Source organism: Vibrio sabulosilitoris (genome assembly GCF_055391395.1).
This window is the reverse complement of sequence record NZ_AP029600.1, coordinates 1,499,460-1,556,350: the sequence shown is the minus strand read 5'-3', so window position 1 is coordinate 1,556,350 and position 56,891 is coordinate 1,499,460. Positions and strand designations below refer to the sequence as shown.

The 56,891-nt window shown below is 46.8% G+C and carries 56 protein-coding genes and 2 pseudogenes (2 of these 58 cut by a window edge); 40 read left to right on the top strand and 18 right to left on the bottom strand.

The window, feature by feature from the left end; translation table 11 throughout:
* Positions 1 to 247: the 3' portion of an ACT domain-containing protein gene (locus ACZ5R2_RS22485; protein ID WP_464902417.1), read on the top strand. It extends 161 nt beyond the left edge of the window; the window shows 247 of its 408 coding nt (coding positions 162–408); the start codon falls outside the window, past its left edge; it ends in the stop codon at positions 245 to 247.
* Here ACZ5R2_RS22485 and ACZ5R2_RS22480 read toward each other — a convergent pair.
* From ACZ5R2_RS22480 to kdgR, 3 genes and pseudogenes are all read right to left on the bottom strand, one after another.
* Positions 240 to 950: a 3'-5' exonuclease gene (locus ACZ5R2_RS22480; protein ID WP_464902418.1), complete on the bottom strand. Its 711-nt coding sequence runs from the start codon at positions 948 to 950 to the stop codon at positions 240 to 242. The genes ACZ5R2_RS22485 and ACZ5R2_RS22480 overlap by 8 nt on opposite strands.
* 3 nt (positions 951 to 953) lie before the next feature.
* Positions 954 to 2,823: pseudogene (locus tag ACZ5R2_RS22475) on the bottom strand (DUF294 nucleotidyltransferase-like domain-containing protein).
* Between the two features lie 90 nt (positions 2,824 to 2,913).
* Positions 2,914 to 3,699: a DNA-binding transcriptional regulator KdgR gene (gene kdgR, locus ACZ5R2_RS22470; RefSeq protein ID WP_464902419.1), complete on the bottom strand. Its 786-nt coding sequence runs from the start codon at positions 3,697 to 3,699 to the stop codon at positions 2,914 to 2,916.
* A gap of 196 nt (positions 3,700 to 3,895) precedes the next feature.
* Between kdgR and ACZ5R2_RS22465 the strand changes: the two are divergent.
* From ACZ5R2_RS22465 to ACZ5R2_RS22445, 5 genes and pseudogenes are all read left to right on the top strand, one after another.
* Positions 3,896 to 4,128, top strand: a pseudogene (locus ACZ5R2_RS22465) (SDR family NAD(P)-dependent oxidoreductase); the annotation flags it as partial.
* 330 nt (positions 4,129 to 4,458) lie between these two features.
* A complete protein-coding gene (locus ACZ5R2_RS22460; RefSeq protein WP_464902420.1) occupies positions 4,459 to 5,094 on the top strand; it encodes an RpiB/LacA/LacB family sugar-phosphate isomerase in 636 nt (211 codons plus the stop codon).
* A 15-nt stretch (positions 5,095 to 5,109) separates the two neighbouring features.
* A complete protein-coding gene (locus tag ACZ5R2_RS22455; protein WP_464902421.1) occupies positions 5,110 to 5,439 on the top strand; it encodes a hypothetical protein in 330 nt (109 codons plus the stop codon).
* Between the two features lie 270 nt (positions 5,440 to 5,709).
* Positions 5,710 to 6,471 (top strand): 2-dehydro-3-deoxy-D-gluconate 5-dehydrogenase KduD, encoded by a 762-nt coding sequence (kduD, locus tag ACZ5R2_RS22450; protein ID WP_464902422.1) that lies wholly within the window; start codon positions 5,710 to 5,712, stop codon positions 6,469 to 6,471.
* A gap of 10 nt (positions 6,472 to 6,481) precedes the next feature.
* Positions 6,482 to 7,015, top strand: a complete 534-nt coding sequence (locus ACZ5R2_RS22445) for a YgjV family protein (protein ID WP_464902423.1) — start codon at positions 6,482 to 6,484, stop codon at positions 7,013 to 7,015.
* A gap of 15 nt (positions 7,016 to 7,030) precedes the next feature.
* On the opposite strand, the gene ACZ5R2_RS22440 is transcribed toward ACZ5R2_RS22445, so the two are convergent.
* Positions 7,031 to 9,157: a methyl-accepting chemotaxis protein gene (locus tag ACZ5R2_RS22440; protein ID WP_464902424.1), complete on the bottom strand. Its 2,127-nt coding sequence runs from the start codon at positions 9,155 to 9,157 to the stop codon at positions 7,031 to 7,033.
* Positions 9,158 to 9,613: 456 nt separating this feature from the next.
* On the opposite strand from ACZ5R2_RS22440, the gene ACZ5R2_RS22435 reads away from it, so the two are divergent.
* On the top strand, positions 9,614 to 10,324 hold the full coding sequence (locus tag ACZ5R2_RS22435; RefSeq protein ID WP_464919458.1) for a hypothetical protein: 711 nt from the start codon (positions 9,614 to 9,616) through the stop codon (positions 10,322 to 10,324).
* Positions 10,325 to 10,727: 403 nt separating this feature from the next.
* Entirely contained in the window at positions 10,728 to 12,341 is a 1,614-nt protein-coding gene (locus ACZ5R2_RS22430) for a methyl-accepting chemotaxis protein (protein ID WP_464902426.1), read from the top strand.
* A 121-nt stretch (positions 12,342 to 12,462) separates the two neighbouring features.
* Here ACZ5R2_RS22430 and ACZ5R2_RS22425 read toward each other — a convergent pair whose 3' ends face one another.
* The 3 genes from ACZ5R2_RS22425 to ACZ5R2_RS22415 form a co-directional block, all read right to left on the bottom strand.
* The gene (locus ACZ5R2_RS22425; protein WP_464902427.1) at positions 12,463 to 12,894 is read right to left on the bottom strand and encodes a hypothetical protein; all 432 of its coding nucleotides are present in this window, start codon (positions 12,892 to 12,894) and stop codon (positions 12,463 to 12,465) included.
* Between the two features lie 163 nt (positions 12,895 to 13,057).
* On the bottom strand, positions 13,058 to 13,537 hold the full coding sequence (locus ACZ5R2_RS22420; RefSeq protein ID WP_464902428.1) for an aminoacyl-tRNA deacylase: 480 nt from the start codon (positions 13,535 to 13,537) through the stop codon (positions 13,058 to 13,060).
* A 284-nt stretch (positions 13,538 to 13,821) separates the two neighbouring features.
* Positions 13,822 to 14,673 (bottom strand): enoyl-CoA hydratase/isomerase family protein, encoded by an 852-nt coding sequence (locus ACZ5R2_RS22415; RefSeq protein ID WP_464902429.1) that lies wholly within the window; start codon positions 14,671 to 14,673, stop codon positions 13,822 to 13,824.
* A gap of 156 nt (positions 14,674 to 14,829) precedes the next feature.
* Between ACZ5R2_RS22415 and ACZ5R2_RS22410 the strand changes: the two genes are divergently transcribed.
* Positions 14,830 to 15,753: a LysR family transcriptional regulator gene (locus tag ACZ5R2_RS22410; protein WP_464902430.1), complete on the top strand. Its 924-nt coding sequence runs from the start codon at positions 14,830 to 14,832 to the stop codon at positions 15,751 to 15,753.
* Between the two features lie 19 nt (positions 15,754 to 15,772).
* Here ACZ5R2_RS22410 and ACZ5R2_RS22405 read toward each other — a convergent pair whose 3' ends face one another.
* The 3 genes from ACZ5R2_RS22405 to cspE all read right to left on the bottom strand — a co-directional run bounded on the left by ACZ5R2_RS22405 (position 15,773) and on the right by cspE (position 17,675).
* A complete protein-coding gene (locus ACZ5R2_RS22405) occupies positions 15,773 to 16,666 on the bottom strand; it encodes a DMT family transporter (RefSeq protein WP_464902431.1) in 894 nt (297 codons plus the stop codon).
* A gap of 211 nt (positions 16,667 to 16,877) precedes the next feature.
* Positions 16,878 to 17,234 (bottom strand): YibL family ribosome-associated protein, encoded by a 357-nt coding sequence (locus ACZ5R2_RS22400; RefSeq protein WP_438456901.1) that lies wholly within the window; start codon positions 17,232 to 17,234, stop codon positions 16,878 to 16,880.
* A gap of 234 nt (positions 17,235 to 17,468) precedes the next feature.
* Entirely contained in the window at positions 17,469 to 17,675 is a 207-nt protein-coding gene (gene cspE, locus ACZ5R2_RS22395; RefSeq protein WP_464902432.1) for a transcription antiterminator/RNA stability regulator CspE, read from the bottom strand.
* 674 nt (positions 17,676 to 18,349) lie between these two features.
* Here cspE and ACZ5R2_RS22390 point away from each other — a divergent pair.
* From ACZ5R2_RS22390 to ACZ5R2_RS22375, 4 genes are all read left to right on the top strand, one after another.
* Entirely contained in the window at positions 18,350 to 19,657 is a 1,308-nt protein-coding gene (locus ACZ5R2_RS22390) for a TadE/TadG family type IV pilus assembly protein (protein ID WP_464902433.1), read from the top strand.
* Positions 19,654 to 20,091: a TadE/TadG family type IV pilus assembly protein gene (locus tag ACZ5R2_RS22385; RefSeq protein ID WP_464902434.1), complete on the top strand. Its 438-nt coding sequence runs from the start codon at positions 19,654 to 19,656 to the stop codon at positions 20,089 to 20,091. Before ACZ5R2_RS22390 ends, ACZ5R2_RS22385 begins: the two co-directional genes overlap by 4 nt.
* Positions 20,088 to 20,546 carry a TadE/TadG family type IV pilus assembly protein gene (locus ACZ5R2_RS22380; protein WP_464902435.1) on the top strand — a complete coding sequence of 153 codons (459 nt, stop codon included), beginning with the start codon at positions 20,088 to 20,090 and terminating at the stop codon, positions 20,544 to 20,546. Before ACZ5R2_RS22385 ends, ACZ5R2_RS22380 begins: the two co-directional genes overlap by 4 nt.
* A gap of 153 nt (positions 20,547 to 20,699) precedes the next feature.
* Entirely contained in the window at positions 20,700 to 21,680 is a 981-nt protein-coding gene (locus ACZ5R2_RS22375) for a DUF4382 domain-containing protein (RefSeq protein ID WP_464902436.1), read from the top strand.
* Positions 21,681 to 22,248: 568 nt separating this feature from the next.
* On the opposite strand, the gene ACZ5R2_RS22370 is transcribed toward ACZ5R2_RS22375, so the two are convergent.
* On the bottom strand, positions 22,249 to 22,743 hold the full coding sequence (locus ACZ5R2_RS22370; RefSeq protein WP_464902437.1) for a nuclear transport factor 2 family protein: 495 nt from the start codon (positions 22,741 to 22,743) through the stop codon (positions 22,249 to 22,251).
* Positions 22,744 to 22,917: 174 nt separating this feature from the next.
* Between ACZ5R2_RS22370 and ACZ5R2_RS22365 the strand changes: the two genes are divergently transcribed.
* The 6 genes from ACZ5R2_RS22365 (at position 22,918) to ACZ5R2_RS22340 (ending at position 28,964) form a co-directional block, all read left to right on the top strand.
* Positions 22,918 to 24,447: a SulP family inorganic anion transporter gene (locus ACZ5R2_RS22365; RefSeq protein WP_464902438.1), complete on the top strand. Its 1,530-nt coding sequence runs from the start codon at positions 22,918 to 22,920 to the stop codon at positions 24,445 to 24,447.
* 269 nt (positions 24,448 to 24,716) lie between these two features.
* Positions 24,717 to 24,920, top strand: coding sequence for a hypothetical protein (locus ACZ5R2_RS22360; protein ID WP_464902439.1), 204 nt, complete (start codon positions 24,717 to 24,719; stop codon positions 24,918 to 24,920).
* Positions 24,921 to 25,153: 233 nt separating this feature from the next.
* On the top strand, positions 25,154 to 25,711 hold the full coding sequence (ahpC, locus tag ACZ5R2_RS22355) for an alkyl hydroperoxide reductase subunit C (RefSeq protein ID WP_438456922.1): 558 nt from the start codon (positions 25,154 to 25,156) through the stop codon (positions 25,709 to 25,711).
* A gap of 253 nt (positions 25,712 to 25,964) precedes the next feature.
* Complete coding sequence (gene ahpC / locus ACZ5R2_RS22350; RefSeq protein WP_438456922.1) at positions 25,965 to 26,522, top strand: alkyl hydroperoxide reductase subunit C; 558 nt, start codon at positions 25,965 to 25,967, stop codon at positions 26,520 to 26,522.
* Positions 26,523 to 26,717: 195 nt separating this feature from the next.
* The gene (gene ahpF, locus ACZ5R2_RS22345; RefSeq protein WP_464902440.1) at positions 26,718 to 28,310 is read left to right on the top strand and encodes an alkyl hydroperoxide reductase subunit F; all 1,593 of its coding nucleotides are present in this window, start codon (positions 26,718 to 26,720) and stop codon (positions 28,308 to 28,310) included.
* A gap of 246 nt (positions 28,311 to 28,556) precedes the next feature.
* On the top strand, positions 28,557 to 28,964 hold the full coding sequence (locus ACZ5R2_RS22340; RefSeq protein WP_464902441.1) for a GNAT family N-acetyltransferase: 408 nt from the start codon (positions 28,557 to 28,559) through the stop codon (positions 28,962 to 28,964).
* A 145-nt stretch (positions 28,965 to 29,109) separates the two neighbouring features.
* Here ACZ5R2_RS22340 and ACZ5R2_RS22335 read toward each other — a convergent pair whose 3' ends face one another.
* Positions 29,110 to 30,129, bottom strand: a complete 1,020-nt coding sequence (locus ACZ5R2_RS22335; RefSeq protein WP_464902442.1) for a manganese-dependent inorganic pyrophosphatase — start codon at positions 30,127 to 30,129, stop codon at positions 29,110 to 29,112.
* 540 nt (positions 30,130 to 30,669) lie between these two features.
* Between ACZ5R2_RS22335 and ACZ5R2_RS22330 the strand changes: the two genes are divergently transcribed.
* The 3 genes from ACZ5R2_RS22330 to ACZ5R2_RS22320 are packed head-to-tail and all read left to right on the top strand — an operon-like array spanning position 30,670 to position 33,128.
* Positions 30,670 to 31,173, top strand: a complete 504-nt coding sequence (locus ACZ5R2_RS22330) for a TadE/TadG family type IV pilus assembly protein (RefSeq protein WP_464919457.1) — start codon at positions 30,670 to 30,672, stop codon at positions 31,171 to 31,173.
* A 13-nt stretch (positions 31,174 to 31,186) separates the two neighbouring features.
* Positions 31,187 to 31,726 (top strand): TadE/TadG family type IV pilus assembly protein, encoded by a 540-nt coding sequence (locus tag ACZ5R2_RS22325; RefSeq protein WP_464902444.1) that lies wholly within the window; start codon positions 31,187 to 31,189, stop codon positions 31,724 to 31,726.
* A gap of 10 nt (positions 31,727 to 31,736) precedes the next feature.
* A complete protein-coding gene (locus ACZ5R2_RS22320; RefSeq protein ID WP_464902445.1) occupies positions 31,737 to 33,128 on the top strand; it encodes a vWA domain-containing protein in 1,392 nt (463 codons plus the stop codon).
* 182 nt (positions 33,129 to 33,310) lie between these two features.
* Here ACZ5R2_RS22320 and ACZ5R2_RS22315 read toward each other — a convergent pair whose 3' ends face one another.
* Positions 33,311 to 33,829: a cysteine hydrolase family protein gene (locus tag ACZ5R2_RS22315; protein ID WP_464902446.1), complete on the bottom strand. Its 519-nt coding sequence runs from the start codon at positions 33,827 to 33,829 to the stop codon at positions 33,311 to 33,313.
* Between the two features lie 122 nt (positions 33,830 to 33,951).
* Here ACZ5R2_RS22315 and ACZ5R2_RS22310 point away from each other — a divergent pair, with 122 nt between their 5' ends.
* Both ACZ5R2_RS22310 and ACZ5R2_RS22305 read left to right on the top strand, forming a co-directional pair.
* Positions 33,952 to 34,872 carry a GlxA family transcriptional regulator gene (locus ACZ5R2_RS22310; RefSeq protein ID WP_464902447.1) on the top strand — a complete coding sequence of 307 codons (921 nt, stop codon included), beginning with the start codon at positions 33,952 to 33,954 and terminating at the stop codon, positions 34,870 to 34,872.
* Positions 34,873 to 35,032: 160 nt separating this feature from the next.
* Entirely contained in the window at positions 35,033 to 35,968 is a 936-nt protein-coding gene (locus ACZ5R2_RS22305; protein ID WP_464902448.1) for a LysR family transcriptional regulator, read from the top strand.
* 66 nt (positions 35,969 to 36,034) lie between these two features.
* Here ACZ5R2_RS22305 and ACZ5R2_RS22300 read toward each other — a convergent pair whose 3' ends face one another.
* Entirely contained in the window at positions 36,035 to 36,694 is a 660-nt protein-coding gene (locus tag ACZ5R2_RS22300; RefSeq protein ID WP_464902449.1) for an NAD(P)H-dependent oxidoreductase, read from the bottom strand.
* A 293-nt stretch (positions 36,695 to 36,987) separates the two neighbouring features.
* Here ACZ5R2_RS22300 and ACZ5R2_RS22295 point away from each other — a divergent pair, with 293 nt between their 5' ends.
* From ACZ5R2_RS22295 to ACZ5R2_RS22265, 7 genes are all read left to right on the top strand, one after another.
* On the top strand, positions 36,988 to 37,245 hold the full coding sequence (locus ACZ5R2_RS22295; RefSeq protein ID WP_276388397.1) for a type II toxin-antitoxin system Phd/YefM family antitoxin: 258 nt from the start codon (positions 36,988 to 36,990) through the stop codon (positions 37,243 to 37,245).
* Positions 37,233 to 37,535 (top strand): type II toxin-antitoxin system RelE/ParE family toxin, encoded by a 303-nt coding sequence (locus tag ACZ5R2_RS22290; protein ID WP_464902450.1) that lies wholly within the window; start codon positions 37,233 to 37,235, stop codon positions 37,533 to 37,535. Before ACZ5R2_RS22295 ends, ACZ5R2_RS22290 begins: the two co-directional genes overlap by 13 nt.
* 313 nt (positions 37,536 to 37,848) lie before the next feature.
* Positions 37,849 to 38,976 carry a hypothetical protein gene (locus ACZ5R2_RS22285; RefSeq protein ID WP_464902451.1) on the top strand — a complete coding sequence of 376 codons (1,128 nt, stop codon included), beginning with the start codon at positions 37,849 to 37,851 and terminating at the stop codon, positions 38,974 to 38,976.
* On the top strand, positions 38,973 to 39,425 hold the full coding sequence (locus tag ACZ5R2_RS22280; protein WP_464902452.1) for a three component ABC system middle component: 453 nt from the start codon (positions 38,973 to 38,975) through the stop codon (positions 39,423 to 39,425). The genes ACZ5R2_RS22285 and ACZ5R2_RS22280 overlap by 4 nt, the downstream gene beginning before the upstream one ends.
* Positions 39,422 to 41,134 (top strand): DUF3732 domain-containing protein, encoded by a 1,713-nt coding sequence (locus tag ACZ5R2_RS22275; RefSeq protein WP_464902453.1) that lies wholly within the window; start codon positions 39,422 to 39,424, stop codon positions 41,132 to 41,134. Before ACZ5R2_RS22280 ends, ACZ5R2_RS22275 begins: the two co-directional genes overlap by 4 nt.
* Positions 41,135 to 41,225: 91 nt before the next feature.
* Positions 41,226 to 42,839 carry an IS1634 family transposase gene (locus tag ACZ5R2_RS22270; protein ID WP_464899543.1) on the top strand — a complete coding sequence of 538 codons (1,614 nt, stop codon included), beginning with the start codon at positions 41,226 to 41,228 and terminating at the stop codon, positions 42,837 to 42,839.
* A gap of 5 nt (positions 42,840 to 42,844) precedes the next feature.
* The gene (locus tag ACZ5R2_RS22265; protein WP_464919456.1) at positions 42,845 to 43,210 is read left to right on the top strand and encodes a DUF3732 domain-containing protein; all 366 of its coding nucleotides are present in this window, start codon (positions 42,845 to 42,847) and stop codon (positions 43,208 to 43,210) included.
* 171 nt (positions 43,211 to 43,381) lie between these two features.
* Here the strand turns inward: ACZ5R2_RS22265 and gcvP are convergent, their stop codons facing one another.
* A complete protein-coding gene (gcvP, locus tag ACZ5R2_RS22260) occupies positions 43,382 to 46,246 on the bottom strand; it encodes an aminomethyl-transferring glycine dehydrogenase (RefSeq protein ID WP_464902455.1) in 2,865 nt (954 codons plus the stop codon).
* 164 nt (positions 46,247 to 46,410) lie between these two features.
* Positions 46,411 to 46,791 (bottom strand): glycine cleavage system protein GcvH, encoded by a 381-nt coding sequence (gene gcvH, locus ACZ5R2_RS22255; RefSeq protein WP_438456940.1) that lies wholly within the window; start codon positions 46,789 to 46,791, stop codon positions 46,411 to 46,413.
* A 223-nt stretch (positions 46,792 to 47,014) separates the two neighbouring features.
* On the opposite strand from gcvH, the gene ACZ5R2_RS22250 reads away from it, so the two are divergent.
* A complete protein-coding gene (locus ACZ5R2_RS22250) occupies positions 47,015 to 47,638 on the top strand; it encodes a helix-turn-helix domain-containing protein (RefSeq protein ID WP_464902456.1) in 624 nt (207 codons plus the stop codon).
* A 216-nt stretch (positions 47,639 to 47,854) separates the two neighbouring features.
* Entirely contained in the window at positions 47,855 to 48,997 is a 1,143-nt protein-coding gene (gcvT, locus tag ACZ5R2_RS22245; protein ID WP_464902457.1) for a glycine cleavage system aminomethyltransferase GcvT, read from the top strand.
* A gap of 76 nt (positions 48,998 to 49,073) precedes the next feature.
* Here the strand turns inward: gcvT and ACZ5R2_RS22240 are convergent, their stop codons facing one another.
* Both ACZ5R2_RS22240 and ACZ5R2_RS22235 read right to left on the bottom strand, forming a co-directional pair.
* Positions 49,074 to 49,967: a cation diffusion facilitator family transporter gene (locus ACZ5R2_RS22240; protein ID WP_464902458.1), complete on the bottom strand. Its 894-nt coding sequence runs from the start codon at positions 49,965 to 49,967 to the stop codon at positions 49,074 to 49,076.
* 170 nt (positions 49,968 to 50,137) lie between these two features.
* Entirely contained in the window at positions 50,138 to 51,016 is an 879-nt protein-coding gene (locus ACZ5R2_RS22235) for a LysR family transcriptional regulator (protein WP_464902459.1), read from the bottom strand.
* 219 nt (positions 51,017 to 51,235) lie between these two features.
* Here ACZ5R2_RS22235 and ACZ5R2_RS22230 point away from each other — a divergent pair, with 219 nt between their 5' ends.
* The 7 genes from ACZ5R2_RS22230 to ACZ5R2_RS22200 all read left to right on the top strand — a co-directional run.
* Positions 51,236 to 51,811: a class I SAM-dependent DNA methyltransferase gene (locus ACZ5R2_RS22230; protein ID WP_464902460.1), complete on the top strand. Its 576-nt coding sequence runs from the start codon at positions 51,236 to 51,238 to the stop codon at positions 51,809 to 51,811.
* Positions 51,812 to 51,942: 131 nt separating this feature from the next.
* Positions 51,943 to 52,641 (top strand): hypothetical protein, encoded by a 699-nt coding sequence (locus ACZ5R2_RS22225; protein ID WP_464902461.1) that lies wholly within the window; start codon positions 51,943 to 51,945, stop codon positions 52,639 to 52,641.
* A gap of 154 nt (positions 52,642 to 52,795) precedes the next feature.
* Positions 52,796 to 53,629, top strand: a complete 834-nt coding sequence (locus ACZ5R2_RS22220) for a patatin-like phospholipase family protein (RefSeq protein WP_464902462.1) — start codon at positions 52,796 to 52,798, stop codon at positions 53,627 to 53,629.
* A gap of 157 nt (positions 53,630 to 53,786) precedes the next feature.
* On the top strand, positions 53,787 to 55,253 hold the full coding sequence (locus ACZ5R2_RS22215) for a catalase (RefSeq protein ID WP_464902463.1): 1,467 nt from the start codon (positions 53,787 to 53,789) through the stop codon (positions 55,251 to 55,253).
* 206 nt (positions 55,254 to 55,459) lie between these two features.
* Positions 55,460 to 55,978 (top strand): NUDIX domain-containing protein, encoded by a 519-nt coding sequence (locus tag ACZ5R2_RS22210; protein ID WP_464902464.1) that lies wholly within the window; start codon positions 55,460 to 55,462, stop codon positions 55,976 to 55,978.
* Positions 55,979 to 56,473, top strand: coding sequence for a GNAT family N-acetyltransferase (locus ACZ5R2_RS22205; RefSeq protein WP_464902465.1), 495 nt, complete (start codon positions 55,979 to 55,981; stop codon positions 56,471 to 56,473).
* 77 nt (positions 56,474 to 56,550) lie between these two features.
* Positions 56,551 to 56,891, top strand: partial view of a DUF6279 family lipoprotein gene (locus ACZ5R2_RS22200; protein WP_464902466.1) — the start only. It continues 496 nt past the right edge of the window; only the first 341 of its 837 coding nucleotides appear in the window; the start codon lies at positions 56,551 to 56,553; its stop codon lies off the right edge, out of view.

The window sequence follows — 56,891 nt, the reverse complement described above, 5'->3', positions numbered from 1 at the left end:
GAGTCAGACTGAGGCTGATACCGCTGAGCTAGCTTATCAGGGTGTGTTCAAGCGCATTACCTTAACTGTGCACTCGAGTCTCGAGGCCGTTGGATTGACAGCGGCCGTAGCATCGGTGCTGGCCGAGCATGGTATCAGTGCCAACGTGATTGCGGCCTACTACCATGACCATGTGTTTGTGCCTAAAGCCAAGGCGCAGCAGGCTTTGGCCCTACTCAGTGCCTTGTCCAAAGATGCGCTTACGTAAGCGTAACCTCAGCAAGTTTGGTGTTGGTTTTGAGTTTGAACTTGCTCAGTTGCACCATAAATAGCTCAGCACAAGCCAAGGCATCGCTGGCAGCGGAGTGGGCATTATAGTCGGGCAGATGGTAGTGCTGGCGCAGATCATTGAGCTGGTAGCTGGCATGCGAGCGAGTACGACCCGCATAGCTGTGGCGCTTTTCAAGCTCGATGGTATCGATAAAGTGGCAGGGTAGCGCATTGAGCCCGAAAGCATGATCAAGGAGTGCGTGAAGGAAATCGCGCTCGATAGTGGCGCAGTGAGCGATCACCACTTTGCCTTTAATCTGCTCCAGTAGCCAATTAAGTGCTTCAATGGCAGGCAGACCGTCTTTGAGTTGGTTAGCGGTGATCTCGTTAACTTGCGCGCTCTCATGCTTTACAAATTGACCATGGCTCAGGTAGCACTCTGCGCTACTGGCGAGATCAATCTCGCTGGTGGTGAAATGAACGAGACCTATCGATAGAATTTGATCGTGGCTTGGATCTAACCTAGTCGTCTCAAAATCTAATGCAACGAACTGCTGCTGATCGAGTTCTTCACCCAACAATGGCTGCGGGGTTTGCAGGTAATCGGTAAGCGCGCGACTCCATTCTGGTTGAATGGTCGTCGCTATGCGACGCTTTTCCTGACAAGGTGGCTTGAGCTTAGTGAACCAACGCTTGAACATCTCTTAGCTCCCCTTCACAAACTTGAGTTTTGCTGCATCTTGCAGCTCGCTGATGATCTTAAAGGCTTCTTTTAAGTGCTTACGCTCAAAGCTACTGAATTGGTCTGGGCTGATATGGTTATTAGGCTCGTTGCCTGCCAATATCGCGCTGAGCTGATGGCGAAACCGGACATGGGTAATAAAACGAAACGCACCGATGATGTTTTCACAGCCCTCATGAGAAAGCGTGCCTTGTTCTGCGGCGTAGCGAAAGCGCTCTTCAGTCCCGGTGATAGAGCCACCGGCTGAGAGACTAAAAATACGCGCTAGGTCGATGATTAAGTTAAGCGCAAACTTTTTAATATTGAGGGTATTGCTGTTTTTGCCTTCTTTTTCCAGTACCAGACTATTAAAGATCCCCAGTGGTGGCTGAGTCTCTATCGCATCGCGGGTTAATGCTGCTATAAAACGTGGGTTTTTATGAATACAGTCATGCATATAGCTTTGAATGTGTTCAACCAGCTCACCGTTGCCATGGATGGCTCGAACCTCCAAAAACACACTGATGCTCAGTAGTCGATTGTATTCCGGGCTCAAGACCCATTTTTGGTAGTACTCTTTCCAACGCGAGACGGGTTGGCACCACTTGGCAGAGGCCGCCATGTATTTACCATCGCACAATGGGTAACCACAGGCGGCGAGCCCATTACAAACGCGCATCGCAAGGTGGGTAAAATACATCTGCTCATCAGAGCTGACCTCTCTAGCAAGCACGATAGCACTATCTTGGTCCGATAGCATGTGGACTTCATTGCGTGCGTGAGAACCAGCGACCATCCATGCGTAGTCACACGGGGGAGGACCAAGTAACTCTTCAGTGAGGTGAATTAAGCGGCGGGTAAAGGCGTCCATGATCATCGACATTACCTGTCCCTGGATTTCGGCACTAATACCACTCTCTACCAGCGCCTGAAAGATGGTTTGTTTCTCTTCTTTTAGGGCAACTAAGGCATCAAGGGAGTCTGCATACTTGATTTTTTCAATCAAGAACAGCGATTGAGTCTTATGGTTGTGCACCAGGTGAGTGGTGGTCAAGAGCCCTGATACTTTGCCGTTCTTTTAGCACCGGAAGGCAGCGAACGTTGTATTGCAGCATTAAAGATATCGCCTGAATGACCTTGTCCTCGGCATTGACCAAGATTGGCGAGGCATTCATTACCTCAGCAATTGGTGCCGTGGTCGGGATCTCCGCGGCAATCACATTGCGGGTCATATCCCGGTCGGTGACCATGCCGACAATCTCGTTATCGCGCATCACCACCGCGCACGAACTACGCTGCTTACCACACATGATTTTAGCCACTGATTTGATCGACTCTTGACTGTCTACAATGGCAATATTACGGCTTGCAACTTCACCGATCTGACGAAAGAACAGGCTCTTATCTTCTTTACGCACAGCGCTGTTAACCGCAGAGCTTAATCTGACGTTTGCTGCTGCCGCAAAGAAATCGGCAAATTCTGGGTGCTGCTCGCAGACACGCACCAATACCTGATGCGGGATCAGATACAGCAGTGAGTCCTCAATTGCTTGAGCTTGGTAACCATTCTCGGTTTTCTTTAGAGGCTCAAGAAAGGTAAAGCCAAACTGATCATCTGCGCCCAAGCGAGCACGTAGCTGACCACTCTGGGTTCGCTGCTCGATGGCGCCGGTGCGGATGATATACAGATAACGCATATTGCACAGAGAGCTGAAGGTGATGGTTTCTCCCTCAGCTAGGTACTTTACCACTACAGCGTTAGAGAGCGATTCAACAATATCACTAGGCAGTTTGTCGAAAGGGTCGAGGCGGTTGAGAAAATCGCGAATGTTTGGTGTGACAGATGAACCCATTAGAACTCCAAATTAAAACACTGTTTCATATAGAAAAATAGTGGTAAAAAAAGCAGCACCGAATGCTGCTTGTACACTTGGTATTAGTTTCTACTGTACTGGGTAGTTTTTATAACCCAGTTTCTCAGAGATATTACGACCCGCTTTGTGCAGCAAGCCGATGTAGTAAGACATGCGCTTTTCATCAAAACGAATCGTCGGGAATGAGATAGATACCCCGGCAATCACACTACCAAAGCGATCATAGATAGGGGCGGCTAGGCAGCGGAGCCCCGGCTCTTGCTCTTCGTTGTCCTCACCGTAGTGTTGCTCACGGACGATTGCTAGCTCAGCCTGCAATTGATCAGCATTTTCATGGGTGCGGTCGGTACTTTTGACAAAATCGATACGAGAAAGGGTGTCACGTACAAGGTTTTCGTCACGCTCAGCCAGCAGGACTTTACCAATCGCCGTGGTGTGAAGTGGATTGCGGCGTCCAACGCGGGAATGCATGCGCAGATTATAGTTTGAGTCGATTTTGTGGATGTAGATCATCGCATCATCATCAAATGCGCCCAAGTGCAAGGCTTCGTTGGTTTGCTCTGCAATGACTTTCATCTCTTTGTCTGCCAGCTCAATAAGGTCGACATACTCGAGCGATTTCGCGCCAAGCTCGAATAAGCGTAACGTCAGAGAGTACTTATCCGCCTCACCGTCTTGAGAGACATAGCCTAATGTTTTCATCGTTTGTAGAAAGCGATAGGTGGTCGCTTTCGACATCATTAGACGCTGTGATAGTTCAGAAACCCCAATTTCCTTTTGCTCACTTAACGCTTGCAAGATGTTAAAGACCTTGAGCACCGAAGAAACGGCTTCCGGCTGCGTTGATTTTTCCATGTTTAAACCTTTGTTAGCTCTGCTTGGCCCGCATTATATCAAGGGGCGGTGTTGATTCCATTAATTTTAAAAAAGCTTTTTAAAAATTTGAAACCCTAAAATACACTTGTCATACAAAAAGAAGCTCTGCGTCAACTCTTTTGAAGGAGTGTTTTGAATCAAATTGAAATGACGTTTTAAAGGCGAAATCACTGTTTTCATGTCTCTTACTGTAGCTAAGCAAATGATTGCGCATGTTGAGGCGGCAAGATTATCAACATCGCGTCAATACTGTCTTTCCAAGGCGGTATCCGCGTTCCTTCTTACAAGGTATCAAAGCGTGTTGTAATAGGTGTGACTCGCCTGATTGCGAACGAGTGGGCGAGCCACGGCCTCAATGTAAACGCGATAGCACCCGGTTGCATGGTGACTAACAAAACAGCCGCGCTGCTTACCGCCGCGTCGATCTATATAACTTACCTACTTGCTGCAGTAGACTTCATTTCGATCAGTATCGTGAGTGGAATTTACTTAAAGGAGTCTATTTACGACATCTGGTCAACCCTTGAGTCAGCGCTTTGAACCTCTACTGTGTTCTGCCTCAAAGGAATCGCAATGAGAATTGGCTTTTAGATTGGCGCAAGTTGCTAGCTGATCAATAATATTATTGTAGGATCAATCGGTAGCGGCTTGCTTGAGCTGCCTCTGATTAGCGTGAACTTTATGCCAATGCGTAAAGACTTTATCTAACTAGTTCGCGGGACACCGCAGGAGCATAGAATGAAAATTGCACTAACAATGGAAAACAGCCAAGCACCAAAAAACGCAATGGTATCGGCCGAGCTTAAAACTGTTGCTGGTGGTCTAGGAAACGAAGTATTTAATGTAGGTATGACAGATGAGAACGATCATCACCTAACTTACATCCACCTAGGAATCCAAGCGAGCATCCTACTGAACTCAAAAGCAGTAGACTTCATCGTAACAGGTTGTGGTACTGGCCAAGGCGCAATGATGGCAAGCAACCTACACCCAGGTGTGGTATGTGGTTACTGCCTTGAACCTTCAGATGCATTCCTCTTCAACCAAATCAACAATGGCAACGCTATCTCTCTAGCATTCGCTAAGGGCTTTGGCTGGGCCGGTGAGCTAAACGTTCGTTACATCTTCGAGAAAACGTTCAATGGCAATCGTGGCGAAGGCTACCCAATCGAGCGCGCAGCACCACAACAAGCAAACGCAGCAATCCTAAACGACGTAAAAACAGCAGTATGTAAAGACGTAGTTGCTTCTCTACAAGCTATCGACCAAGAGCTAGTTAAGCAAGCCGTAGGCAGCACACAGTTCCAAGAGTGCTTCTTCTCTAACTGCCAAGTGCCAGAGATTGCTGAGTACGTTAGGTCTCTAATCGACTAATTTTTCAGTCAGTTTGTGAAAGAGCAATCGCGCTTCACCCAAGGCTACGATATTGCAAACCAAGCGGCTTACAACCAACACTTTGTGTGTGATAGTGACGTTGATGTGCTGACGGGTAACGCGCCAGACAATCCAGCAACCTCAGAGTTGGCCTACAGTTTGATTCGCTCGACTCAAGCACAGCTTAAAGTTGCAGTCTTACATGATCTTTCAGCGCAGCAAGACAAGTGCTTAGTGGGCGTGGTATGGCAACAAGACTCAGTGTGCTTCAATATCGAAAGCCCAACTGAGGTGTGCCGTTATCGCTACGATTTAGTCGTAGGCAGCCTATCTGCGATTGACTAGTGGATGATCTGTTTTTGTTATCCACTGGCCCATAACACAATGAGATAACGTCTAATATTGAATAAGCGCTTTTTAGCCAGCCTTCGGGCTGGCTGTTGTGTTTTTAGCACTACAAGTGCGTGCTACTGAGGAAATTTGAACTTATGGTTTATTTTTTGCGAACCTGGGGTTGCTTTTATTTATCATACAAATAGAATCCTATCTCCAAAAAGTTGCCAAGTAGATGGCTCCTCGCATTTTTCATTGATTGTGAAAAGGTAGATAGACAATATGATTCTTAATGCATTTAACCTGCAAGGGAAAGTGGCCATGGTAACCGGGTGCAATACGGGGTTGGGCCAAGGTATGGCCATCGGTCTCGCTCAGGCTGGCTGTGATATTGTCGCTGTCAATCGCTCAGAGCCATCAGAGACTCAAGCGTCAGTTGAAGCACTTGGGCGCAAGTTTATTGATATCCGCGCCGATCTCAGTGATAGTCACTGCTTGGCAGCGATTGTTGAGCAAGCCATTGCTGAGGTGGGTCGCATTGACATCTTGGTCAATAATGCCGGTATTATCCGCCGCAGCGGGGCACTAGAGTTTACCGAGCAAGACTGGGATGAGGTGATGGATACCAACTCCAAGACGGTATTTTTCCTCTCTCAAGCGGTGGCGAAACAGTTCATTGCTCAGCAGAGCGGTGGCAAGATCATTAATATCGCATCAATGCTCTCTTTCCAAGGTGGTATTCGTGTAGCTTCTTATACCACCTCTAAGAGCGGCCTGATGGGCTTAACCCGCCTGATGGCTAATGAATGGGCGCAATACGGTATCAATGTCAATGCGATTGCGCCTGGTTATATGGAAACCAATAATACTAAGGCACTGCGCCATGATGCCCAGCGGAATCAAGAGATCTTAGCGCGCATCCCTGCCGCACGCTGGGGCACGCCGGAAGATTTGGCTGGGGCTTGTGTGTTCTTAGCCTCAGATGCGGCGAGCTACATGCATGGTCATACACTGGCTGTCGATGGCGGCTGGTTGGCGCGTTAGGGCTTGAACGATGGATAGCATGATGATGGCTCAGGCCCTAGGGTTTGTGAGCTTTGCCCTCGGTGTGTGTACTTTTTATCAAAAAGACGACAAGAAACTCAAAACGTTGATGATGGTTTTTCACTTCAACCATCTGATCCATTATTTGTTATTGGGCTCGATGATTTCAGTGCTTAGCTCAGCGTTATCCGCTTGTCGTACGGCCACATCGATCTACACCTCTTCATTTAAGGTCGCCTTGGTCTTCATCACCATAAGCCTTGGTAGTGGCCTATACATGATGGACTCGCCTAATGATCTATGGCCAGTTCTAGGCACTGTGATTGGGACTTATACCGTATTTGCCCTGAAAGGCGTTGCGATGAGGGTGGGCTTTCTGGTTGGTGCCTTGTGCTGGTTAACCAACAATATCATGGTCGGTTCGATTGGTGGCAGCTTACTTGAAGTGACCCTGATCAGCGTTAACTTAGTGACCATGAGTCGACTGATGAAACAGGCTGGTGACGAGTCAGTGGGTGAACATGAAAGTAGAGAGCCCGTATAGGCTCTCTTAGCAGCATTAGGCGCTTTGACTGCTTACCTCAAAGCGGCCAATCAACTGCTCTAGGCGCTCTAGGGCGTTACTCATCAAGGTGACACGGCGAGAGAGTTGCTTAGTCGATCCTTGCAGCTCTTGTACCGAGCTCTGAGCTTTATCCGCCGTTGCCTTATTTTCCAAGCTATTTTCATCCAATTTCGAGATAGTTTGGAACAGGTCGGAAACCGCAGCATGCATCTGTTCGCTGCGCTCGGTTGAATCGACCATAAAGTTGCCGTTACTAACGTTTTCAACACCTTGCTCCATATAGTTAACCGCTTGTGCTGACTTCTCGTGTAGTTGCTTCATCAAGGCACCAATGTGATTGGCTGCCTCTGAGGTACGATCAGCCAGTGTCCTCACTTCAGAGGCGACCACAGAAAACCCACGCCCATGCTCTCCGGCGCGGGCGGCCTCAATCGCGGCATTCAGCGCCAACAAATTAGTTTGTGCAGTAATATCAGTGATGAGGTTAATGATGTCCGAGACCTTTTCCATCTCGCTGTTGACTTGGTTGACACTGTTTGCGGAACGTTCGACAATCTGGCGCACGCTTGCCATTCCTGCCGCTGCTTGCTCTGACTCTTCCTCAGCACTTTGCACCGCCTCTTTCATTACTGCATCCATCTGGGTTGCAGAGACATTAGCATTGGTGATTTCTTGCTGCTGATATTGGCTTAGGTTGAGCATATTATTCAGCGCAGAGGACGCCTCATCACTGACACTGCCCATCGCTTGGCTGCGACGAAACATCGACTGTGATACCTGTTTAACCTCGTTGCTGGCAAATACGAGCTCACTAATGATCCCATCAAGATTGTCAATAAAGCTGTTGGTCCAGCGGCCAAGACTGCCCAACTCATCGCTACTAAAGGTGGTAGGATCCAATCGCTGGCGAAGGTTGCCATCTCCCTCGGCCAGAGTCTGCATCACCAGGGTCATGTTATGGACTTTGGCGGCGAGAGGTTTGGTGATGGTCAGGCGAAATATCATCAGACTGAGCAGCATGGACAGGAACATAAGCCCACCCTGTGCAAGCGCGCCTAGCCCAAACCAAAGGCTGATAAGAAAAGGAGTAAACAAGGTTACTGCCATACCTAAGGTAAACTGCTTGGCCAGTTTATAGTCAATGCTGCGATCGCGATATACCTCTTCAAGGTCCGACTCACACATCATACCAAAGGTATCCGATGAGCCCTCAAGTTGGAACGTCACACCTTTGCCGATAACGGGAATATGTCGATAGTCTGAATACCCTGGGTACTCAACAAACAGGTTGCTGCCGTTTTTAATTGTTTCGCGTACCCCAGGGTGGAGCTGATTGGTTGCCGGATCGGTGAAGCGAATTTCAAACTCAGTGTGGCGCTGGATCTTGACGCTGCCCCAGTCGGTGTTGACGCCTTGTTTGAGGTTCTCACCGTGCGAGAAGGTGTTGTCCTCAAAGCGCGAGCGCGACAGGGCTGTGCCAGGTTGGATACTAGGGTCGTGCACCGATTTAACCATAAACAGGTAATTGTCGCCCGACTCGCTGTAAATATGCCCGGCCTCACGCTGAATTAGGTCACCAATGACATCGTTAGGAACGCGACCACAGAGACAGCCGAAACTGCCGTCCTCATTGGTAAAGGGGAGGTAGAACATCAAGGTAACTTCATCGTGGAACGAGGAGCTTGAAGAGCCGGTGTCTAACGTGCGTCTGTCAACATAAGGGCCGTGTAGGTAGCGCTGTGAAAATCCATTTTTCAGCGCGATTGGATCAGTAATGGTTTGGCCGATGTGTTGAGAATGACTCGAAGCGACCGTCACCCCTTGTTCATCGGTGATAAACAGCTCAGAGAAGTCCTTCCCTCGATTGAGCAACTGCAGCAGAGTTTCTGCGGCTTTGTCAGAGCCTCGGCTAGCAAGATAGAGCCCGGCATCGTGGAGAAAGTTCCATTGGTTACTCACCCAAGTATTGAGCAGGTGAACACGAGTTTGAGCGATACTATCAAAGGTCTGTTCCAACTCTCGGGTGCGGTGGCGATTTTGAAAGCAGGCTGTGCGCATCGCGAGTTTTCCAGTTGCCCCAAACCAGTTCAACCAGTGACGTTCTTCTTGAGATAAGTCCATGTATCCTTCCTGAAAAATCCATTAATTCAAACACTAAGCAATAATTATTCCAAAGGTAAATAAGATGTAAATAGAGGAAATGAACTTTTATGCTGAATGTTTGCTCTATTTGTGAGCAAATATCATTCTTTTGCTGGGCCATATTGGTGCGCAGCCCTTTTTTGGTGCAAGTGGCTCTGAGAGCGATTCCCTCGCTACCTAAGCTTGGTTTATCTCTCGCATGATCAGCCATTGGCCCGATAGGAGGCGACAGTGAGCCGGATGTGTTTTTGCCACTAATCTCATTACTCTTACACCGTGTTTCAGTCTATTTTGTGTTTGTCTCTAATCTGAATCTGAGATTTATATCATTGTATGTACATTGATATAGAAAGAATTTTTTAGTGGCAGTTGTCGATTGAGCAATGTTCGAAGTGTGACGACTATCAAAGCAAATACTGACTTTGGTATGTCGACATGCTCCGCCTTTTTGCTTTGATAATGACACTGTTGATGGTCGGCTGTGCACAGTACAACCCACCTGTATCCCCAAACCACTCTGGGCCAACTGATTACGCGCAGCAAGTTAGTCAGATGGAGGTTGAGCAAAGCTTGTGGAGTGAGTACTCAGACATTGCGCGCAGAGTTAAACGCGGGCAGGTGGTGACTTATACAGCACCGATGTTTGACGACGATTGCTTTCTGATTGTTAACCAGTCTCATAGTGCGCTTGAAATTCAAGCCTACTTCGATAGTACGCTAAATAGTTGCGTTGAGGAGCGGTGGGTTAAGGATGTGATCGAGTTTGTCTACATCAAGTTAAATGCGGATTACACGCTAGGCAGTCGGTTTTATGATATTACTTTGACGGATAAAACTGTGAAAGCGCGTCTACCTAACGTGGTTATTTTAGACTTTCGAGGTTACATCGGAATGAACCGAATACGCACCGAAAGGTCGACCTTTGAGGTGTTTATTCTCGCACATGAAATCGGTCATAGTATTGAGACGGCAGATAAAACAGAGCTGACCCCAGATTTATTCGCCTTGCGCGTGGCAGATGCTTCGCTCGATGAGGCGGCCTATAACATTCTTGAGCAAGACATACTTAATATCAGGGGGGCCTCACTTATAAAAAGTCACGCGATTGCGAAGGAGCTTAGGTATTATCTAGGAATAGTACACTAACGAGCCGCGCATAGCCAAACGACATTTCCTCGGTCAAAATGACACACATCTATACCCAAGCAAACTCGCCCAAAGGGAGCTAATATACAGGCTCTGAATCCTGCATCTTGAGGTCACTTGGGTACAGGTGCTTTTAGCACTCTTTTATTGTTATATACCAGAGTGATACCGCCACCTAACTGCCCGTAATTTACCGCGTTATGCGAGTTCCCTGCGGGAGCGGTCACACTTTATTGAGCTTGGCTTAAGGTACGATGGACGGTAGCCGTTTTACTACAGGAATATCAATAATTTGTAACATTTACTCAGTCGGTATTGAGTAAAATTGTCGTGTTCGCCCCATAAACCCATTGCAGCGTGCGCAATAATAGTGACAAATTTATAAAAACAAGAGAGGGAAGCCGTGGGATTAAAGAATATATCTATCAAGCTTAAGTTGCAGTTGATGGTATTAGTGACCGCGATTTTGATTGTACTCATGAGTGTGTTTAGCCTCGTGGTGCAAAAAGACCAGCAATTGGTTGAGCGTAATCAGAAGTTACAAGATCAAATCGAAACGGCCATCTCTTTGGCAGAATATTATCGTAACCGTAGTGACTTATCGAACGAGCAGGCGCAGCAGCAAGCACTCGAGGCACTCTCATCGCTGCGCTATGAGGGAACTAATTACTTTTGGATTACCGATACGGCCAATACTTTGGTCATGCACCCATTGAGACCTGGCTCTGTGGGTAATGACATGACGTATATCCGCGATGGTGCGGGTAATTACCACTGGCAGGAAATGTCACGAATCGCTCGCACTTCTGGACAGGGTGCATTGAATTATGTATGGATTGCGCCAAGTGGCGAAAGCCATGACAAGATTTCTTATGTCAGCTATATCCCGGAATGGGATTGGATTCTTGGCTCTGGCTTATTTGTTTCGGATATCGATGACGCCTTTATTGACGATATTGTGATCCAGATGAGCTTAGCATTGTCTATTATAGTCATCATGTTTGGGGCGAATATGGTCGTTGCGCGGACTGTCGCTAAGCCGATAGAGGTGTTGCTTGGTAAGCTAAATGTGATGGCCAGTGGTGACCTGACACATAAGATTGCACTGGTTCAAAAAGATGAAGTGGGTCAGCTGTCAAAGAGTTTGTGTGATATGCAAACGACAATGCGTAAAACACTTCAGTTGTCTTCGGAGACCTCAATCAAAGCTCAGGTGTTGTCGGAAAACATTGCTTCAACCAGTGAGCAAACCGCCGTAAGCATTGCCTCACAAAACAGTCAATTAGAGCAGATTTCAACGGCGATGACAGAGATGTCGAGCACCGTTCAAGATGTTGCATGTAATGCAGAGCAAACCGCCGAGCGCACCAACGATGTTGCCCAGCAAGCTCAGTTGAGTAGTACCAGCATGAACTCGACCCTTGAGGAGGTCGCGGCAATATCAAGTTCGATTGAGGAGACCTCTCATCTGATGGCGCAGCTTAAGCAGGGCGTTGATAATATTGGTGCTGTAGTGCAGGTTATCCACGAAGTCTCTGAGCAAACCAATCTACTTGCGTTAAACGCGGCGATTGAGGCAGCTCGAGCGGGTGAGCAAGGACGAGGTTTTGCCGTGGTCGCGGACGAAGTTCGTAACCTCGCTAGTCGCACACAAGCCTCGACTGACGAGGTGCAAAAGACAATCAACGACCTTTATAGCCAAGCCGACCAGGTTGTTGAGGTAATGGCAGCAAACGATGCTAATATCAGCTCGACAGTCGAAGCCGCTAACCAAACCAAACAGGCGCTTGATAGTATGGAAGGCGCCCTAGGTCAAGCCAACAGCATGGTGGCGCAAATCGCAGCCGCAGCAGAGCAGCAGGGCACCGTTGCCAATGAGATGAGTGAAAATGTCTCAACCATTCACCTGTCAGCCGGTGAAATCAATCAAGCCACCAATCACCTAGCCAGCCAAACCCAAGAAATGGTAACGCTCGCCGAAGATCTCAAACAGCAGCTAAGCTACTTCAAACTGTAAAAACAGGGACGAGGTTCGAGTACGCTTCGCTACGGGGTACGAGTAGTTCATAGAGTGTGTTGAACTACTCGATCCTCGGAACGTAGTGAAACCCGCTCCCCGCAACTTAAAATAGCGTGAGCTATTTTATAAAAGTAACGAAGTAGTTGATCATGATGCTGTCGCTGTTGAATTCTATAGCGCCGCCGTGCCCCATGTTGTGATAGGTTTGGTTGGCGGTAAACATCATGGAGAACAACCAGTTGTCATCACTGTAGCGGTAGTCAATAAACCCACCACCAATACCAAAGCTTGCTCCGCCGACTAAGGTGTTGAGTGGGATGCTGTAACCGCCTGTCACCGAGTGGAAGTGGCTGAAGTCGGATGCTGCTTTTGCGTAGAAGCGACCAGGTTGGTTAACGATCAAGCTCGCATGTAGGCCAAGCTCATCATCCCAATCATGGTCAATCTCTTGCTCGCCAAATTGAAAGCCGAGGCCTGCACCAAATTGGCTATTCGCCATGCAGCCGAAAGAGACACTGAACAGTGCCAGTAGTTGAATGAAGTATTTCATGAAAGTATTAAAAGAAGCTAAAAAGAGGGTGCATAGTAATACAATAACGCGCTGATATTAAGCACATTTTTATTGTGTGACTATACGGTAAGATAAGGCGCTTTGTAAAACTAATAGAACCAACTGCGTTTGTAGGGCGAAGATTACTTCGCCCCAACTGATATCAATGGAAGATTTGACTGCTGAAGCGCAGATGCTTGCTGTGCCCCATTAATTTGTGAAACTCTTTGTTTTTCAGCCTCAATAGGGTCTTGTGATCCCCCGCTTCTAAATAAATCTCATCCAACTTACCAAGCATGTCATCAAACACTGTGGTCATATGGTACGGGCTCCCTACCGGAGGTACAGCACCATGGTCGCAGTCTTTGAATAATTGATACACATCTTGCTCTTTCGCCAAGTGAAATGAAGCATTAAAGACATCATTGAGCTTAGACAGGCTAATTTTGTTATTTGCGGGTAAGACGGCCATCATATGACGCCCCTCATGATCCTCAAGTACCACACCCTTGGCAAGGTTCATTAATGGAATGCCCGCCGCCCCACCGCTTTGCAAAGAGCTATTACTGTGTTTGTGCGTGACAGTATTAAACTGGATGTCATGTTCGACCAAGTATCGGTCTAATCGCGTTGCAATGGTCATACACACCTCCGAGTGTTTGGGACCTTATTTGCAATTATAGCGTAGACACAGGTTCGAGGTACGGGGACGGGCTTCGCCCTACGAGGAGCGAGGAGTTTTGCGTGTGTGGTAAGTGCTTCATTCACAGAGGCGGAGTTTGGCTTGAACATCGCCCTTAAAGACAGGGCGACGTCCGAGTGCTGCTTTAGCTATTCGGGATGCAAGGACCTAAAAACATGTGATTTACTACTCGTTCCTCGGAACGAAGTGTAACCCGCTCCTCGCCCCTGATTAAAGCTTACGCTTTAATCGTCGTTTACGTTTTGGATGTTGATGACTAGGTCGTTCCAATTACGTTGGTTGTCGATTTCGAACTGTGCGCCTTGCTCATCAGCCCAGGTAAAACGTGTGATAGCGGCGGTTTGGCTGGTGGCTTGGTAGAGCCAGTAGGCTTCGGCTTTGAGTGCTTCTTCAATGGGTTTATCAATCGACTCGTAGACGGTTTGCTTACAGGCGTTGATAGATTCTGCGGGGAATTTGGCAATTCGGCGCGCCAAATTTTCTACGTATTCGCCGATTTCATCGGGTTCAAGCGCTTTATTTATGGTGCCGTAGGCTTCGGCTTCGTCGGCATCAAAGTCACGGGCACTTAGAATGATTTCTAGCGCGCGACCTAATCCTATTTGGCGAGCCATGCGTGACGCACCACCCCCACACGGCAAGATACCCATCGCGACTTCCATTTGCATAAACTTGTACTTGCCACGGGCGGCAAAGCGCATATCGCACGCAAGCGCAAACTCATGACCGCCCCCGCGTGCAAAGCCTTCAATTTTGGCAATTGTTGCTTGAGGCAGTTTACTAATTCGCTCAAGGACAGCTTGCAGGTCGAGCAGTTTGGCTTCATCGCGAGATACTGCTTGTTTAGACATATCTCTTAGTAGGTTGGTATCGTAGTGGCAGACCCAGATCTCTGGGTGAGCGGATTGAAAGATCACGACCTTGACCTCACGGTCGCGCTCCAGTCGCAGTGCCAAACTTGATAAGTCAGCCAGCATTTCTTGCCCTTGAACATTAACTGGTGGGAAGTCGAAGGTTACCCAAGCAATACCGTCATCGATATCAACGTTAAACGTGGTGAAGTTCTTGTATTCCATGTTGCGATCCTCATTGGTTTGGTCACTGTTAAAACTAGAGGGCGTCGAGAGTTTAGTGTATGCGTGAGTGAGGAAAAGAGAATTAGCAATTGCGATATAATCAATTCATGTCGATTATCTAGTAATGTTCTACGTGAAGAGGCGCCATAACCGGTTATGGAAATAGAGACACTGCGTTTATTCGTCAAAGTGGCTGAAATGCTTAATATCAGTGGTGCTGGTCGCGCGCTCGGGTTTGCACCAGCAATGGCGAGCGCTCGACTGTCTAAACTTGAGAATCAAATCGGGACCGATCTCATTCATCGCTCAACGCGCAAAGTAGCACTCTCAACAGAGGGGGAGCGTTTTTTACCCTATGCGAGAGAGATCCTCGCCCAGCACGATGCTGCTCTCGCCGCGATTGGTTCAGAGCTCGATCAGGTCTCGGGTGTGCTACGCTTTGCCGCTTCAAGCACCTTCGCCCAGCTCTACATCATGCCTATTTTGCCTGAATTTTTGGCTCGCTACCCTGATTTGGATATTGAGTTAAAGTTGGGCGATCAAGAAATCAATATTATCGAGGGCAGTATCGATCTTGCCTTACGAAATACCGCAGTCAGTGACAGTAACCTGCGCGCGCGTCAGCTTGCGCCAGATCGACGTATCTTGTGCGCTTCACCGGATTACCTATCGCGGCATGGGTTTATTTCTCATCCTGACGAATTGGCCAATCATCAATTGATCGCCTTCAAGGCCAATCGAAAACGCATGCTCAGCGGCGATGAGTTACCGGATATGATGGCATTTCCACCGCAAACAACCAAAGCTAGACTGGTGTGCGATGATGGAACTAGCATGAGAATAGCGACCCTTGCAGGTGCCGGGGTCTCAATGCATGCCTTTTGGAGTGTCGCGCAGGATATTAAAGCGGGTCGCTTGGTGAGGGTATTGCCTGACTATGAGATAGACGATCAAACCGCGATCTGGCTTGTTTACCCCAAGGCGAATGCAGTGAGTATGAAGGTGCGTGTATTCATCGACTACTTAGTCGAGAAAATCGGTAGTCCACCGATATGGGAGCGAGAAGGTGATCATCTATGATGATCACCTGATGTTTTTATTAACTTTTACTGAGGCGTAACTGGCGACCGAAGACATTGATCAATGCGCCGGTGATAATTAGACCACCGCCCATATAAGTCCAGACCGACGGTAACTCATTAAAGACCCATACCCCAATCAAGGCTGAGAAAACGATCTGAATGTAAGAGTACGCAGAGGCTTGTCCCGCGGCTTGGGTCTGCATCGCTTTAGTGAGACCGTATTGGCCGATTTGGGTGAATATCCCAATCAGCACCAGCACGCCGGTAATGTATAGACTTGGCCAGACAAAATCTTGCCATGCGAGTAGCAGTGACGCGGGCAGGGCGACCAGAGGGAAGTAGAAGATGATCACAGAGCTGTCCTCGGTACGGCTGAGCTTTCTGACAATGATATACGCCACGCTGCTGCCCATAGCGCCAAGCAATGCAATCATCACACTAAACATCGGTAAGTCCTGAGCTTGGTTACCGGCCATATTCGGTTGAACCATGACCAAAAGGCCGAGCAAGCATAATCCAATGCAGATCAGCGTCGGCAGTTGAATGCGCTCTTTGAGAAACAGCAAACCGAGTAGCGCAGTCGATACCGGGTGAACGTATTGCAAGATGGTCGCCTCGGCAAGTGGCAGGGTGGTCACAGAGTAGTAGACACACATCAAAGCCATTGTGCCAACGGTTCCGCGTGCTAACAGTAAGCGCTTATTATTGCCCCAGATTGAGATTTTCTTTCGTTTGACGTCGAGGTAGCTGATGATCAGCGAGACCAATGCGCGTGCCGCCACGATTTCAAACACGGGGATACCGTGAGTACTGACGTATTTAACGCAGGCGGACATAAGGGCAAAACCAAGTGCAGAGAGGAGCATAAAGCGCACTCCGGTTGGCACCTTGGCGATAAGTTGACTAGGCATGATGGGTCTCTTAGCAATAGGGAGGCGGTATCATACGCGATACCCGTCACAGCGCATAGGCATCAAATAAAGTTTTACTATTAAAATATAGTTTAGTTTTGAGGGCGTGACGGTGGGGGAGCAGATGTAAGGCAGGCGAGGTGTGTCGTTTGTTCTAATAGCAAAAGAGCAGACCTTGGTCTGCTCTTTAGATAGTCTGGGCGAGCGACGTTTAGAATTTCTTTGGCGCAAAACCTGTCATCACCTCAAGACGCAGCTCTTTACCAAGCTTGGTCATTGGGTGTACGACAATAAGTCCTTTTACTGAGCGCTTTAGTTTACCCATATCCGCTTGCTCTGCCTTGGTGATCTCGCGCGAGAAAGGCATGTCTAGCAAGCTCTTACGCTCTTTGTTCAAGTCGTACTGCTGCTTGTGCTTCAGTGAGCTTGCTTTTTTACTCAGTTTATCCAAGTCATCGGTAAACTTGGTAATCATCTCCTGATCACCACGAGACTTAGCGGCATCAAGCTTACGCTGACACGTATCAATGCGGTTGTTGAGGTTCTGTAGCTCTTTTTTAATGGTCATCTATTTGGTCTCGGTGATTCAGAAAGGTGTGCGAGTCTAGCACAAGCTTGTATGTTGTTCTAATTTGTATACCAAAGTCGCCTGAAGGAGTCGCCCGAAGGAGTCGCCTGAAAGAGTGGCCTCAAGAGGCAGTTTCGGCAAAGCAACTTGGGTATAAAGCGCGAGTGGTTAGGCCCAGAAACGAAAAAGCCTTGCTCAAGAGCAAGGCTTTGAAACGCTTTTAAGGGCAGTAACTTATAGTGGAGTTACGTTAGCCGCTTGAGGACCTTTAGGGCCGCTCTCAACGTCGAAAGATACTTTTTGGCCTTCGTTCAGAGTTTTGAAACCGTCAGTAACGATTGAACGGAAGTGAACGAAAAGATCTTCACCGTTGTCTTGAGAGATAAAACCGAAACCTTTAGTTTCGTTGAACCATTTAACGGTACCAGTTGCTTTAGACATAATCTGTCTCCTATAAAAAATTAAAGTGATGCACTAGTGGTAGTAATTATTTCGACGACAATAACGCTAGGGTCGTTTTGGTGCTTTCACGTAGGAGTAACAGCAGAGCGACGAACAGTATCGGTATTTCAAAAACAACTCTATCAACAGAGCAACAGCTACTATACAGCAGGAAAGTCATTTGTCAATAATCTTTCATTTCACTGAAAGACGAGGTGTTTTCAAAAGATAACCCCCTGTATTTACAACAGGAACTTCTCTTGGGTGATCTCTATCAATCTATAACGCGAATGTTAATGGGCGGCAGTGAGTGTATCGAATAGAAGAACCTATTCTAATGCACGTTCCTTTGGGCCATTGAGCAGCAAAAATCTTACTTTAGAGATTTCAACTAGATGCAAAATTTAAACACAGCGTATTTTCCTAGTGAGGTGATGAAATAGAGTCGATTCTGACATTGAGAAACTGTGCTTATGAACTAGATTGAACAAAGAAGATTTGAGCGGCACGTATGTCTGGTTCAAACAAGGGAATGGTCGGCCACAGCAACCGAGCATGGGAAGTGCGACTCATCGGCTGCGAATCGTAGTGAGTTACCCATGAGAGCCCATAGAGGCGAATCGATGTAAGCAAGATGGTTGGCTTTATTAGTCATTGCAGCCAAGGGACGGTTTATGACAACACGAGCGAACCTTAAAAGCCCCAAGCAACAGCAAGGGCTCGTCGCAGTTATGGTGACCGTGGCACTCTTGGCATTGGTAGCGGTCTCTGCCCTTGCCGTCGATGCCACACATTTGATCCTCAATCAAACACGGTTGCAGAATGCTGTCGATACGATGGCACTCTCTGGCGCCAGTGCAGCAAATCGCTTCAACAGTCAGGACTCTGCCGAAACGGCGATTGTTCAGTCGTACAATCAAATCGCCGCAGCTTCTGGAAACGAAGAGATTCAGTTGACCGCCAATGATGATGGTACCAGCCTAAATTCGGTGACGATTGAATATTCAAGCTCGCCGAATAGTGGGTTTTCGTCCACCTTCCCATCTTCAACCGACCACATATTTGTCCGAGTTCAAATTGATGATGTTGGGCTGACCGAGTTCTTGTTGAGCTTTTTTGGGCTAACAAAGAGTGTGTCTGCCAGTGCGATGGCTGGGCCTGTCAATATAAACGGTAGTGGTAACGTATTACCAATAGGGATGTGTGAAGGTGATGAGTCGGTTGGTCCGGCGGGTTACGAGGTGGGTAAGGTCTACGAAATCAAGACCGGAAGTCAATCAGATGATCCCGATGGGTTGGGGGCGGGTAACTTCCACTTGCTTGATGTCGGTAGTGGTAAATCAGATGTCAGCGATGCGCTCATCGGTAAAGTGGTAACCAGTATTGAAGTAGGTGACAATATTGACTCCGAGCCAGGCAATGCAGTAGGTCCAACGTCCAGCATTGACAGTCGTTTTGATGGTGAAACGCTCGATGGTATTTACTACCCACCTGATCTCATTACCACCGAACCAGAGACGGCTTTGACGACTGATACAGTTGGTGAGTACAACGACTTACTCGATAAGTGGACGTATGACGATTATGAGTCTGCAACAAAGGCGTGTTTAGACGATGAAAGTTGTACGTCAAACAGTGGTGCTGCGTGGCGTCGCGTTCTTCCAGTGCCTATATTGGATTGTGATAGTGCCTCGAAGCAGGGCGGTAAGATTGAATTTACGATTACTCATATCGGCTGCTTTTTTATGATCCAGCGCTATGCCTCGTCTTCAAGTAATGGCAACTCTAATGCACGCGGCAACGGTAATGGTGGGGGCAATGGTAATGGTGGAGGCCAAGGCGGGGGCGCAGGTCAACAAGGTATTTTCGGTGAGTTTATTGACACCTGTACGGTCCAGCAAGGTGGTGTGTCCGGGAGTGAAACGGGGCTGACACGCATTGTGTTGTTTAAGGATCCAAACTCGGTAGGAGGTGGATCATGATACGCATTAGCAAGAAACAAGACGGCTATGCCGCTGTTGAATTTATCGCGACACTGCCAATTCTGTTGTTGCTCTTGGTCGCTGTCACTGAGATTGCCAGAATGATGGTTGATTACAACACATTAAGCAAAGCGGTCCGGGTTGGGGCGCGTTACGCATCCGCCCAATCTGATACGTCTGGCTGTGCAGTGTTGCTTTCTCAGCAAGACACTATAAAGCAACTGGTTGTTAACGGGTCGCTAAGCGATGGAAGCACCGCGCTGCTCGATGACTGGACAACGGGTGATGTCAGCATCACTTGTGACGACAATGTGTTTGTTACGGTAACGGCCACCTACACCTTCACGCCAAGTCTAATGAGTACTCTGCCCTTCACTGGCACTTCTCTAGCACTTCCGATGAATGCTTCTACTGTGATGAGATTAAGTCTATGAAAAAAGTTCGTGGATTAGCAGTTCTCGAGTTTACCTTGATAGCTAGCACCTTGATGTTGGTGCTGTTGGCGATCTTTGCGATTGGACACTTCGTCTTCACTCTGCAATCGGTTAACGAGTCAACACGCATAGCCGCGCGGATGGCGGCGGTGTGTCAGATTGGTGATGGTGATATTGGTACTTTTGTCGCAGACAATAGCTACATGAACAGTGTCTCTGCTGCTAATATCGAAATAGAGTATCTTGATGAGAATGCCAATATTCTAGCCAGTCCCAGCTCTGAGGACGTGCGTTTTGTAAGAGCTAGAGCCGTCGACCTCGATTATCAATTTATCGCGATACTCAACTTTCTCGGTGAAAATGGCTTGATGACCATTCCCCCGTTTGAAACTACCATCCCCAACGAGAGCTTAGGCTTAGTGCCGATCTCCGGTGAAAGTAACACTGATTGCTAATCGATCTCTCGGCAAGGGATTTGTGGAACTCACCATACACAAAGCATCATATTGCGGGTGATTTTCAATCTCCGCACATTCACCTGACGTTTCTTTAGTGGAGCCTGGCTACACTTGGCTCCGTTTTTCTCATCATTATGGAAATCGTTAAACATGAAAACGAAACTTTTGCTCGCATGTATCCCCTTTTTTTTGTTGGCAGGCTGTGACAGCAGCAGCGACTCTTCGAGTGGTGAAACCACGCCCACACAAACAGCGCTGGTTTCGTTTAGTGTCTCTGATGCCCCCGTTGATGAGGCCGACAATGTCGTTGTTGCGTTTGATGCGCTTGAGCTGATCCACGAAAATGGCCAACGTTACTTCTTAAACGTAGTGGATACCGATGAAGAACAGGAATACCAGCAGGTGGATCTGCTTGCTTACCAAGGTAATGATTCACGCCTGATCCTTTCTGATGAGCGCATTGCAATTGGTAATTACAAAGAGCTGATCGTGCACACCACCTCAAAAGGAAACAGCGATCTCAACTATGTGATTGCCAATGGCCGTCACGATCTAAAAGTACCTAGCGACAAGCTGCGACTGGGCGGCTTTGAGGTGACCTCTGAGACTGTGCAAGCTTTTACTATAGAATTTGATCTACGTAAATCACTAGTATTGCGTGGCAACTCTGGCAACAACAACGGCTATATCCTTAAGCCTCACGGCGTGAAAATTGTTGATAATGGTGCGGCGACCTCACTTTTCGGTAATGTCGACCAAGCCTTGTTTGCCCAAGGTGATGCTTGTATGGCAGACAGTGGTAACTTTGTCTACCTCTACCAAGGACACGATCACGCAGAGGGTACACTGGTTGATAACATTGACGTAAACGATGAAGAGTACAATGATGATTTGCCATTGCCTGAAAACTACGTTGAACCATACGCATCTGTAGGCGTGCTAGAAAACGGTGACTACTTCTTTGGTTTTATTCCAGCAGGCGATTACACGGTTGCGTTCACCTGCAGTGCACACGTTGATCATCCAGTGCAATATGATTTCATCAAGATCGCTAACCCAAGCGAGCAAGTTGCAGAGATCACGCTCGAGCCAACAGTTGAATATGAGCACAACTTCCGCGAAACGCAATAATTTATAACCGCCTGACTTTATAAAATAGTAAGGCACAAAAAAGCCAACCACAAACGGTGGTTGGCACAATCATGTGTGAGCCAACTTAGGCTCAAAAACGTCAGTTGCTAGGTCTATACTCGAACTGCATACAAAACAGGCTTATGTGGATCATATGTCTACCTTTCGAGCAAACAAAGTATTAACAATTAATCTACATTGTGCAATTGGCTTTATATGATTTTGTTTGATATTCGATATAGCTCGCGCTTTGCCCACCTCATAGTGACAATCCAATCTACAAATCGCGTATCTAATAATCTGAACTTACGTGATTAACATTCGATTTGATGCTTATTCTCAAGCACTGTAGTAATAAAATCATCAGTTTATCTATTGAGAATGCTAAATGATGACAGCATGTAAACTGACTGTTATCGCCAAAATTATTATTAATCTGAAAAACTCCCTCATTGTTTTGCTCAGGTGATCCCGCCCCGGTCTGAGTGGCACAACAGCAACGGTAAGTGGTAGGCGAATGAGAATAAGATCACTGGGAACTTGTTCTCATTTAATTTTTCAGTCTGCACTATTTCTCGCTGTGGTAAGCTTTAGACACGGCGTAGCTGTCTTCAAACCAGTTCCAGCTTTTCACCTTACCGTCCTCCACATGCACCCGCACCGCCCAGCTAAAGGTGCCGGTATCGACACCCGACTCGTTGACGATCGCGCTCATGGTGCCCATAAAAGCAGCCTGATTGCCGTTGGCAAAACTAAAGTCGGTTGTCCAACTGGTCACGCTTAGCCCTGCACCAAACAGCGGCATAAACTCATTAAGCACCGTCTCCTTAGACTCCCAATTACCGATCCAGGGAATATCACTGTCGCCTTCATTATGCCAAACGAAATCATCAGCCATCAGGCTGTTAAGAGTATCCATATCGCCAGTGCCTGCGGCGGTTAGAAAGGCCTCAGCGACCTCGAGCGTTTGTTTGGATTGCATCTCATGCCCATCAGCGAGAGCGGTGGGTAGATGCAGGGTAAAAAGTAGAGCAAGTAGCCCAAGAGAGCGCGTTAACGTCATTAGGGTATATCCTTGTTCCGGGTATTAATTGGTCACAAGAGTATAGTCAAGATGAAGCGGCTTGATGGGGCATGTCTTGTTGGTGGTCCAATGAACCCCTCGCCCCTTTATTTTACATTCGTGCATTGGGCTGCTACATTGCGTAGCTTTTTTGATCTGGAGTCTTTCGCATCGATGTTTGAATTACGCAGTAACCCTAACGCGTCGGCTCGCGCCGATCTGTTCGCTGGCCTCACGGTCTCTTTGGCCATGGTGCCAGAGGTCGTGGTCTTTACCTTTGTTGCCGCTGTCGATCCTATGGTTGGCCTCTATGCGGCCTTTATCGTTGGTTTTATTGCCGCGATCTTTGGTGGCCGTCCAGGCATGGTCTCAGGTGGTGCGGGTGCGTTGGCCGTTGTGGTGACCGCGCTGGTGGTCCAGCATGGTGTCGAATATCTGTTTGCGGCCGTGGTCTTGATGGGGCTGATGCAGTTGGCCTTTGGTTTTCTTCGACTAGGCCGCTTTATTGCGCTGGTTCCTTATCCCGTGATGCTCGGCTTTGTTAATGGCTTGGCGATTGTGATCTTTCTGGCTCAACTGCAGCAGTTCCAAACACTCGAAAGTGGGCAGTGGCACTGGCTGTCGGGCACCCCAATGATGATGATGCTTGGTCTGGTGGGGCTAGCTATGGCCATTATCCATTTTCTGCCGCGCTTTAGCCGCACGATTCCTGCATCACTTGTCGCGATTCTAGTGGTGACTGCACTGGTTCATGGGTTTGATCTGCAAACGGCAACCGTGATTGATTTTGTTCGCAGCATGTCGGGTAACCCAGCGGCAACATTAGACGGTACCTTGCCAAGCTTCAGTCTACCAACCGTGCCAATGAGTCTAGAGACTTTGAGCATTATCTTCCCTTATGCGTTGATTTTGGCCGCAGTGGGTTTATTGGAGTCGCTGCTTACCCTTAACCTGGTTGATGAAATCACCGAAACTCAGGGACAACCAAACCGTGAATGTGTCGCACAAGGCGCGGCTAATATCGTCTCGGGTTGTTTTGGTGGTATGGGCGGCTGTGCCATGATTGGCCAAAGCATCATCAACTTAAACTCAGGTGGTCGCTCGCGCTTATCGGGTGCGACGTGTGCGTTATCAATTCTTGGCTTTATCTTGTTTGGCTCTCACCTTATTGAGATGATCCCATTGGCTGCATTGGTTGGGGTGATGTTTATGGTGGTGCTTGGTACCTTTGAATGGGCAAGTCTGCGCATGATCCGCAAAGTCCCACGTGCTGATGTATTCGTTATTGTGCTGGTAACTGTGGTGACTGTGTTCACTGACCTTGCTCTGGCGGTGTTTGTCGGCGTCTTGGTTTCAGCGCTGCGCTTTGCCTGGGACCAAGCAACACGTCTAACCTTGAGTGAAAGCACAGATAATACGGGTACGGTATATCGTCTAGAGGGCGTGCTATTTTTTGCCTCAGTGACCCACTTTCACAGCCTGTTTAATATCAAAGTGGCACCTGAGCAAGTCAGTCTCGACCTCAGTCGCGCACGCCTAGCTGATCATTCTGCCCTGGAAGCGATCCATAAGCTGAGTGGTAACTTTAAGGCGCAGGGGAAAAGTCTATATCTGCTTGGGTTGACTGATGAGTGTCAGGCTCGCCTAGAGCGTGCGGGTGACCTAGTTCAGGTTCAAGTTGCGCAAGCTTCAGCCTCCGCTTGATTGAAATAGATTAAATCCTCAGAGAGAATCGGTACCTAGCTGCCTAGGCTCAAAAAACGCAGATACTGTTTTGGTGTCTGCGTTTTTTTTCAATATAAGTTAACCAACCTTGATACTTGTTAGCTCAATCTGGTTTGCTTGATGGCATGGGTGACAGTGCGATAAGTGGGTACATAAAATATTCATAGACTTCGTTTACTCTCTATCTCGCAGCTGTATTAGTCACAGCATTTGGAGAAGTATTAAGGTCATTAGGGAAGTCATCGACAATGAAGAACACACATTTTATCGAAGTAAAGCGTTACATGGAGCGTCAATATTCTCTGCCTGCCGCTTATATCGACAACCTTAAATCAGCACCGCTGAAAGGGTTTCCCAATCAATATGCTGTTTTGGTGGAAGCGTTCGATAAACAGTGGAGTTTATTGGTTGATACCACCACATCGAATATCAGCATTAAAGAAGTAAACTAGCGTTTACCCAAGCAAATCTCGCTGAAACTGCACCTTGAGGTCACTTGGTTATATCTACTGTCATAGCGCGTTCACTTTCTCGTCTCTTTTTTTAGAATTTTTTCAATAGGATTTTCCTATCAAATAGATAGGCAAAGACGAATGTTCAATCGAACTCTGTTGTTGCACTATACCTTCATCGGCGCAGGAGAGCGCCTCAACAGACAATAAGAACTTCAAAAGAGAGTAAAATAATGATCAATACGACTATCAAACCATTTTCAGCGACGGCATTCAAAAACGGTGATTTTGTTGAAATCACAGAGCAAGACGTAAAAGGCAAATGGGCAGTGTTCTTCTTCTACCCAGCAGACTTTACTTTCGTATGTCCAACTGAGCTTGGCGACCTTGCTGACCACTACGCAGAGCTGCAAGAGCGCGGCGTTGAGGTGTACTCAGTATCAACGGATACTCACTTCACTCACAAAGCATGGCACGATAGCTCAGACACCATCGGTAAGATCAACTACTACATGGTTGGCGACCAAACTGGCACAATCACTAACAACTTTGGTGTAATGCGCGAAGGCCAAGGTCTTGCAGATCGTGCAACATTCCTAGTTGACCCAGAAGGTGTTATCCAAGCGATGGAAATCACTGCAGAGGGTATTGGCCGTGATGCAGAAGACCTAATGCGCAAAGTGAAAGCGGCTCAGTACGTAGCGGCTAACCCAGGTGAGGTTTGCCCTGCTAAATGGAAAGAAGGCGAAGAGACACTGGCTCCTTCTCTAGACCTTGTTGGTAAGATCTAAGATAACCTGAATTCAAGCTTGGGTTGCATGTCCCGAGACTGCTCCTTTTCTTAGGGCGTGTGACCACCTACTTGAACGAACCTCTTTCGAATGAAAGAGGTTTTTTTATGTCTGCTCAATCTTCAATAGGATTTTCCTATCAAATAGATAGGAAAGGACGAATGTTAAATGAAGCTTGGGTATTGCACTATATCTCCATCGGCACAGGAGAGTGCCACAACAAACAATAACAAAGAATTAGCGAGTTAATATTATGATCAATACAACTATCAAACCATTCTCAGCAACGGCATTTAAAAACGGTGATTTTGTTGAAATCACTGAGCAAGATGTAAAAGGCAAATGGGCAGTGTTCTTCTTCTACCCAGCAGACTTCACGTTTGTATGTCCAACCGAGCTTGGTGACCTTGCTGACCATTACGCAGAGCTGCAAGAGCGTGGCGTTGAAGTGTACTCAGTATCAACTGACACTCACTTCACTCATAAAGCATGGCACGATAGCTCAGACACCATCGGCAAGATCAACTACTACATGGTTGGCGATCAAACTGGCACAATCACTAACAACTTCGGTGTTATGCGCGAAGGTCAAGGCCTTGCGGACCGTGCTACCTTCCTAGTTGACCCAGAAGGCGTTATCCAAGCGATGGAAATCACTGCCGAAGGCATTGGCCGTGATGCAGAAGACCTGATGCGTAAGGTGAAAGCAGCTCAATATGTTGCAGCTAACCCAGGTGAAGTTTGCCCAGCAAAATGGAAAGAAGGTGAAGAGACTCTAGCTCCTTCTCTAGACCTAGTTGGCAAAATCTAAGCCCGCGAGAGTACGCTTAGGCGAACTATCGAAATAGTATCGCGCGCCCTATTTTGAATTGTTCCCCCATCGACAATCGAAACCAGGGCGTGCACCCCAAATAAAACAAATAATGACAAACATCAAAAGGGCCCATTTTCGTTTTCCCTTTTAAACTCCTTCTGATGTTAGGTAGTCATAAGATTAGGTATCAGTATGTTAGATCAAGCAATGAAGCAGCAGCTCAAAGCGTATTTAGACAATGTAAAAACCCAAGTACAATTGGTTCTTAGCCTCGATGATAGTGGCACGGCAGGCAAGATCCAGTCACTTGCTGACGATATTGCTTCTCTGAGCAGCAAAATCGATGTGGTTCGAGATGATGCAGTGAGCGAACGCAAGCCAGTGATGCGTGTAGTTAACCCAGAAAAAGGCACCGCAATTGGTTTTGCTGGACTGCCAATGGGACATGAATTTACCTCGCTGGTGCTTGCTCTGCTGCATACTGGTGGCCATCCAATCAAACTGGAAGCCGAGACGATCGAGCAAATCGCAGCACTTAATACGCCACTCGATGTTGAAATCTTCATCTCACTATCGTGTCAAAACTGCCCAGAGGTAGTACAAGCCTTCAACATGATGGCAGCGATCAATCCGCTGGTTAACGTGACCATGATTGACGGTGCGGTATTCCAAGATGAAGTTAAGCAGCGCGATATCATGGCAGTACCGAGCGTCTTCATTAACGGTCAGCTATTCGGTCAAGGCCGCATGTCGCTCAACGAAATTCTTAATAAAGTCGATACGGGTGCAGCGGAGAAGAAAGCCAATCAGCTTAACGAAACAGCGCCGTTTGATGTTCTAGTTGTGGGCGGTGGCCCAGCTGGCTCATCAGCTGCTATCTATGCTGCGCGTAAAGGGATTCGCACTGGTGTGGTTGCCGAGCGTTTCGGTGGCCAGGTGATGGACACAATGGCGATTGAAAACTTCATTTCTGTCAAGACAACCACAGGGCCAAAGCTAGTCGCGAGCCTTGAGGAGCACGTCAAAGAGTACGGTGTTGAAGTTATCACCGAGCAGCGCGCTGCCAACATCATTGATGCCGAAGAGACCAACGATGGCTATACGCACGTGGTTCTAGAAAGTGGTGCCGTACTCAAAGCACGCTCAGTCATCACCAGCACGGGTGCTCGCTGGCGTGAGATGAATGTTCCGGGCGAGCAAGAGTATCGCAACAAAGGGGTTGCTTACTGCCCACACTGTGACGGTCCACTGTTCAAAGGCAAGCGCACTGCTGTGATTGGCGGTGGTAACTCGGGTATTGAGGCAGCCATTGACCTTGCTGGTATTGTTGAGCATGTGACGGTGCTTGAGTTTGCTGACACGCTGCGCGCTGACCAAGTGCTTATCGACAAAGCCAACAGCACGCCAAATATCGAGATCATCACCATGGCGCAGACCACAGAGGTACTCGGTGACGGTACTCGCGTAACTGGACTTGAATACAAAGATCGCAATACCGATGAAATCAAGCAAATTGACCTCGCGGGTATCTTTGTTCAAATCGGTTTGGTGCCAAACAGCGAATGGCTGAAAGAGAGCAAAGTCGCGCTGTCACCACGCGGTGAGATTGAGGTGGATGCGCACGGTGCAACCAGTATGAAAGGCGTGTTTGCAGCCGGTGATGTGACTACAGTACCTTATAAGCAAATTATTATTGCAATGGGCGAGGGAGCGAAAGCGAGCCTAGGAGCCTTTGATTTCTTGATTCGCAATCCGGCCCCAGTGAAAGATGCTGAGGTAGCCTAAGTTGCCAATTGAGTGAACTTCTCACTCTGCAGTGAGGAATTTTGCCAAACTTGTCTGAGCCCACCTTAATTGGTGGGCTCAGCATTTTTGCTGCCTACTAAAGCTGATCGACTCTCTAGCTTAGCTTTAATTACCATTTGGTGAGGATGATACCAGTGTATAAGGCAAGGGCTCTTGCTAGGGCCAGACACTTACTTTAGTGTATCAATAAGCCTTATGTATTAGCGCTTATCAAAGTGGAGAAACATGGATATAAAACAGATAGATTGGCAACAAGCGCTGCCGATCCGGCATCGAGTATTGTGGCCAAATAAGGCTCCAGAGTTTAGTCATGTTGAGGGTGATGAAAATGCCATTCATTACGGCGTGTTTGTTGACGGGAACCTAGTGTCTGTCGCTTCGATATTTATCCAGAACAATCAAGCAAGACTGAGAAAGTTTGCCACCCTGACTTGCCAGCAAGGCTGTGGGTTTGGGTCAAAGCTTATTACCCACATCATAGCGGAGCTCAAAGGTAACAATATAGACCTTCTGTGGTGTGATGCGCGCTTGAGCGCCATCGTATTTTATGAGCGGTTTGGCATGAAGCGTTTTAGCGATGAGTTTTACAAGTCAGGCACTGCATACGTTAAAATGTCCGTTCATTTCAAATAACCCTGAGAGAGTGTGATTAGGCACTCTTTGGATCGATTCTTTTCGGCTATCGGTTTGTGAGTCTGTTTAATATGTTGAGGTTACTTGGGTATAAAAAAAGGCTCGATACGATATTCGAGCCTTTTCTATTATTTGCTAATAAAAGTTAAAGACTAATTTTTTCAACGGCTGTTTGAATCGCTGGTGCAATCTGGCGTTTACGAGATGTCACACCTGGTAGGTTCAACCATTGCTTATCTTGCTCAGAGCCAAATGCTTGGTTGGCCACCTTTGAGTCAGTCGCATCAATCCAGATAAGGTTCGCTTCGCCGTTCTTGGTATCGGTTACCGAGAAAAATAGGTGATCTAGCTGCTGGGCTTTTTTATGCGCTTGCATAGCTTCAATAAATTCTGCTTTTCTTGCAATCAACTGCTCAGCCGTGATGGTTTCCGCTACACCGATACCGACTTTCTTGCCCGCAAATTCAAAGTTTTTGTAATCCATGGTCAGGATCGTTGCCGCACTCATATGGCTAAGATCCGATTTGGCAATCAGCATTTTCTCACCGAAATCGTTGATGTCATCGATGCCTGCTGTTTTGGCTAGTGACTTCGCATATTGGTGGTCATAGCTGGTGGTGGTAGAAGACTCAAGCACCACGGTATCAGAAAGAATGCCCGCTAGTGTGGTACATGCGATCTCTTTTGGCAGCTCAACGTTCATTTGCGCAGCGCGGTCTGCAAGAATCGTGGCTGCTGAGCCCCATGGGCGAATATCAATAGTCGCGATTTGGCTCATATTTACCGGGCTACCACCGATAGCATGGTGATCAACGATAGCCACGATGCTTGCTTCATCGATGGTTTTTTGCAGCTGAGTTCTTTGGTTAAAGTCCACTAAGCCCACTTGCTTGTTGGAGAAATCCTCAAGGACTCTTGGCTCAGCATAGCCACAATATTCAAGAGCGAACTGGCTCTCAGGGTTGATAGCCTCAGGCACAACCGCCTCTCCACCATACAAATGGGCAGCGATAATCGCAGACGTTACTGTGTCAGTATCCGGGCTGATATGACCGGTCCAAACTAGGTTCTCGGTGTTGTTTAGGCTTGGGTTGGCAAGGTCAAATGCCATTGCAGGCGCTGCAAGTAAAGAAAAAGAGGTAACAAAAAGGGCAGCTTTTTTCACTGGGTCTTCCTTGAGAGTTTGCTTTAGGATGTTGAACGCTATGATATGAGTTGTTTATTAAATTAATGTTACACATCAAGCTGTTTTATTGCCGAGATAATTGTCGGGTCAGAATTTGTCCATACACCGTTAATAATCGTCCGAACTATTCATTCGTCTCTTATTTGTCGCATTGATAAGAATGCAAGCGATGCCAAATTGTGTTTCCTTTTGTCCTAATTAGGAAACAATGCAATGTCACTCCTGTGAAACTCACTTTGCTTTTTTAGCTGCTGCCAAAAATGTCACTATTGCGCTGATTCGACAGTAATTTGCCATGTAAGGTACTGATAAAATTGATTTGTTTTTATGAGTTGCGTTTTGAGTTGCATATTGAAATATGCTCAGCAATAGAGCCTAGCTAATCCATTAGTATTATTACTAAGACAAATGTCAGGCCGTATTAAGTCTACCATTGTCAGCGAAGTGTTAATTGCTTGTTAGCTGCGCGTTGGTGTGGGGGGTGGCGAGCAATTTACCTAGAAACAGGGTACGAGTCATATGGAAACTAAATTGAAGGTAATTAAAAAGCCAAGGGGTAACACGGTTTGCAGTCCCCGTAAAAAACAGTCGGGTCTAGCGATAGTTGAAATGTCTGTTGTAGCTTCGTTTTTCTTTTTCCTGTTTTTTATCATTGTCGATTTGTCTGTTTTTAGCTACGTCAAACTGACGATGCAAAATGCCGTTCGTGAAGGAACCCGCTACGCCATCACGGGTCGCTCAGATCTCGACCCAGATGGTAATGGCGTACGTGAAGCGGCAATACTGGCCAAGGTCAATGAAGCGTCACATGGGTATCTTGAACGTGTCATGAGAATTGAGGATGTCCGCGTTGAAGACCTTGATGGCAATCCTGTCACCGGTTTTGGGCAGGGCGGCGACATTATCGCTATTCACCTAGATTGTGAGTGGACTTCGATAAGCCCATTTACACACCTGTTTTTGGATGATGGTAAATACACCTTTACCGTGAGCAGTGCAATGCGCAATGAAGCCTTCGAGTAAAAAGGAGTCTGCTGTGAAAAATAACCTAGGAAAGCATAGCGGCTTTGCTGCCGTCGAAATGATACTTTTTACGCCTATTTTGATATTACTCATTGGCGGCATTATTGAGTTGTCGCAGCTGTTATATACCAACAATGTTCTGGTGGGGATCGCGCGTGAGGGTGCAAACTTGGTGTCTAGGACGACCACTATGACCCCAGATGAAATCATGTCAATCGTAGCGACAACCTCTGGCCCTCTTGAACTACAAAATGATGCGATAATATACATCACTCAAATTACCGGCCAACAGGGTACAGATCCATTGGTTATTGAGCAGCACCGCTGGAGCCAGTCAGGTATTGATAAAACAAGTGAAGTTTGGTCATTGTGCCGAGCGTGGACAGACGGTATGTGCAACATGCCAAATACCAGCCCATCACTTAATAATCTTGGCATTAACCTAGATGCAAACGAGACGATTTACGCCGTTGAAATACATTATCGCTACGCCCCGCTGACAAATTACTTCTACGACAGCAGTTTTATCATTTCTGATATTACATTTTTATAAGGAAATAAAAATGAATTTTAAAACACGTTTTCGGAGCTTAAAAAAAGCCAAAGGCTTAGTTGCTGTGCTTGGTGTCATTGCTGCTCCATTTTTGGTGCTTGTCGTTGGGTTTACCATTGATACAGGCCGAGCGTTTTTGGTTCAGGCAAAACTGTTCACTGCTGTAGATGCTGCGGCCATCGCGGCGGCGCGAGCCGTTTCAGAGGGAGAGAATGCTGCTCGTACTGCGGCTAGCAAGTTATTCGCCGCTAACTTGCCCCAAGATTATCATGGCTCAAGTAGTACAACACCCAACTTGGCGTTTGCCTATGACGAATCCGGCAATATCTCCATCGATGTCAACGCTTCGGTAGATATGGATACGATGTTCCTTGGTATGATTGGGATGTCGACCCTTCCTGTGGCTGCTGAGGCACAAACAATTAGGCGTCCCGTAGACCTTGTCTTAGTGGTTGATAACACAACCTCTCTGCGATTTGGCTCTGTGGGAGATGTCACACAGGACGTTATTACGCGCTCTAAAGAGTTTATCGGTAACTTCAATGAAAACTTCGACCGGGTAGCATTGGTTAAATTCGCTTTTGGCGCAGAAGTTCCAGTTTCTTTCCGCTCGACACGGGGACACAGTCGTCGTAGTCTAAATTCTGCTATCGACGACTTTCAATTTGGATCCCTTTCTGATCCGCAGTTTACCAACTCATCTGAAGGGGTATATCGCGCGCTGGATGCGCTGCGTAACATCAATGACCCAGCCAGTCTTAAGGTGATCGTGTTCTTTACCGATGGCGCCCCAAACACCTTTTCGTCTAACTTCGATTTTACTCGCACCCGCACCAACTATACGGGCTCGATAATTTCAGGAGATAGCAGCTCTGGCACGCCATGGGGACTGTGGAACCATAGATCCGTGAACTCTGACCTATCTGGAACGGCAAACCAAGGGAGTAGAATCAGTTCACGTCTTGCCAGCTTGCCTACCTACTACAATGCGCATGACTCAGATGATAATGAATTTAGAGTCCTGAACCCTGATCACTCGAATCGTCCCGTTACCCAGTACCGTCGTCGAAGCCATGATGCCTCGGATCTCTACGATCGCGTTAATCGGGTGTCACGTAACCTTGTTGAAGATATGGCGGAAGCCGCGAGACAAGAGGGGATCTATGTCTTTACGCTAGGTCTAGGCTCTTCATTGACTGGAACGGCGGGGCCTGATAATGAAATTGGTGAAGACTTGTTGCTACGGATGGCAAATGATCCACGAATTCTCGATGACCCCAATCTTGCCAGCGATTACCGAGCAAGCCAACTAGAAGGCGTTTATTGCCATGCGATCGATGAAAGAGCAATTGGACCCTGTTTCGATAAAATGTTGGACGTTATCATTCGGTTAACGCTCTAGTTATTGTTGCGTGATGGATTAAGGTGTTGGCTGTTTGTTTAGCCAAGCGCGCTGGTGAAGCTTTATAAACTAGGGGCGGGTTGCGGCAGGGTAGCAATGATTAATAACAACCCCTTAGTTTGAACATATGGTTTAGCACCCCAAGTCAGCTCAGTCTACTTGGGGTGTTTTGGTTCACCTAACTAAATCGCTTGCTCAGCAGTGGTCAGCACACCTCGATTTGAGAGCGCATTCAATGCAATATTGTGGATCATTTCATCGACTGTGGTGCAGCAATCGGTGAGGACAGAGACCTTATACTTCTCCGCGGCTTTTGAGAGCGCCGTGTGTGTCACACAGTTCTGCGTCATCATGCCGCAAAGAAGTAACTCATCAATGCCGTGTTGAGTGAGAACTTGCTCGAGCTTGGTCGCTTCGAAGCTATCAGCGAAGGTTTTGACTACCAGATCAGCTTTTGGTGTGATGGCGCGAATCTCATCATGAATTTTCACCCCATGGGTGTCGGCATTGAAAAATGGGGCCAGCCCTTGCTCTGGGTTAGCAATGTGCTGAATATTGATCACAGGAATAGCTTGATTGTTGGCACGCTCGATAGCTGATTTAATGTTAGTCAGCGTTTGGTGTGTATTCCAAAGAGGGTATTTTCCTTCAGGGAAATAGTCGTTTTGTAAGTCGATAACCAGTAGTGCTTTATTACCCATTTTGTTCTCCTGCCATAAATTTGTCGTCTGGATATAGCGAGGATATCTTGTCTTGTACTAGCCGAAGAAGAGTCTAAAATGACATAAATAGAGCCAAAAACGACAATTAGCGGTGAGCGCCAGTGAAACGTATTGTTATCGGCATTTGTCATTACCCAAATGCAGCAAAATCAGCCGTCTATGGACTAGAAGAAATGCTGATAATGACCAACCACATCTGTCAGCAAGAGGGTGTTAAGGTTGAGTTTGTGCCTGCTATCTTCGACGATACGGCGTCTATATCAGCTCAGTGCGCCGTCATCGTGTTGCCGCCAAGCTCGCAAAGTGACTATTACCTCGCGGCGAAAACTGAGCTTATTGAATGGCTTAGCAGCCAACATGCTCAAGGGGCGGTGATTGCATCCGCTTGTGCTGGTGCATTTATCTTGGCGGCCACCGGATTAGTCGGTCATCGGCCAGTGACAACACATTGGGGCTTATCAGAGCTGTTTCGAAACCAGTTTCCTGATCTAGAGCTCAACACCAACGAAATTCTCATCGACCATGGAGACGTGATCACCGCTGGAGGGATGATGTCATGGCTTGATCTTGGTTTAGAGTTGGTGGCGAAATTTACCTCATTAAGCATCATGCGCCAGCTTGGTAAACGGTTGGTGGTCGACACCGCTTTACGTGAGCAGCGCTTCTACACTCAATTTAACCCTTCATTCCTGCATGGCGATCAATCTGTGATAGCAGTGCAGCAGATCATCAATCGAGACTACCCCAAACGCCTTTCAATTACTGATTTAGCAAGCCAAGTTAACCTGACAGAGCGAACCATGCAGCGACGATTTTTGAAGGCGACTGGCTTCAGCCCCAATCAATACCTGCAGCGACTGAGAGTGCAAAAGGCTTGTGAGCTGCTTGAAAATTCACAGTGCGCTTTTGAGCAGATCGCCAATCAAGTTGGCTACGAAGACGCCAGTGCTTGCCGCAAGGTGTTTATTCGGACTATGGGACTAACGCCGAGAGAGTTCCGCACCCGGTTTGTAGGGCGGTAAAGCGGCTTTAGCCTTTTGAAAACTCAATTTTTGAGCCCTGCTTCTAACTTGTTTTGCCTAGCTTAGGGATGTGGAACGAATCACAAAATTCGAGCTATCATCTAATTGTTATAAACGTTTGCACTCTGGTTTTCACCATCTCTCACATGATAGGAACACCATGCTAAACTCCAACCAAATACTGCTATTTGTCGATGTGGTGCAACAAGGCTCGTTCTCAAAAGCGGCAGCGCTGCATGAGATGGATAACTCGTCGCTCTCGAAACAGATAAAGCGCCTTGAAAGTGATCTGGGTGTACAGCTGCTGAATCGCTCTACACGCTCATTTTCATTGACCTCAGCTGGTGAGGAAATCTTCCAATATGGGCAAGCTTTGCGTAACACCTTGCAAGAGATTCAGCTCTCTGCGGATGCCTTTCAGGCGAAACCCAAAGGGGTCTTGCGTATCACCTCACCCAGTTATTTTGGTCATCAATATTTACAGCCAGTGATCACCGAGTTTATGCGATCTCATCCCGATGTGCAGATCCATCACTCGTTAGACGATAGAAAATCTGACATTATCTCTGATCACTACGATCTCGCCTTTCGCCTGAGTAAATTATCTGACTCGAGCTTGATCGCTAAACCTATCGCCAGGTCTCACTTTATCTTGGTGGCGGCTAATTGCTTTGTCGAAGAGTATGGTTTGCCTGCATCGCCCAAGGCGCTTAATGTCCTGCCTGCGGTGATTTACAGTAATCATGAGGTGACTTTAGATACGTTTACCATTAGTGAAACGGCCAATGGTGAGGATTTTCAAGAGTACAAAATGCAGGGTCGTTATCGGGTAAATGATGTACGGACCCTGATTGAAGCCGTCAGAGATGGCGTCGGCTATGCGCGTATTGATGCCTCAAATCTGTTTCGACCGCTCTCAGAGCTTGGGTTGGTCCAGCTGCTGCCCAATCATAGAATAATCTCCGGGGATAAGGCGATTTACGCCCTCTATCCACATCGGAAACAAACGCCGCTGGTTCGAGCGTTTATCAGTGCAGTCGAGGCACACATAGGCAACCCACCGCGCTGGCTTGAGTATATTGAGGACAAAACCTAGCTTAAAAAAACAAATCCACCCGCATAAAATAGCGGGTGGCTCAATGATCCTATCTTTCGCGGATAATTACAGAGTCACTAGGACATCTTCTGCGGCAAGGCGAGATTTAGGTAAACCGTAGTTGTAGTCTTGGCCTTCAAGATGGTAGCCCATCGCCAGTGCGAACTCACACACATACCCATCAAGTTCTTTTTCGAAGATTTGACCGATCATGTCAGGATCGACGCCCTCCATAGGTGTTGAAGCAATGCCAAGGCGCGCCAATACATGCAGGGTATTACCTAGGGCAATATAGGTTTGCGCCTTAGTCCAGTGGCCATTAAAGCCAGCATCATCGGTCTGTGACTGAGCAAATCCAAATGCGCCATTGAGCATGTTGTCATACATCTCTGCCGGTAAGTGACCTGAAGAAACCTCGACATCGACGACTTTGCGGTAATCATCTTTAGTAAATTTTGGGTTATGCGCAAACAGAATAATGTGTGACGCTTCTTTGGCGTGCGGCTGATTAAACTGGTGCATATTGGCGAAAGTGTCATGAAAACGTTGCTTAGCTTCATCACTTTCAATCACGATGAACTTCCATGGCTGTGAGTTAATCGAAGAAGCGGACAAACGGATCGCTTCTTTGATGACATCCATATCTGATGTTGAAATACGCTTGCTGGCATCATATTTTTTCGCAGTATAACGACGATTCAGGTCTTGGATGATTGGATGTGACATGGATAATTCCTCATTGCGTTTCCGATGGGGGGCATGTTACTCATCACGTGGTAATAGAAACAGAGCTACTTTGGCCAATCATTATGGATAAATTTGCCCATAATCACTTTTGAATAATCCATGATCTGCTTCTATGCGACAATGTCATGCATTAAGCGACTTACTCTACGCGGAGCGATTAGATATCGTTAACGTCTGGTTTGTTGTAGGTGGCCCGAACCAGTCGTCATCAAGCTTGCTATACTCAAAGTGATAGAATAGTATCACTTTACTATTCCCTTGGAGCAGCTCTTATGAAAGTAGAACTAGTTACATCGCTTAAACGTCAAGCGACTAAGATCCTTGCAGACCTCCACGATACCAAAGAACCTGTGTTAATTACCGAACATGGTAAGCCATCCGCATATCTAGTTGATGTTGATGATTATGAGTTTATGCAAAATCGTTTAGCCATTCTGGAGGGTATTGCACGAGGTGAGCGCGCACTAGCTGACGGTAAAGTAGTGAGTTATGATGAAGCCAAGGACAAAATGTCAAAATGGCTGAAATAATTTGGACTGAGCCGGCGTTATCTGACCTCAATGATATCGCTGAATACATTGCACTAGAAAATATCGTAGCGGCAAAGCGGTTGGTACAATCTATCTTCTCTAAAGTTGAACGCCTAGAAACCTTCCCAGATTCAGGTCGTATTCCGCCTGAACTAGAATATTTAAGTTATCGTGAAGTTGTCGTGAATCCATGCCGTGTTTTTTATAAACAGGATGATGACAAGGTCTTTATTCTGTTTGTTATGCGTGGCGAGAGAGATTTACGTAAGTTCCTTTTGAATAAGCAATAATCTCTGGAGATGAGCGGTTCACAAACGACTATGCCATGATTTTGTCTTACTCTGAGCAACCAACCAGACAGGTTCTATTGGGATTGTGTGGATTTAAATTAGAAGTCAGGTAAATACTGGTCTCATCCGTTCGGTATAAGTAAAGGTTGTTATAACACATTCATTAGTCTTTGATTTAGTTATCAAAAGCGACACAATAACCACATTGCTAGAATGACAATTAGTTTTTGGGTTGCTAGGATATGCAATCTGGATAGTAATCCAACCAATGCGTAATTATTACGATGTTGTTTATTCTAGCTATGGAGATAGTATGAGTGACAGTAGCACCAAGAATGCTGCGTTGACCACAGCACTAGCATTTCACTATCAAGTGCTTATAGGTCTAGATAAGTGTTTTGACCTCAATGAAGGACAATCGATTTGGTTCGAGAGGGATGGTGATGTGAGCTTAACTGCTTCCGATAACTCATGCTCAGAACAGTTGGAAGTTAAGAACTACAAATCGCCTCTTACTGATCATCATGAAAACTTTTGGAAGACTCTAAAGAATTGGCTAGCTCCAGAGTTTGATGATACAGATTACGACTCTCTAGTGCTACACACCACTCAGGCTTTTGGTTCCAATAGTAGATTTAAGTCTTGGAACAAACAGTCGAGCGATGAACGTCTGAAAACTCTGAACTCTATCTTTGCAGAGAGAGATGATGACGAGTTGAAATCTGAAAATCTATCTGGTGTTGCGAAAATTCAAAAAGCCGTGATGGAAGAGCCTCCCGAGCGATTAAAAGAGGTATTGTCAAAAATTACCCTTTTCACCGAAGCCGATGATTTGCTTCTTTTAGAGAAAAAGATTTATTCCAAGCCCGTTGGAATTCCTGCGAGCAACTTGAAAATTTTTTTGGAGGGCTTGATTGGCTTTGTTTACGGTAAAGCAGATAACACTTCATGGTATATCCCTGAGAATGAGTTTCGAGCTAAATGTGAGGAGTTAACGTCTCAGTACTGTAAGAAAGAGTTTACTTTTCCAAAGTTTGAAGGAAGTGAAGCTACAGATGAACAGGTTGAATTGCATAAAAGCAAACTATTTGTAGAGAAAATTGCTGCTATAGAGCATTACGCCATGATACCAGATGCATTAGGCAATTGGCTTGAATTGCAAAACTCATTGATGGAGCAACTCGATGAATTCCCTCTTTACCTTGAGAAGACTACTAGTTATCAAAATCAATTAGTTAAGAGATATAAGATTCAATATTCCAGTGCTCAATTAGAAGCTACAGATAGTCTCAAGGGTTCTAAGGTATTGTACAACAAGACTATGTTAGAAACCCCGCTACACATTGGGAGTGATATTCCCCCAATAGAGTACAAGAATGGCCTCATTCATGATGCGATGGATGATGAGGAGCGTGATCTACACTGGAGAATTCAGGTATGACGAGCATCGTTAACGCACTTTATGAAGTGAGGTTTAATCCTTTTAAATATGGCGAGTATTTAGCATCTTTTTATTCTACCCTGGATGAGACGGAAGAAAACTTGTTACTAGCTCCATTGGTCATACCTATCTGTAGTCATCCAATGTTCGCTACTAAGTTAGCCAAAGCTAATGTAAGAAGTTCTATATGGTCTATTTTCCAAGAACGAAGTCAATTATATGATTTGCAAGAGAGAGTTGATGAGTTTCAAATCTTGACTGAGCAATCTATCCAATATTGCATTGTTAATGATTGGATTTTCTTTGAGGAAGATAGACTCATGCTACATTGTCAAACTGTCAATGATAGCAAGTTATCTATTCAGAAAAGCGCATATAACTTAGGCCGTTTGTTTCAAGGGCATACTGTCTCAGAAATTTACGCCTTTTTAGGAGTTAAGCCACGATGAAAACATTGATTCGTGAAATAGGTGTTATTGATAAAAGTGGTTTGAAGCATCCTGTAAACTTCAAGTCGGGTTTAAATATTGTTACGGGTAAGTCCTCTACGGGTAAGAGTGCTCTTATAGAGATCTTCGATTACTGTTTTGGTAGCTCAGAAAATACAATTCCTAAAGGTGTAATAACAGCTAGTGCTGTAGTTTATTATGTTGTTCTGGATGTTGAAGAACAAGTGCTGGTTGTAGCGCGTGATCCTGCCTTGCCCAACAAGGCATTTTTTAAAAGCTTAGGATGTTTTGCGTCAGAGGATATTCAGCAAGATTTCTTTGAAAATAGATACTTTAGACCGTTGGTAGAGTATAAAAAGTATCTTCGCGATTTGTTTATAGATATAGATGATGTTGATGAGTCTTTGGTAGCAAGGATGTACAGACGCCGTAAAGCATCCACACCTTCGATCAGAAGTTTTAGCTCGTTCATTTTGCAGCATCAAAACCTTGTAGCCAATAAGCATGCGCTGTTTTATCGCTTTGATGAAAAAGAGAAAAGAGAACATGTTATTGATCATACTAAAATATTTTTAGGGTTAGTAGATCAAGACTATTTTCATTTAACTCAAGAAAAAGAACGCTTAATGGGTGAAGTGAATGGTTTGAAGAAACAACAAGATGCAAACAATAGAGCTGCAAAGATATACTTAGACAAGGTTGAGCCTGTACTAAGTCATTTATATTCAATGATGGGATTTGAAGAGGCTCCTATTGGGTTAGCTCAAGTTCTTCGTAACCCTCAATTAGCTAAAGAACAGCTCGATGATATTATTGTTCCAGAGAAGATTGAACATAATTCAGATGCAGCAACGAAGCGATACAATAAGTTGAAGTTTGAGTTAACAGCGCAAACGTCTGAGTTGAGAAAGTTACAAAGAAAAGCTAGTTCGATTCGTAAACATATCAATGAAGAGTCTAGATTTTTAAATAGTATTACTGAGCTTAAATCACCAGATAAGGTTCATGTTTCGACGACAGTGTGTCCTTTCTGTCGAACGGAAAAAGATGCCCTGTCGGAAAGTGCGGTAAGGCTACAAAATGCGATACATAAGGTATCGGGCAACATTGCTTCAGCTAAGCCAATGAAAGCAAAATTTAAATCTACTCTTTTGGAAGTTGAACGGGACATACAAAGAGTAAATAACTCAATAACAAGAATAAACCAACATATTCTTGTTATCGAAAAATCGGAAGAAAAACTAGCCAAAAGAAAGACGCTGTATGAAGCAGTACTGATCGAAAAAGCAAAGCTGTTTATGTTATTGGATACTCTTAATTTATCTGACGATATTACATTGAACAAAATGTTAACAGAACTTGAGGGTAAGTTAAAAGATACGAAGAGAAAGCTCCTGAAGTATAATGTTAAACAGGGCTTAGAGAAAGCTGCTGCCAAGGTAAATTCCTATATGGCTGATATAGGGAGTAAGTTCGAGTTTGAAAATAGCTACATGCCAATCAATCTAAAGTTTTCATTCGAAACTTTTGACCTTTACCACCAAACTGAAGAAGATGAAAAAATATACTTGAGATCAATGGGAAGCGGAGCGAACTGGTTATATAGTCACGTAACTCTTTTTTTAGCGTTACACAAATATTTTGCAGAGCTTGGAAGTAAGTGTTCAATCCGTCATTCCGCACCTAATTTTAGAATTAAAACAGTGTGATCCAGTGAACATTTAGCAGTGAAAAGGATGATAACATCTTGACCGCGATCTGCAGGTTTGATCTATTACTGTTATTTGACGGTTTTAAACTATGCCTACTCAGCAACCTGTTATTAAGCGTTTGGATCACCTCGGGCTCATTGCTGCATTTTGTCACGAGATTGGCCTATCAAAAATGATAGATTCAGTCATTCCCAAGTACTCTAATCACAACGTTTCCCATGGTGATGCAGTCTTAGCCATGATTCTCAATGGGTTAGGCTTTCACAGTAGAACATTGCATATGTTCTCTGACTTCTTTGAAACCAAACCCATCTCTAAGTTGCTTGCTAAGGATATTGAAGCGCACCATCTCACCGATGATGTACTCGGCCGAACCTTGGATGCGCTGTATGAGGCCGATGTCTCAGCGCTTTATCAGGTCATCGCCGAACGTGTGGTCGATAAACTTGGCCTCGCTAGCGACTCTGTACACCTTGATATCACGAGCTTTCACGTTGATGGTGAGTATGCGCACGAGGAAGATACCAAGGCAATCAAGTTAGTGAAGGGCTATAGCCGAGATCATCGTCCTGAGCTCAATCAGGTGGTTCTTGAGCTCATTTGTGAAAACCAAGCTGGCCTTCCTGTTTATATGCAGGCGCTTAGTGGCAACACCAATGATGCCAAGGCATTCGCTGAAGTCACTAGTAATCATATCCATTGCTTAAAAGCGGCACAGAATAGTCGATACTTTATCGCTGATGCAGCCCTATACACTGAAGAAAGTATCTGCTCACTTGATGAGCAAAAACAAAAGTTCATTACCCGTGTTCCAATGACTATCAAGCAAGCAAAACAAGCACTACTTAGCCTAGAGCCAGAGCAGTTAAGTAAGATTGTAGATGGCTATTCAGGATGTTGGGTAGACTCAAACTATGGCAAGGTTGCTCAGCGGTGGTTGTTGGTTCACAGTGAGCAAGCAACTAAACGAGAAGAAATTACCTTCTACAAGAACTTAGAGAAAAACATCGCCAAAGAAATCAGAGCGTTGAACAAGCTCAGTAAAAAGCCATTTGCATGCGATACTGATGCTGAGCATGCGCTTAAGGAGTTCAAGGCGCAGTGCCTGTTACTAGGCTTTGAACACTCCGCTATCGTCAAAGCTGCTATTTATGCCAATCCAGGTCGTCCGAAGAAAGGCGATGAACCCTCAGGATATCAGTATTTTATAGAGGCCGTGCCGTACACCGACCTAGAAAAAGTGAAGCTAGCAAAGCTCAAAGTAGGCATGTTCATTCTAGCCACTAATGACATCGGCAACGAAAGTCTGACAATGGCAGCACTTCTAGATCACTACAAGTCTCAACAAAAGGTTGAGCGTGGCTTCCGTTTTCTAAAAAGTCCCGAGTTTTTGACCTCTTCAATATTTTTGAAAAAGCCCCAACGCATTGAAGCGTTACTCATGATAATGACATTGAGTCTGCTAGTTTATGCCAGCTTAGAGCACAAGATCAGAGAGCAACTGGGACAAACCGAGGAGTTTTTCCCGAGTATGGTTAAGAACAAGCAAACATCGAAACCGACTGCACGCTGGGTCTTCTTGAAGTTCGAGGGAATAGATACCTTAGATATTAACGACCAACGATTCATTACAGGGCTTCAAGAGCACCAAACTCGGCTGCTTAGTTTACTGGGTAAGTTCTATGAAGCGGTTTATTCCTGAATAAGGTGCGGAATCTCGGTTCAATTCCTTCAGTATTATTTTTGGATCAACCTACCCAAGTTTACTTTCCTAATTTTAAACGTGACAATTCAGAAACGTTTAAGGAGCAAAAAGAAGAAGAAGCAAAGTTGAGAAGTAATCACGCAAGTGAGAGAGTGGTTGATGAAGATATAAAAGCAGTCGAAAACCTCTTTACACAATTAGCTGAGTACTGCGTCAACATTGAGGAAGAGTTTGGGTTCTCTCCACAGATTATTGTCACTGATCATGCAGATGATTTAGATTTATCAAATGAGTATAACTTTGAATCCTACGTCAATGGCAATAGATGGCGAACAAGGGGACTGATAAACCCTGTTCCAGCTCAATAGGCCGACACTGTGTTTCACGTTGGCGTTTGATAAAACTGCCCATATAGAGAGAGGCGAACCAAATAGTTCGCCTTTTGTTATTCAATTCAAGTTAGTTTCCAACTTAGTTATCGATTTCCAACTCGGTTATCACAGTTTCCAACTTGGTTATCTGTGATCAACAACTAACCTTTATTCAGAATAACTATCAATACTCGGACACGAACAAATCAAGTTGCGGTCACCATAGACATTATCGACACGATTCACCGTTGGCCAGTATTTCCAAATATGCGTTGACTGCGTTGGGAAACAACCTAACTCACGTGAGTATGGTCGCTCCCAGCTCTCTGATGCTAAGTCAGCTTGGGTGTGTGGGGCATTGACTAGCGGGTTATTCTCTAGTGGCCACTCGCCAGATTCCACCTTAGCCATTTCTTGGCGAACTGCGATCATCGCCTCGCAGAAGCGGTCTAACTCTTCCAAGTCTTCCGATTCGGTTGGCTCAACCATTAGCGTACCCGCTACCGGGAATGACATGGTTGGCGCATGGAATCCGTAGTCCATTAGACGCTTGGCAATGTCCTCTTCACTGATCCCGGTTTGCTCTTTGAGCGGGCGAATATCGATGATGCACTCATGTGCTACACGACCATTGGTGCCTCGGTAGAGGATAGGGTAGTGTGGACGCAGGCGCTCCATCACGTAGTTAGCGTTGAGAATCGCTACCTTAGTGGCATCAGTCAGGCCCTCTTCGCCCATCATGGCAATGTAGGCCCATGAGATAGGCAGGATTGATGCACTGCCTAGGTCTGCGGCGGCGACAGCAAAGTCGCTGCCCTCAACACCATTTTCAATGTGTCCTGGCAGGAACGGCGCGAGGTGTGACTTGACACCTATTGGTCCCATACCTGGGCCACCGCCACCGTGCGGAATACAGAAGGTTTTGTGCAGGTTTAGGTGTGATACATCAGAGCCGATAAAGCCCGGAGAAGTAAGGCCCACCTGAGCGTTCATGTTTGCTCCATCGAGGTAAACCTGACCGCCTGCAGCGTGAACCATGGCACACACTTCTTTGACCTGCTCTTCATATACCCCATGGGTTGATGGGTAAGTGATCATGATGCTGGATAGGTTCTCAGCGTGTTTCTCAATTTTCGCGGCTAGATCATCAATATCGATGTTGCCATCGTCATCGCATTTCACTACCACCACCTTCATCGACACCATTGAAGCGGTGGCTGGGTTGGTGCCGTGTGCTGAGCTTGGGATCAAACACACGTTACGGTGGCCTTCACCGCGGCTCTCATGGTAGCGCTGAATCGCAATCAGACCTGCATACTCACCAGAAGCACCGGAGTTTGGTTGTAGTGAAAACGCATCGTATCCAGTGATTTCGCACAGCTTCTGCTTGAGATCGGCAGCGAGTGCACTGTAACCCGCCGCTTGCTCTACTGGAGCATATGGGTGGATCGCGCCAAATTCAGGCCAAGTCACCGGGATCATCTCAGCAGCTGCGTTCAACTTCATGGTGCAGCTACCCAGCGGGATCATGCCGTGGGTGAGAGAGAAGTCTTTATTTTCAAGCTGCTTCAGGTAACGCATCATCTGCGTCTCACTATGGTGGGTATTGAACACCGGATGAGTGAGGTAGCGTGTGCTGCGTCGACAAGCCTCAGGGATCGAGGCAAATTCGTTATCGGCAATCTCAGCAGAGAGCGCCTGTGCCTGCTCTTTGATATCAAACACGGCGAACAAGACATTGATGTCTTCTATCGTGGTGGTTTCGTCGAAACTGATGCCTAGCTGGCCATCGAGCTTGCGCAGGTTGATCTCGGCGCTTAGAGCTCGCTTATACAGGGTCTCGGTGTTGTCGCCAGTATTGACAGTTAAAGTGTCAAAGAAGCTGTGGTGCGCAAGTTCGTAACCGGATTTGGTTAGACCAGCAGCCAAGATAGCCGTTAGGTGGTGCGTACGACGGGCAATCGTTTTAAGGCCCTCTTCACCATGATAAACCGCATAGAACGCGGCCATATTGGCCAAGAGCGCTTGGGCGGTACAAATATTTGAGGTCGCTTTTTCACGGCGGATGTGCTGCTCGCGGGTTTGCATCGCCATGCGCAGGGCTTGATTGCCTTTGCTGTCGATAGAAACGCCGATCACACGTCCCGGCATGGTACGTTTATGCTTGTCTCGCGTGGCCATAAAGGCTGCGTGTGGACCACCATAGCCCATAGGCACGCCAAAGCGCTGTGCTGAGCCAATCACCACATCCGCGCCCATTTCACCGGCGGGCTTTAGCAAGGCTGAAGCGAGCAGGTCAGTGGCCACCGTGACCAGTGTTTTGTTCGCTTGCGCTTTAGCAATCACATCAGTGAGGTCACGAACTTCACCCGTTGTGCCGGGGTACTGAATCAGTGCACCGAACACATCTTGCTCTGGCAATGTGTCCAGAGGCGCAACCATCACCTCAAAGCCAATGTACTTGGCACGGGTTTTGACCACTTCAATAGTTTGTGGGTGGACATCATCAGCGACGAAAAATACCTGGCTTTTGCTCTTGCCTGCACGCTTGCACAGAGTCATTGCTTCTGCCGCGGCCGTTGCTTCATCGAGTAGTGAGGCGTTGGCGATCTCCATGCCGGTAAGGTCCATCACCATTTGCTGATAATTGAGCAATGCTTCAAGGCGACCTTGCGAAATCTCTGGCTGATAAGGGGTGTAAGCGGTGTACCAACCTGGGTTTTCCAGCACGTTGCGCAAAATGACGTTTGGCGTCACTGTGTTGTAGTAACCTTGACCGATAAAGGTGCGGTAAATCTTATTCTGCTCGGCAAAGGCACGCATCGATTTGAGCATATCGGTTTCGCTCTGAGCCTCGGCGAGAGAAAGCGGCTTTTCTAGGCGGATCTGCTGTGGAACCGTTTGATCGATAAGATCATCAAGGCTCTCGGCGTTGATCGCCGCCAGCATTTTGGCCTGATCGGCTAGGTTAGGGCCATTGTGCCTGGCAACAAACTCGTGCTGAGTGCCAAGGCGCTTGAGTAAATCTGTCATCTGTGAACCTCCTCCTGAGGACTTAGCGCTGTCGTGATGGTGAGTTGTAGTTATCTCGCGCTAAGAAAAGCTGCTCTGTCTGTCGTCATTGCTGCTTCCTTTACGATAGCCAGTAAGAAACGATCGCCTCAAGAAACAGTTCAGCTCGAGCAGCTTATGTATGTTTATTCTTCTTCGATCGAGTTGTGGTACTCTTCGGCGTCTTTCAGATCGCCAAGCTCTTCTGCATCACTCATTTTAACGCGAACAATCCAGCCACCTTCATATGGCTCTTCGTTGACTAGCTCAGGGCTGTCCTCTAGGTCTTCGTTAATCTCGACAATCTCACCGCTGATCGGTGCATAAATGTCTGAGGCTGCCTTCACTGATTCAACCAGTGAGAAAGTGTCGCCTGCTGAGATCTCGTCTTCCACTTCTGGCAGATCGACGAATACCACGTCGCCAAGCATCTGCTGGGCGTGATCAGAAATTCCGATAGTGACCGTGCCATCTCCATTGTCGCGCACCCATTCATGGCTATCTGCAAACTTCAGTGTTTTATCCATTTTCTTGGTCTCCAAACCGTCAATTCTCAGGATTTATAATTCCAACATTCAAGTAACATACGCATAGAGTAGCAAATATTCAAATAAAATTTCCTATAGGAAACAAAATTAAGACATTTTCAAATTCCTGTGCTAATTTCTTGGGACATTAAAATGGATTTTAGCAGTTAACGTTGGTCTTCGATTGGCTGTTGACTGTCTCGATTGAGATGGAGAGAGAGGTATGACACAACAGCAACTGGATGACTATCCATCCATCACACTTGCCAAGCAGACCGCTGATGAGGCGATTGAGCCATTGCGCCTTGGTGCACGGATTAAAGCGATCCGACTGGCAATGACGCTGACCTTAGAGGAGGCGAGCCAGCGCACGGGGCTTGCGCGCTCCACGTTGAGCAAGATCGAAAACGAGCAGATCTCGCCAACTTTCCAGGCGATGCAAAAGCTCGCCCACGGTCTGCAGATTGATATGCCACAACTATTTGAGCCACAAAGTAAAAATATATCATCTGGACGCCGGGATATCACTTTGAAAGGACAAGGGAAACCCCACCCAACACCCACCTATGAGCACGAGTTATTGGCCACTCAACTGTCGCGCAAGAAGATGATGCCGTTCAAAAGCAAGGTCCGCGCGCGGGATATCGGTGAGTATCCTGACTGGGTTCGCCACGACGGTGAGGAGTTTTTGCTCATCTTATCCGGGTCGGTTTGCTTTTACTCTGAATTCTATGAACCCTTGCCGCTCAGTGAAGGGGACAGTGTTTACTACGATGCCAATATGGGGCACATGCTCACTTCAACCAGTGAAGAGGATGCCCTGATTTTATGGGTCACATCGAAATAAGCGAAATATAATTTTGATGCGTGTTTCCAATAGTGTCGTAGAGTTTTTTATGAAAGTTGGGGCTAACAACCTAGTCACATTATCTGTAATGGTTATGTATTTTAGGCGTTAATTTGGCGGGAAGGCGAGGTCGATACAAAGACAGCTCCATTCCGTAATCTCAATGTCCACTATACGAAACACGCGCTACATCGAACCAAATTAAGTCAGTTGATCATGGAGAGAGTCATGACTGAACAAGTAAGTGAAGAGTTATTGAAAACCCCGTTGTACCAAAGCCACTTAGATGCGGGCGCGAAAATGGTACCGTTTGCTGGCTATGAGATGCCAGTCCAGTACCCATTGGGGGTGAAAAAAGAGCACCTTCATACACGAGAGGCGGCAGGCTTGTTTGATGTTTCCCACATGGGACAGCTGTTGCTGCGAGGTGACGGTCGAGCGGAGTTTATGGAAACCTTGGTGCCGGTTGATGTGGTCGGGCTAGAAGCGGGTAAACAACGCTACGCTTTGTTTACTAACGAGCAAGGCGGGATCCAAGACGACCTTATGATTGCCAATTTGGGCGATGAGCTGTTTATCGTCGTTAATGCTGCGTGTAAATCACAGGATATTGCGCATATTAGAGCACACCTACCAGAGAGCCTAACACTGGAAGTCATTGCAGATCGTGCACTGCTTGCTCTACAAGGACCGAAAGCCGCTGAGGTATTGGCGCGTTTTGCACCGAGTGTGGCTGAGATGGTGTTTATGGATGTCACACGCGTTGAGATCCAAGGGGTTGAATGCATCGTTTCTCGTAGTGGCTATACCGGCGAAGATGGCTATGAGATCTCCGTACCGGCCGAGCAAGCTAGTGCATTTGCTGCTGCACTCACCACAGAAGATGAGGTAGAGTGGATTGGTCTTGGTGCCCGTGACTCGCTGCGCCTTGAGTGTGGCTTGTGTCTCTATGGCCACGACCTTGATACAACCACGACGCCTGTTGAGGCAAGCCTACTTTGGGCCATTCAACCTGTGCGCCGCAAAGGTGGTGAGCGTGAGGGGGGCTTTCCCGGCGCTGAGGTGATCTTAGAGCAGCTTGTTACCAAAGACGTATCGCGTAAGCGTGTTGGTTTGGTCGGTCAAACGAAAGCGCCAGTGCGCGAAGGCGTCGAGCTATTTGATGCTGAGGAGAATCGTATCGGTGTGGTGACGAGCGGGACGGCTGGACCAAATGCAGGTAAACCCGTTTCAATGGCCTATGTCGCCACCTCATTTGCCAACATAGGCACAGAAGTGTTTGCCTCGGTGCGAGGGAAACTGCTGCCGATGACGGTAGAAAAAATGCCGTTTGTGCCGCAGCGTTATTATCGTGGCTAGTGGCTATTACTTAGTGCGATAATTTATGAGCTTTAATCGAAAAAGAGACTCAGATGAGTCTCTTTTTCGTTAGCTACTAGCAGGCAACGTTCAGGATCAAATTTAGCTTCATCGGCAAGACCGAAAGCCTTTCCGTCAAGTGTGCACGGGTGCGGGTCAACTCTTGGACATTCAACGCATTGTCAATCGAGTGAACATTGAGCTTAACCATCAGCTCGTTACCAATCTTGGTCACTGCGACGACTCTGATATTGGACTCTAAATCACGATTGATCAGGTTCACTTCCCTCATCACCTTAATTGTGACCTCTTTACGCGGCGCCATCATCAATATTTCACGAAAGGCGTTCAATAGCATTTCCGATGGTACTTTCAAAAAGTAAAAGCCCATGATCAACATCATGATAGGGTCGGCAAGACCAGCAAAGCGCGACAATGGTGTGTGACTTAATATGAAGGCGGCGATAAACCCAACCGCAACCGCCAAACTGATCAGTGTATCCATTTTCCATTGCTTGGCTTCCGCTTCAATCAAACCGCTTTTACAGCGGCGAGCGTGTTTGCTGACGTACCACCAACCAATAGCGCAGCCAATCACGTTGATCACACCAAAGATAAAGGCCATGCCCGTATCAACATCGCGTCCACCTTCTAGCAGAGAGATCACGGCGGAGTAAAGCGAGGTCACAACCAAGCCAAGGATAACCGCGCCCTTAACCGCAATCACTAGCGGCTCTAGTACCGCCTTGCCAAAAGGGAAAGCATTTGCGGCGGGCTTGGCAATGTATGCTGCAACCAAAAGAGAAAGCAGTGTTAGTAATAAACTGATAAGTGAATACGCACCGTCAAAAATAATGACGAGTGAGCCGACATACCAGCCTAAGACAACACCCAGAACCGCAAAGCTGAGTGACAAAAATGCAGAAAATTTGAGAATGCGGGTTTCAAGTTGTGAGTTTGACTGCGTCATGGGGGTATTCCGATGTAAATTCGTGGCTAATCATGGTGGACTGACCGGAAATTCACAATATTTAATTGTTCGGCATTCACACACCTTGTACAGGAGCTAGGAATTTAGTCAGATAAATCAGAGTCTTAATAAAAAAATTTGGTGTCAAATAAGTTGACACTGAGCGAAGGCTAAAAGGTAAATAGGTAATCACTGATTTTATCTGCCAACCACAGCATCCCGGCATCTTCGGCCAGACCGGCGGTAGAGAACATGCAAAAATCCTCTTGAGTCAGGCCGTAGGTGTGTTTGATCACCGCAAGCTCTTGGCTGCGCAGCTTTGGGCGTATAAGAGGCTCAGGCAGCACTCCCCAAGCACTCTCTTGCACTATGGTGTTGAGCATAAATTCAAAGCTGGAAAAGCCAAGGTACTTGAGGGCAAAAGGCTCAAGTTCTGGGTTCTCTTTCTCATTCAGGTAAACCATGATCGCCTGCATATGGGCGCGCAGTTGCTCGTCATTAACTCGACGTAACATAGCTAGAGGGTGATCGCTGCGACAAACTGACATCATACGAATCTTACCCAGCGGTTGATACGTAAGCTTGGGATCATCGATGCGCTCGTAATCAACACCAAAGGCATAGTCAACCTGTTGAGTCTCGACCAAGTTCGCTAAGTCACCACTAGAGGCAAGAACAAAATTGAATGAGGTGGCCGGAAAGCGCTTGTTGAGGGCATGCGCCCACTCTTGCCAAATACTATCTGGAATGGCATCGTCACGAGCGATCCAACGCTCAGCGATAAACCCACTGGTAGCTTGGGCACAGGTTTGGCGGATCCGCGAGGCCGTCGCGAGCAGGTTTTCACAATCTTTGACAATGGCCTTGCCAGCTTCAGACAGGCTGAGATGATTGCCGCTACGTTCAAATAAGGCCACATCCAGCTCACTCTCGAGCGCTTTGATCGCCATGCTCAGTTTGGTGCGGTTACAATCAAGCTGACGGGCAGCTTGGGAGACCGAACCGGTTGAGGCAACGGTAAAAAAGGCTTCAATTTGAACTAAGTTCATGGTTATCAATATCCTGTAACGAACAAATGTTATACAAACAGTTGTGCATGGATTGTGTATGTTTGATCCTGCCTACGAATTTGGTAGGCATCGCTTGATTATAATGACAAGTTAGGGTCTAGTTATACCCAAGTAATTCACGATGTAGAAGGCTACACCCTGAGATTACTTGGTTATAACTCATTGCTCCAATTAGATTCGGGCTTTAGGGAGAGTAAAATGGCATTAGATTGGGATGTTGTCGCTGATACTTGGGAAGAGAACGAGGCTGTACAGACGTTCGCCGACCGAGCGTTTTGTTCACTCAGCGGGGTCGTCGACGTTGCAAATAAAAGCATCCTAGATTTTGGCTGTGGGACAGGTATCCTCAGTCAGCAATTAGCGCCAATGGCAAAAAGTATCGTTGCGTTGGATAGCTCGGAAGCGATGATTGAACAGCTGGATGAGAAACAGCTAACGAACGTTGAGCCGGTGGTCGACATGCTTACTCGAGGCCTAGTGGCACAGCACCCGGCGTTTCGAGGTCAGTTTGATCTGGTTGTTGCGTCATCGGTTTGTGGCTTTCTGCCAAACTTTTCTGATGTTTGCGACATTATTTACTCGGTCTTGGATAGCAATGGCGTGTTTATCCACTGGGATTGGGAAGCACAGTCAAAAGAGGATGGTCTGACCAAAGACTATGTTGAGCAAGTGCTGTCGAGTGTTGGTTTTAGCCACGTAACCGTCAAAGATGGCTTTATCATTGAGACCGAGCAGGGCCCGCAAAAAGTGATGATGGGTATCGCACGCAAGTAAGCGTTCTCTGATTAACCTCGTGTAAAACCACTTGGAGTCACTGCCAAGTGGTTTTTTTGTTGTCTGACGGTACAGTTATCCTTTTCGCTGCCGATACTTGGTTAATCTGTCCCAATCATGGAGCTCTCATTATGAAAAAATGGCTGATGATGATGATCTTACTGTTGATCGGTACCGTTTCTGCTGGGATTGGCTACTACTTATTTGTTCACCAGAGTGAGTTGGTGGTCGATGAGGTCGAGGAGGCTGAACTGACCTCTGTTGAGGGCGAGCAGTCTGTTAATGAATTTGAGCCAGAACCAGAGTCTGAGGTTCAAATGTCCATGCCTGAGGTGCAGGTACGAGAGTACTATGTGGCAAAGCCACGGATTGCGGTTCGAGAATCACTCGAAGAGCAAGCTTTTGCAGAGCGTGAGCTATTTCGTGGCGATAAAGTGGTTGTGCTCGAGCAGGTGCAAGGGTGGGGCCGTATCTCTTCCTACTTTGTCTATCATGAGGGCGGTGAAGAGGTCGCCGAGTGGGTTAAACTTGATCAGTTACAACTAGAGCCGCCTGAAACAAGTAAAGAGGAGCGCTATGAGGCCCTGCAGTGGTCAATACAAGGCTCGGACGATTATTTGCTCTACCAGCAGGCGTTCACGCAATACTCAGATCAATTGATTGAGGAGAAGCGTTGTGATCTGCTCGACTTTGAAGAGAGTAGTGGTTGGATGCGCTCGATAAATTATCCAGACAGGCAGGTGTACTTTGTGTACTGTGGCGGTTTGCTGCCCAGCGACAAGGTGTATATTGATGTCGAAAATGGCGAAATTTTCTCCCCTTCTTACTAACCTACTGCCTAATAGACTACACAAGTCAGCCTCTCAACGGTGGGTAATACCCGCTGTTGATAGGTCGTAACTATCAAAAATATCGATATCTTCCATTTCTAATCGTTGCACCCTATTTATAAACTAAACCCATCAAAATTGATGTATTAGAAAAATGAATAGAGTACTTGTTGTTGAGGGCGGAGCGATGCGCGGCATCTTCGCCAGTGGGGTTTTAGATGCGTTTTTGGCCGCTGATTACCAACCTTTTGACGCAGTGATTGGGGTTTCTGCAGGGGCAGCCAATTTGTCTGGATATTTGGCAGGTAAGGCTGGTCGTAATAAAACCATCATCACCGAGATGGCGACGCAAAAACGTTTTTTTGACCCGCTACGATTTTTCAAAGGTGGCAACCTTATTGATGTGAAATGGTTGTGGGAGTGTAGCAAGGAGACGTTGCCAATAAATATTGATGATGTCGTCAATAATATCCCATTCTACGTTAGTGTTACTGACATCAATAATGGACAATCGGACTATTACCAACTGGATGAATTAAATATCGACAAACTGATTGAGGCCACTACGGCGCTGCCATTGGTCTATAAAGACAGCGCCTGTCTCGCGAATTCATGTTTTATTGACGGTGGTGTCGCTGATTCTATTCCGGTCATAAAGGCCTATCAAATGGGGGCGAAAGAGATCACTGTGATCCTGTCCAAGCCCCTAGGTTATGAAATGAATCAGCAAAAGTTTCCTAACTTAATCAGAAAGTTGATGCCCAATCACAAAGCGGTCGCTGAGGCATTAATCGCCCGTCACAGCTACTACAATAAAACATTAGAGTTTATAAATAATCCCCCACAGGATGTCACGATTAAGGTTATCTCTCCTGATGAGCGATTTAATGTTGGGAGGTTTACTCGGAGTAAAAGCAAATTAGAGCAAGGCTATCAGCTGGGTATTGAACAGGGTAACAAATTCTTGAATAACATTAATGGTTGTTAACATTCCTTGGTTTTACAATCAGACTTACAGTGAGGAAGTTTAATATTTTGATTCGTATTTATTTCGGGCTGAAAAACACGAGTGGTGAGGAAGCGTTACTCTACTTGGTATAACAGCCAGCTCCATCATAAATTAAAAACTAAATAAGGATGAGATTATGACTAAAAAACTTACTACGGCTGCTGGTTGCCCAGTTGCTCATAACCAAAACACCATGACAGCCGGCAAGCGTGGCCCGGCGTTATTGCAAGATGTTTGGCTACTAGAAAAAATGGCGCACTTTGATCGCGAGGTGATACCGGAGCGTCGAATGCACGCCAAAGGCTCTGGAGCGTATGGAAAATTTACCGTCACTCACGATATTACCCAATACACCAAGGCGGCCATTTTCTCTCAAGTAGGAAAAACCACTGATCTGTTTGCTCGCTTCACTACGGTAGCGGGTGAACGCGGCGCAGCAGATGCTGAACGTGATATTCGCGGTTTCGCGATCAAATTCTACACCGAGGAGGGGAACTGGGATTTAGTCGGTAACAACACGCCCGTGTTTTTCCTTCGCGATCCACTCAAGTTCCCCGATCTTAACCATGCGGTAAAACGCGACCCTCGCACCAATATGCGCAGTGCGGAAAACAATTGGGACTTTTGGACCTCGCTCCCTGAGGCACTGCATCAAGTGACGATAGTGATGAGTGATCGTGGGATACCGGCAAGCTACCGTCATATGAATGGCTATGGAAGCCACACCTTCAGCCTTATCAATGCCGATAATCAACGGGTTTGGGTAAAATTTCATTTCAAAACCCAGCAAGGGATCAAGAATCTAACTGACCAAGAAGCTGAGCGTATTATTGGTCAAGATCGTGAGAGCCATCAGCGTGATCTCTACGACAGCATTGAGAATGGTGACTTCCCTAAGTGGATCCTTAAGATCCAGGTTATGACGGAAGAGCAAGCGCAAACCATTGACTTTAATCCGTTTGATTTAACCAAGGTATGGCCGCACAGCGACTTCCCTTTGCTGGAAGTCGGGGTACTTGAGCTAAATCGTAATCCTGAAAACTTCTTTGCCGAGGTGGAGCAGTCAGCGTTTAACCCTGCCGCTGTTGTCCCTGGCATCGGTTTCTCACCAGATAGAATGCTGCAAGGTCGTCTGTTCTCTTATGGTGATGCTCAGCGTTATCGACTCGGGGTTAACCACCATCAAATCCCAGTTAATGCTCCGCGCTGCCCGGTACATAGCTATCACCGCGACGGTGCGATGCGGGTCGATGGCAATCACGGCTCAACCAAAGGCTACGAGCCCAATCAATACGGAGAGTGGGCCGAGCAGCCAGAGTACGCTGAGCCAGCATTGGATCTCGTTGGTGCGGCTGGCCATTGGGATCATCGCGAAGATAGCGACTACTTCACTCAGGCGGGGAACTTGTTCCGTATCATGACGGCAGATGAGCAGCAGCGCCTGTTTGAGAATACCGCGCGCTCATTGGGCGGAGCTTCCAAACCGATTCAGCTCAAGCACTTGCGCCACACACTACAAGCCGACCGTGCCTATGCCGAGGGACTTGCGGCCGCGTTGGGTATCGATATGGCCCAGGTGGAGGAGCGTTATGAGCCTGCTTAAACGCTTGTTGTGTTTCGATCGGTTGTTTTTTGTCTTTGAGCATATCGAAGACTCTGTTCAGCCAATTTATTGCTAAGATAGCGTAATCTTAAGCAAGCCCAGCACTGACTCGCGTCGTTGCTGGGCTTTTTGCATACCGCTAGTGATTTTCTCTTAGCGAACAACGCGTGTTACCATAAGCTGCTAGTGGTATAAGGAAGTCATATATGCGTCATTTGCACACCAGTGTCCATTCATCGATAGCACATCTCGACCAGGTCTCAATCATCAAGCGCGATGCCGCTCGTGCCATCGTGGTCAATGGTGAAGATATTTTGCTGCTTTACACTGAGCGTTATCACGATTACACCTTACCCGATGGCGGGGTTGACTCTGGTGAAGACAAACTGGCAGCGCTAGTGCGTGAGCTTGAGGAAGAAACGGGCGCCAATAACATTCATTCGATCAAGCCTTATGGCATCTACGAAGAGTTCCGACCTTGGTATAAGGATGATGCCGATGTGATGCACATGATTTCCTATTGCTACACCTGCAAGATTGACCGTCAATTAGGCCAGACGCGTTATGAGGATTATGAAGTCAAAAATGGCATGCGTCCGGTGTGGATGAATATTCATAAGGCGATAGCTCACAACGAGCAAACCATGGCTCAGAGCCCGAAAAAAGGCATGAGTATAGAGAGAGAAACCTATCTGCTGCACCGAGTGGCAAAGGAGTTACTGTAAATGTTAGTGATTAGACCCATTGAAAAACAAGATGATGGCGCAATCAGTGAGATTATCAACCAAGTAGGTCGGGAGTTTGGCGCCATCGGTGATGGCTTTGGCCCATCTGATGCTGAGGTGTTGGCCATGAGCGAGCACTACTTAAGCGAGCAGGGCGCACGGTATTTTGTCGCTGAACTCAACAATCAAGTCATCGGTGGCGGCGGGATTGCGGCATTAAATAACGAAGGAGTATGCGAGCTAAGAAAGCTGTTTATGCTTCCCGAGGCGAGAGGCAAAGGGGTCGGCGGCAAGCTGGTAACCGCATGCCTAGACTATGCACAGCAGCAGGGTTACAAAGCTTGCTATCTCGATACGCTGAAAACCATGACTGGCGCGATACACCTCTACCAACAGTTTGGTTTTGAACCACTAAACGAGCCTTATCCCGGGACGATTCACTGCGGGTGCGACGTATGGATGCTAAAATCGTTGCAACCCTGTCACGCACTTTAAACCCTCTGGTCATCTTAGTGCGTAATAATTGTTAAGGGATAATGGCTTGCCATGGGGTGGGGAAGTTGGGTATCAGTATGTTACGTAAAATTCTGCTGTTGATGATGGCCTGTTTGTTAGCAGGGTGTGGTGCTCGGCTGCTGTACAGTAATGTCGATTGGTTTGTGGTTGACTACGTAGAGGATTACGTCGAGCTTGAGGGAGAGCAGAAAAGCTGGCTTAAACAGCGTGTCGAGCTCCTAACTCAGTGGCATCGTCACAATGAAATTCCCGATTATATTACCCATCTTGACTTGCTGATTGACCTCGATCTGAGTACCTTTACCGCCGAGCAATTGCAGGAGCAAGAGCGACAAATTCAGCACTTTGGTGAGCGGATCCTCAAAGAGCTTGAACCCCAGTTGGTCACCTTGGTCGG

Bases quoted from the DNA above. Each gene is read 5' to 3' on its own strand.
- ACZ5R2_RS22480 (WP_464902418.1), bottom strand. From the start codon at position 950: ATGTTCAAGCGTTGGTTCACTAAGCTCAAGCCACCTTGTCAGGAAAAG.
- kdgR (WP_464902419.1), bottom strand. From the start codon at position 3,699: ATGGAAAAATCAACGCAGCCGGAAGCCGTTTCTTCGGTGCTCAAGGTC.
- ACZ5R2_RS22460 (WP_464902420.1), top strand. From the start codon at position 4,459: ATGAAAATTGCACTAACAATGGAAAACAGCCAAGCACCAAAAAACGCA.
- kduD (WP_464902422.1), top strand. From the start codon at position 5,710: ATGATTCTTAATGCATTTAACCTGCAAGGGAAAGTGGCCATGGTAACC.
- ACZ5R2_RS22445 (WP_464902423.1), top strand. From the start codon at position 6,482: ATGGATAGCATGATGATGGCTCAGGCCCTAGGGTTTGTGAGCTTTGCC.
- ACZ5R2_RS22440 (WP_464902424.1), bottom strand. From the start codon at position 9,157: ATGGACTTATCTCAAGAAGAACGTCACTGGTTGAACTGGTTTGGGGCA.
- ACZ5R2_RS22435 (WP_464919458.1), top strand. From the start codon at position 9,614: ATGCTCCGCCTTTTTGCTTTGATAATGACACTGTTGATGGTCGGCTGT.
- ACZ5R2_RS22425 (WP_464902427.1), bottom strand. From the start codon at position 12,894: ATGAAATACTTCATTCAACTACTGGCACTGTTCAGTGTCTCTTTCGGC.
- ACZ5R2_RS22420 (WP_464902428.1), bottom strand. From the start codon at position 13,537: ATGACCATTGCAACGCGATTAGACCGATACTTGGTCGAACATGACATC.
- ACZ5R2_RS22415 (WP_464902429.1), bottom strand. From the start codon at position 14,673: ATGGAATACAAGAACTTCACCACGTTTAACGTTGATATCGATGACGGT.
- ACZ5R2_RS22410 (WP_464902430.1), top strand. From the start codon at position 14,830: ATGGAAATAGAGACACTGCGTTTATTCGTCAAAGTGGCTGAAATGCTT.
- ACZ5R2_RS22405 (WP_464902431.1), bottom strand. From the start codon at position 16,666: ATGCCTAGTCAACTTATCGCCAAGGTGCCAACCGGAGTGCGCTTTATG.
- ACZ5R2_RS22400 (WP_438456901.1), bottom strand. From the start codon at position 17,234: ATGACCATTAAAAAAGAGCTACAGAACCTCAACAACCGCATTGATACG.
- cspE (WP_464902432.1), bottom strand. From the start codon at position 17,675: ATGTCTAAAGCAACTGGTACCGTTAAATGGTTCAACGAAACTAAAGGT.
- ACZ5R2_RS22390 (WP_464902433.1), top strand. From the start codon at position 18,350: ATGACAACACGAGCGAACCTTAAAAGCCCCAAGCAACAGCAAGGGCTC.
- ACZ5R2_RS22385 (WP_464902434.1), top strand. From the start codon at position 19,654: ATGATACGCATTAGCAAGAAACAAGACGGCTATGCCGCTGTTGAATTT.
- ACZ5R2_RS22380 (WP_464902435.1), top strand. From the start codon at position 20,088: ATGAAAAAAGTTCGTGGATTAGCAGTTCTCGAGTTTACCTTGATAGCT.
- ACZ5R2_RS22375 (WP_464902436.1), top strand. From the start codon at position 20,700: ATGAAAACGAAACTTTTGCTCGCATGTATCCCCTTTTTTTTGTTGGCA.
- ACZ5R2_RS22370 (WP_464902437.1), bottom strand. From the start codon at position 22,743: ATGACGTTAACGCGCTCTCTTGGGCTACTTGCTCTACTTTTTACCCTG.
- ACZ5R2_RS22365 (WP_464902438.1), top strand. From the start codon at position 22,918: ATGTTTGAATTACGCAGTAACCCTAACGCGTCGGCTCGCGCCGATCTG.
- ACZ5R2_RS22360 (WP_464902439.1), top strand. From the start codon at position 24,717: ATGAAGAACACACATTTTATCGAAGTAAAGCGTTACATGGAGCGTCAA.
- ahpC (WP_438456922.1), top strand. From the start codon at position 25,154: ATGATCAATACGACTATCAAACCATTTTCAGCGACGGCATTCAAAAAC.
- ahpC (WP_438456922.1), top strand. From the start codon at position 25,965: ATGATCAATACAACTATCAAACCATTCTCAGCAACGGCATTTAAAAAC.
- ahpF (WP_464902440.1), top strand. From the start codon at position 26,718: ATGTTAGATCAAGCAATGAAGCAGCAGCTCAAAGCGTATTTAGACAAT.
- ACZ5R2_RS22340 (WP_464902441.1), top strand. From the start codon at position 28,557: ATGGATATAAAACAGATAGATTGGCAACAAGCGCTGCCGATCCGGCAT.
- ACZ5R2_RS22330 (WP_464919457.1), top strand. From the start codon at position 30,670: ATGGAAACTAAATTGAAGGTAATTAAAAAGCCAAGGGGTAACACGGTT.
- ACZ5R2_RS22320 (WP_464902445.1), top strand. From the start codon at position 31,737: ATGAATTTTAAAACACGTTTTCGGAGCTTAAAAAAAGCCAAAGGCTTA.
- ACZ5R2_RS22315 (WP_464902446.1), bottom strand. From the start codon at position 33,829: ATGGGTAATAAAGCACTACTGGTTATCGACTTACAAAACGACTATTTC.
- ACZ5R2_RS22305 (WP_464902448.1), top strand. From the start codon at position 35,033: ATGCTAAACTCCAACCAAATACTGCTATTTGTCGATGTGGTGCAACAA.
- ACZ5R2_RS22300 (WP_464902449.1), bottom strand. From the start codon at position 36,694: ATGTCACATCCAATCATCCAAGACCTGAATCGTCGTTATACTGCGAAA.
- ACZ5R2_RS22295 (WP_276388397.1), top strand. From the start codon at position 36,988: ATGAAAGTAGAACTAGTTACATCGCTTAAACGTCAAGCGACTAAGATC.
- ACZ5R2_RS22290 (WP_464902450.1), top strand. From the start codon at position 37,233: ATGGCTGAAATAATTTGGACTGAGCCGGCGTTATCTGACCTCAATGAT.
- ACZ5R2_RS22285 (WP_464902451.1), top strand. From the start codon at position 37,849: ATGAGTGACAGTAGCACCAAGAATGCTGCGTTGACCACAGCACTAGCA.
- ACZ5R2_RS22280 (WP_464902452.1), top strand. From the start codon at position 38,973: ATGACGAGCATCGTTAACGCACTTTATGAAGTGAGGTTTAATCCTTTT.
- ACZ5R2_RS22275 (WP_464902453.1), top strand. From the start codon at position 39,422: ATGAAAACATTGATTCGTGAAATAGGTGTTATTGATAAAAGTGGTTTG.
- ACZ5R2_RS22270 (WP_464899543.1), top strand. From the start codon at position 41,226: ATGCCTACTCAGCAACCTGTTATTAAGCGTTTGGATCACCTCGGGCTC.
- gcvP (WP_464902455.1), bottom strand. From the start codon at position 46,246: ATGACAGATTTACTCAAGCGCCTTGGCACTCAGCACGAGTTTGTTGCC.
- gcvH (WP_438456940.1), bottom strand. From the start codon at position 46,791: ATGGATAAAACACTGAAGTTTGCAGATAGCCATGAATGGGTGCGCGAC.
- ACZ5R2_RS22250 (WP_464902456.1), top strand. From the start codon at position 47,015: ATGACACAACAGCAACTGGATGACTATCCATCCATCACACTTGCCAAG.
- gcvT (WP_464902457.1), top strand. From the start codon at position 47,855: ATGGAGAGAGTCATGACTGAACAAGTAAGTGAAGAGTTATTGAAAACC.
- ACZ5R2_RS22240 (WP_464902458.1), bottom strand. From the start codon at position 49,967: ATGACGCAGTCAAACTCACAACTTGAAACCCGCATTCTCAAATTTTCT.
- ACZ5R2_RS22235 (WP_464902459.1), bottom strand. From the start codon at position 51,016: ATGAACTTAGTTCAAATTGAAGCCTTTTTTACCGTTGCCTCAACCGGT.
- ACZ5R2_RS22230 (WP_464902460.1), top strand. From the start codon at position 51,236: ATGGCATTAGATTGGGATGTTGTCGCTGATACTTGGGAAGAGAACGAG.
- ACZ5R2_RS22225 (WP_464902461.1), top strand. From the start codon at position 51,943: ATGAAAAAATGGCTGATGATGATGATCTTACTGTTGATCGGTACCGTT.
- ACZ5R2_RS22220 (WP_464902462.1), top strand. From the start codon at position 52,796: ATGAATAGAGTACTTGTTGTTGAGGGCGGAGCGATGCGCGGCATCTTC.
- ACZ5R2_RS22215 (WP_464902463.1), top strand. From the start codon at position 53,787: ATGACTAAAAAACTTACTACGGCTGCTGGTTGCCCAGTTGCTCATAAC.
- ACZ5R2_RS22210 (WP_464902464.1), top strand. From the start codon at position 55,460: ATGCGTCATTTGCACACCAGTGTCCATTCATCGATAGCACATCTCGAC.
- ACZ5R2_RS22205 (WP_464902465.1), top strand. From the start codon at position 55,979: ATGTTAGTGATTAGACCCATTGAAAAACAAGATGATGGCGCAATCAGT.